A 55,947-nucleotide genomic window follows, 5' to 3' on the forward strand; every position below is an offset into this window, starting at 1 on the left:
CTGACCTTGCAAAAGCATTAGAAATAAAACCGGAAATTACAGAGAAGATTGAACGTTTAGTCTGGATGGGCGGCACTTTTTTAACAAAAGGAAATGTGGAAGAACCTGAACATGACGGTACAGCAGAATGGAATGCGTTTTGGGATCCTGAAGCGGTCGCAAAAGTATTCGAGACAGATATTGAAATAGATATGGTCGCACTCGAAAGTACTAATAAAGTACCGTTAACGTTGGGTGTACGACAAATGTGGGCAGACCAAAGAGATAACTTAGGTGTCGATTTCTTAGGTGTTTGTTATGCAGGTGTACCGCCGTTAACGCATTTCGTTACGAACTCAACGTATTTCTTATGGGATGTATTAACAACCGCTTCAGTCGGCAAACCTGATTTAGTGCATGTTCAAGACGTCATGACTGAAGTTATCACACATGGTCCAAGTCAAGGCCGTACGAAACGCGTACATGAAGGCGGAAGACTGGTACATGTGGTGGATGATGTGAATCGCGAAGCATTCTTTGAATACATGACACAATTAGCTGCCAAAGTTCAGCAGTAAGCAAGTGTAAAAGTTACACAAATAAATGTAAACTACCCGTAAATTTTAGTTAACATATGTGCTATAATTTTCCTTGGAATCATACCAAGGAGGTCAGACTATGACAACAAAACATATTACATTCACAGCGATTATGACCGCAATCATTGCTTTATTAGGGTTGGTACCGCCGATACCTTTACCGTTTATGCCTGTTCCTATCGTGTTGCAAAACGTAGGAATCTTCCTCGCAGGTATTCTTTTAGGTAAGAAATATGGTACATTAAGCGTAATTGTATTTTTAATTTTAGCAGCGTGCGGTGTGCCTGTATTATCGGGAGGCCGCGGCGGAATAGGTGTATTTGCCGGCCCTTCAGCTGGTTTCTTATTCTTATATCCGGTAGTGGCGTTCTTAATTGGGCTTGCACGCGATAAATTTATCGAACGTATCAACTTTGTACGTCTCTTTATTCCTGTATTGATCGCAGGGGTATTGCTTTTAGATATCGTAGGTACTTTAGTGATGGGTGTTATTACAAACATGCCGTTATCTAAAGCATTCTTCTTATCTTTTGTCTTTATGCCTGGAGATGTGGTTAAAGCTGTTATTGCTTGTTTAATCGGCGCAGCTTTATTGAATCATACAAGATTCAAACAATTGATGCGCTTCTGATTAAAGAAAGAGGGAGAAATATGCGGCCACTATCCATGCGACTGATTGATCAGTCAGGCACTATAGCTTATCAAGATGATGAAAAAACAATCTATTTAACACCATCAGAGCCTTTGACCTATTACACTAATAAATGGGTATATCATCAAATGCCGGAGTTTGAGAATTGGTTAGAAGATGCACAAGCACAATTGAAGCAGCATCATCAACAAGGCAGTCATCATCTTGCATTTTCATTTCCTGAAGATACGCCTTTGCCAAAAGTCTTCACAGATTACTTTGATAAAGAAGGTTTTGAAGTCGGGTTATTAGAAATGTATGCGATTGAAGCAGAAGCGCTGCAAGCTGAATTGCCGGAGCATTTGGATATTCGCTGGGTTGATATTTATCATTTAGAGGATTATTTAAAGATTTGCCGCTATTTTTCATTGGACTATGGCCGAGACTATGCGGATGAAATGGTGAAAACATTGCGTGAGCAATTCGAAGGGTCAACACATGTAAAGCATGTTATTGCTTATCATGAAGGCAAACCCATCGGCACATTGGATATCATTGAATCAGACACAGCGATTGAAATCGATAGTTTCGGGGTCATTAAAGAGATGAGAAGACAAGGTGTCGGCCGTGCGATGCAAGCCTTTGTCGCAAACTATGCAAAAACGAAACCGATTATTTTACTAGCAGACGGCGAGGATACTGCTAAAGATATGTATATCAAGCAAGGGTATACATATATCAGCTATAGTTATAACGTTGTGAAAGAGAATATATAAAATAAAAAGCTGTGTTCACACAAGTCAGTCTTGTGAGGACACAGCTTTTATACGTTCTGGATGACTATAAATATTAAAGTTGCCGTCTCTGATAAATCCGATGGCTGTAATATTCAAGTCATTTGCGAGTGTGACCGCAAGGGTAGTCGGTGCGGATTTAGACAAGATGACACCAACACCGATTTTAGCAGCTTTGATTAAGATTTCAGATGAAATACGGCCGCTGAAAATCAATACCTTATCTCGTACTGGAATATGACGCTCTATACAAAATCCATACAATTTATCTAAGGCATTATGACGCCCGATATCTTGACGATGTTCAAAGAAAGCTTCGCCGTCGCTGATGGCGCGAGGATGCAGGCCGCCGGTACGTTTGAATAATGTACTGGCTGTCTGCAGTCTTGTCATCATATTAATGACTTGTTTTGGTGTCAATGTAATATGCGACATAGATGTTTTCGCAATCGCAGCATCATTTTGGAAATAGAACTCGCGGCTTTTACCGCAGCAAGAGGCAATCATACGTTTTGTTGAATATTCAAAACGATCGCCTAAGTCTTTTGTCAGTTCTACATGAGCAAAGCCTTTACTGTCATCGATTTGAATGGATTTTAATTCATCGCGTTTTAAAATCGCGCCATCAGACGCTAAAAAGCCCAGTACCAATTCTTCCATATGGTCTGGACTGCAGATAACGGTCGCAAATTCCTCGCCATTGACCATAATTGTTAAGGGAAATTCGGTAACGTAATTATCTGTAGTTTCAAACAATTCTCCGCCTTCGTACCGGACGATTGTCTGATTGGTTAATACATCTATATCTTTTTTATTCATAGGCATAACTCCTTAATTCAACAGTATACTATATTTGGTTTATTTTCAAAAAAAGAATGCCTGTTTCAAAACAATGATGAAAGTAAAGTTGTTTCATCAAAAAATTAATAGTAAACTTAAGGTAAACAAAAAGAGAGGTGTTAGGGATGGCAAGTATTAGAGATATAGCAAAAGCAGCAGGTGTCAGTCCGGGAACAGTTTCAAGAGTCTTGAATGAAGATCCTACATTATCTGTAGCTGAATCCACAAGAACACGGATTTTAGAAACAGCAAAGTCAATGGCGTACCATAAAGCAGAACGTGTCAATCGGCAAGTTCAAATTATTACGTATGCTTCACGCAGACGCGAGATGGCAGACCCGTTTCACCGTGAACTGCGATTAGCCATCGAAGCAGAAATCAAACGATTGAATTTAACACTGAAAAAGACATTGAGAATTGAAACAGGCTTTAAAAAGCAAGATTGGCAAGATGTGAAAAAAGCAGGTGCGGTACTGGTTATCGGCAACTTTTCATATCATGTATTAGAGACATTGTATGAATATAATCAAAATATCGTTGTCATTAATAATAAACATGTGCCTGAATATATGGACGCAGTGTATTCAGATTTAGGACAGTCAATGCATCGTTTGTTGGATAAAATCTCAAATGATAATAAGACAGCAGATATTGCTTATTTCGGAGGGATGAGAGAAGAACGTGATTTGCGTGAAACTGAGAGTGCTGAAAAAGATGCACGCTACCAAGCTTACGCAGATTGGTACGAGCAGCATCATAAAATACCGAATGCACATTTAATCGGCTGGGATCGAGAAGCAGGACAACAAGCGGTTAAAGATTTAGAAACGATACCAGATGTATTGATTGCCGGCAATGATATGGTAGCAATCGGTTTGATTCAAGGTCTGCAAGAGATGGGAAAAGCAATTCCTAAAGATGCGGCAGTTATCGGTTTTAACGACTTGGATGTGAATCAATATGTCACACCTTCTTTAACGAGTGTGCGTATAGATATTGAACAATTCGGGAAGAGTGCAGTATTGATGGCAAAAGAACGTATTCAGCGTACACGAGCAGCAGCATTGCATATTGTCGTGCAGACACGCTTGATTGAGCGGCAATCATTTTCTTTGAAAAAGCAGCAATAAATACATTGACAAAACATTTAGTAAACAAATAAACTTTAATTGTGTTTACTAATAAAATTTACCTTGAGAGAGGAGTTATACTATGTTGACAGCGATGAAAAAGCAATTTGAAAAGCAGTTTGATGCACAACCAGAGGTCGCAGCTTTTGCGCCTGGACGCATCAATTTAATCGGAGAGCATACGGACTATAACGGCGGTTATGTATTCCCGGCCGCAATTGAATTAGGGACGTACGGTTTAGCGCGTAAACGAGATGACCGTACAATCCGCTTTTATTCATTAAACTTTGAAGAAGCTGGCGTCATTTCATTTTCACTAGATGACTTAGACTATGACAAAGCAGACAGCTGGGCTAACTATCCAAAAGGGATGGTCAAGTTTTTAATTGAAGCAGGCTATAACATTGAAAACGGATTTGATGTAATTGTAGAAGGCAACATTCCGAATGGCGCAAGTCTTTCATCTTCAGCATCTATAGAAATGCTGACGGGATGGTTAATGAAATCATTGTTCAATCTAGACGTAGAACGTTTGGAATTGATTCAATTAGGACGCAAAGTTGAAAATCACTTTATCGGTGTAAACTCTGGTATTATGGACCAATTTATTGTCGGCATGGGTCAAAAAGACCAAGCAATTTTATTAGATACTTCAAGTTTAGAGTATCACTATGTACCGACAGAGTTCGGCGATTATACTATTTCAATTATGAATACTAATAAACGCCGCGAATTAGCAGAATCTAAATATAATGAACGTTTAGAAGAATGCCAAAAAGCTTTAGCACTTTTACAACAAGAATTAGATGTTGAAGCATTAGGCCATATTGATGAAGCAACTTTCGAAGCACATGAACATTTGATTGATGATCCGGTGCTATTAAAACGTGCACGTCATGCAGTAACAGAAAATGCACGTGTCAAGGCAGCATACGATGCATTAGAACATTCTGATTTTAAACGCTTCGGTCAATTGCTGAATGAAAGCCATGCATCATTAAAAGATGATTATGAAGTAACAGGTGTTGAATTGGATACTTTAGCAGAATCTGCACAGCAAGTTGATGGTGTATTAGGTGCCCGTATGACAGGTGCAGGTTTTGCAGGATGTGCGATTGCATTAGTACATCAATCAAAAATCAAAGCATTAGAAGAAGAAGTCACACGCAACTACACAGAAAAGATTGGTTATGCCCCTTCGTTTTATCATGTCAATATTGGTGACGGTGTTAAATCAATCGAACTTTAAGGAGGACTTTTTATGTCAGTTTTAGTATTAGGCGGCGCAGGTTATATCGGCAGTCATGCTGTACATCAATTATTAGATGAAGGTTATGATGTCGCAGTGGTAGATAATTTAGGTACAGGACACAGAGATGCAGTGCCAGAAGCAGTACGTTTTTATGAAGGTGATATTCGAGACAAAGCATTCTTGAATCAAGTCTTTGAAAAAGAAGCGGTAGAAGGTGTATTCCATTTCTGCGCTTACTCTTTAGTCGGAGAATCGGTTCAAAAACCACTCGAATATTTCAACAATAATGTTTATGGTATGCAAGTGCTCTTAGAAGTAATGAAAGCACATGATGTGAATGAAATTGTCTTTTCATCAACAGCAGCGGTATACGGCGAACCAGAAGTTGTACCGATTCAAGAAGATGTGCAAAAAGCACCGACAAACCCATATGGCGAAAGTAAATTAATGATGGAAAAAATGATGCATTGGTGCCATAACGCTTATGGTGTGAACTATACTGCATTACGCTATTTCAACGTAGCGGGTGCACGAGAAGACGGCACAATCGGAGAAGATCATAACCCTGAGACACATTTGATTCCTATCGTGCTTGAAGCAGCATTAGGCCAAAGAGATGCGATTACAATCTTTGGTGTCGATTATGATACAGAAGATGGTTCTTGTGTCAGAGACTATCTGCATGTCACAGACTTGATTGATGCGCATATCTTAGCTTATCAATACCTTAAAAACGGCGGCGAAAGCGGCGCATTCAACTTAGGCAGCAGCCAAGGCTACTCAGTAATTGAAATTGTAGAAGCTGCACGTAAAGCAACAGGCGAAACGATTAAATCTGAAATCGGAGAACGCCGTGCAGGCGATCCTAGCAAATTGATTGCATCCAGCGATAAAGCACGTAAAGTTTTAGGCTGGGAACCTAAACATGACGACATAGAAGAAATCATAGCAACAGCTTGGAATTGGCACCGTGCACATCCAAACGGCTACGACGATAAATAAACGAGGAGGCTATTGAGATGAAGTTGAATCAACAACTGGTACAACGCTTCATTCAGTATGCGATAGAATATGGAGATTTTGAAACAGAGGACAATTTTTACGTTCAAAATCTTATTTTAGAAATTACTAAAGCAGAAGATTTAGAGACACAAACAGAAGCTGATTTATCAGAACTTGATACACCGAACCAAATTGCGCAATATTGGATCAATCAAATGATTGAACATGGATTGATTGAAGATGCGGTGTATCAAAAAGAAATCATAGAAACAAAATTGCTTGATTTAATTACACCGAAACCTTCTACGATCAATCGAAACTTTAAAGCACTGTATCAAGAAGACCCGCAAAAAGCGACACAATATTTTTATGATATCTGTGCGCGCAATCACTATATAAAAGCAGATGCCATTGCACAAAATATTCATTACTATACACCGACACATTATGGTGATTTAGAAATTACAATTAATATGTCAAAACCGGAAAAAGACGCAAAAGAGATTGCGGCTGCTAAACAAGCGAAACAAACAAGTTATCCGTTATGTGCTTTATGTATGGAAAACGAAGGTTATGAAGGTTCAGTGACACAAGCTGCTCGTCGTAATCACCGTATTATCCGTATTACATTAGACGGTGCGAACTGGGGATTCCAATTTTCACCATATGCTTATTTCCCTGAGCACAGTATTGTCTTATCAGAACATCATGTACCAATGAAAATTGAACGCCAAACATTTATCAATTTACTTTCATTCGTGCAGCAGTTCCCGCATTACTTTGCAGGCTCTAATGCGGACTTGCCGATAGTCGGCGGTTCTATTTTATCGCATAACCATTATCAAACAGGACGTCATACGTTCCCGATGGATAATGCGGAAGAAATTGATACGTTTACGTTAGATAATTATCCGAATGTAGACGCAGCACTGTTAGATTGGCCGATGAGTGTGATTCGTTTGAAAGGTAAAGACCAAGCACAGTTAGTCGATGCGGCAGAACATATCTTTAATAAATGGAATGCATACAGTGATGAATCAGTCAGTGTGAAAGCTTACAGTGAAGACGGTGAACGTCATCATACGGTGACACCGATTGCGAGATTCCGACAAGCAACAGGGCAGTATGAATTAGATTTAGTATTGAGAGACAATCAAACATCTGAACAATATCCGGATGGTATCTTCCACCCGCATCAAGATGTTCAGCATATTAAGAAAGAAAATATCGGTTTGATTGAAGTGATGGGAACAGCGATTTTACCGGCACGTCTTAAACAAGAATTACAAGACGTTGCACGCTATGTATTAGGAGATACATCCATAGATTTAGGTGTGCATCAGCAATGGGCTGAGGACTTAAAAGCAGAACATACATTTACCAAAGAAAATGCGGAAAGTATTATTCATGATGCGATGGGTCAGAAGTTCAAACGTGTGTTAGAAGATGCTGGTGTCTTTAAACGTACAGAAGAAGGCTTCAAAGCCTTTCAACATTTTGTCTCAACATTATAAAGTGCTTAAGACCAACATTTGCGTTGGTCTTTTTTTATAGACAAATGTTGAAATAATGAATTGTATTAAGAACAAATTCAAGCTGGAATTTATGAGGTTTAAGCGTATAATCGAAGATGAATCTATCTTTTAGGAGGACCTGACAATGAAATTGAAATCTATCGTAACCATGCTGTGCATTATCGGCTTGGTGCTAGCGGGATGCGCGAATCAAAAGCAATCCGCCAGCAAATCAAAAGAACAGACACTGCATGTGGCTGCGGCTGCAAGTTTAACAGATGTAACGAAAGATTTAGAGCAAGCATTTAAGAAGCAGCATCCAGATGCAAAAGTTACATTTAATTACGGCGGTTCAGGTGCGTTGAGACAGCAAATTGAAAAAGGGGCACCAGTAGATGTTTTGATGTCCGCAAATAAAAAAGATGTGCAAGCATTAAAAAATAAAAAACAAGCTGATCATGTTTACGATTATGCTAAAAATAATTTAGTGTTGATTGGTGAAAAAGGCACCAAAGCAAAGTCAGTCAATGACTTAAAGCCTGGTGATAAATTAGCTATCGGTGAAGTGAAATCAGTACCTGCAGGCAAGTACGCAGAAAGCTATTTAAAAGCAAACGGCTTATATAAAGGGGTACAAGATCAACTGGTTTTTGCGAAAGATGTGCGCCAAGTCTTGAATTATGTAGAAAAAGGCAATGCACAGCTCGGCTTTGTGTATCAAACGGATTTATATCAAAATAAAACTAAAGATGATAAAGTGAAAGCAATTCAGCAAGTACAATTAAAAGAACCGATTGTATACGAAGCAGGGACAACATCTGATAATCAACTCGGCAAAGCATGGATTGAGTTTCTGAAATCAGATGAAGCCAAAAAGATTTTGAGAGCATATCATTTTGAAGCGTAGGAGGAGTACATATGCCTGATTTAACGCCATTTTGGATATCGATTGAAGTGGCGGTGATCAGCACGATCATTGTGACGCTGCTTGGCATTTTGGCAGCCAGACTGTTATATCATCGTCGCGGCCGCATCGTAACGCTTCTTGAAAGTATTATTATTCTGCCGATTGTTTTACCGCCGACTGTGATGGGGTTCTTACTCTTGATTATCTTCTCTCCGAGAAGCCCGGTTGGGGCTTTTATGACCAATGTCTTGCATCTGCCGGTTGTCTTTTCAATCACAGGTGCAATCATAGCATCAGTTGTCGTCAGTTTTCCGCTTATGTATCAGCATACCATCCAAGGCTTCAGGGGCATCAATCATAAAATGCTCAACACAGCGAGAACCATGGGCGCAAGTGAAAATAAAATCTTCTATAGATTGATTTTGCCGCTGTCAAAACGTGCCATACTTTCAGGTGTGATGATGGCCTTTGCCCGTGCAATCGGAGAATTCGGCGCGACATTGATGGTTGCTGGTTATATTCCGAATAAAACCAACACCTTGCCGCTTGAAATATACTTCTTAGTCGAACAAGGCAAAGAGAACCAAGCTTGGTTATGGGTACTTGTCTTGGTAGCCTTTGCGGTAACGGTCATAGGTACTATCAATATGATTAATCGAGATCGCTATTTGGAGGTGGATTAAGATGCTTGCCATCCAAATTGAACATGAGTTGAAAGGCGAAAAGCTGAAATTAGATATTCAAGATGAAGTACCTAAAATTTATGCAATACGCGGTCCTTCCGGCATCGGCAAAACGACCATCTTAAATATGATTGCGGGTTTGCGCGAAGCTGACACAGCTTACATTAAAGTCAACGATCATGTTTTAACCGATACGAAACAAGGGATTCAAGTTAAAATCCAAGAGCGTCAATTAGGATATTTATTTCAAGATTATCAGCTCTTTCCGAATATGACGGTGTATCAAAATATTACGTTTATGGCACAACCGTCAGAACATATAAAGACGCTGATGCATCAACTGAATATCAGCCATCTGACCAAACAATATCCAGCGAGATTATCAGGCGGGGAAGCACAACGGGTTGCTTTAGCAAGAGCATTAAGTACACGTCCGGATTTATTGATGCTGGATGAACCATTCTCGAGTTTAGATGATGCGACGAAAGATGAAAGCATGCGTCTAGTGCATCAATTGTTTAAACAATGGCAGATTCCGATTGTTTTTGTGACACATTCTCATTATGAAGCGCAGCAATTGGCTGATGAAATCATTACTATCGGCCACTTGAAAACAACATAATTGCATGACAGCCCGGTTTTGCATGAAGTATGCGAAACCGGGTTGTATTTTTGATAAATAATTGGAACAATTGTATCGTACAGCATTTCATCTTATAATAAAGATAATGCACTTTTAGGAAGGGATAGAAAGATGTCAGAACGTTATTCCAGACAAATATTATTTAAGAATATCGGAGCAGAGGGACAAAAGAAAATAACGCAAAAGCATGTCCTGATTATCGGTATGGGTGCATTAGGAACACATATCGCTGACGGATTAGTCAGAGCAGGCATTCGTCAGTTGACGATAGTGGATAGAGATTATATCGAATTCAGTAATCTGCAAAGACAAATGTTGTATACAGAAAAGGATGCGATCGATGCGATGCCAAAAGTCATTGCGGCTAAAGAAAAGCTGCAAGCTATTCGCAGCGATGTAGTGATTGATGCGCATATTGCACAAGTAAATCCTCAGTTTCTCGAGGATTACGGACAGTCTGCAGATTTAATATTAGATGCGACAGACAACTTTGATACACGCTTATTAGTCAATGACTTTGCGTACAAATACGAGATACCTTGGATTTATGGCGGTGTGGTACAAAGTACATACATTGAAGCGGCTTTTATTCCAGGACAGACACCTTGTTTCAATTGTTTGATGCCGCAGCTGCCGGTAATTAATATGACTTGTGATACTGTAGGGGTAATTCAGCCGGCGGTGACGATGACAACAAGTCTTCAAATCCGAGATGCGTTGAAAATTCTAACAGAGACACCTTTTACGCCTAAATTGACTTACGGCGATATTTGGGAAGGTACGCATTATACGTTCGGTTTCAGCCGAATGTTCAATCCAGAATGCCATACGTGCGGCAAAGCGCCGACTTACCCGCATTTAAATCATACAGATTTGCAGTTTGCGACATTATGCGGCAGAGATACTGTGCAGTACAACAATGAAGATATTACCCAGGAAATGCTCAGAGCATATTTAGATACGCATCATATTCAATATCATGCGAATCCTTATATGATCCGTTTTGAATTCAACAATCATCGTATTGTGAGCTTTTCAGGCGGACGGATGCTGATTCACGGCATGACACGACCTGAAGAAGCTATCAAGCTTATGAATCAATTATTAGGATAAATCTTTGAAATTGGAGGCCGATTTGAATGAAGAATGAACATGTTAATGTCAAATTAGATAGAACGATTAATGCGGCGGTATTAACCGTGTCTGATACAAGAACAAAAGAAACAGATAAAGGCGGCAAGCTGGCTAAAGAATTATTATCTGAACTTAATGTGGAAATTACAGATGAACACTACACAATTGTCAAAGATGACAAACAAGCGATTACTGAACAAGTTCAGCTTTGGTTGAATGATGGTGTAGATGTCATTATTACAACAGGCGGTACAGGTATTGCACAACGTGATGTGACAATCGAAGCAGTTACACCATTACTGACAAAAGAAATTGAAGGTTTCGGAGAATTGTTCAGATATTTAAGCTACGCAGAAGATGTCGGAACACGTGCATTATTATCACGTGCTGTCGGCGGTACAGTAGGCGAACAATTGATCTTCTCATTACCAGGTTCTTCAGGTGCCGTGAAACTTGCATTGGAAAAACTGATTAAACCAGAATTGAACCATTTAATTCATGAATTAACAAAATAAAGGCAAGATTAAGCGGTTAGGTTTCTACCAAAGTAAAAACTAACCGCTTCTTAGCATCATTTTTCATCCATTCAGCCTATTTCATATAGGCTTTATGCATTATATAATAGGTTTAACATGAAAAAAGCGAAATGACTTCAAAGCAATCGTAAGCTATACAATTGCTATGCATCATTTCGCGTTATTGTGCTGTTTTATTGTTTTACTCAAAAAACGGGTATTGCATTAAAATAAGCAGGTTACTCAGATGCTCTCTGGTAATCGCCGGATTTGCCTCCGGATTTTGAGATAAGGTAAGTTTCGCCGATGACCATGCCTTTATCGAGTGCTTTGGTCATATCGTAAACGGTTAAAGCTGTTGCTGAAGCAGCTGTGAGAGCTTCCATTTCTACGCCGGTCTTGCCAGAAGTAGAGACGGTTGCTTCAATGTTAAGTGTATAAGACGATGTTGTATCCCACTCGAATGCAATATCGATACCTGTCAGTGAGAGCGGATGACACATAGGAATAATCGTAGAGGTATTTTTAGCTGCCATGATTCCCGCGATTTGGGCAGTATTCAGCACATTACCTTTCTTATTTGTATGTTCGATAATTTGTTTGTAAATTGCTTCGTTAACTGTAATGCTGGAATGTGCAATTGCAGTACGTTTCGTAATCGATTTATCGGAAACGTCGACCATTTTCGCATTCCCTTGTGCATTAATATGAGTAAATTCAGACATGTTATTCCTCCTCGCTTAGACATTATAGCATGAAATAAATTGAATGATAGGAGTAGATAGTATATGCCAGTTGAAAAGAGAAATCCGATTGCGGTGAAAGAAGCCATTAAACGTGTGGTAGAACAAGATATTCGTATGCGAGGTCAAAACGTACCTTTAAATGACAGTTTAGGTTATATTCTTTCAGAAGATATTGTAGCAACATATGAAATTCCGCGCTTTGATAAATCGCCTTTCGATGGTTTTGCGCTGCGCAGTGAAGATACACAAGGGGCAAGCGGCGACAACCGTATCGAATTCGAAGTGATTGATCACATTGGCGCAGGCAGTGTTTCTGATAAAACAGTTGGTCCGAATCAAGCAGTGCGCATCATGACAGGTGCAGAAATGCCTGCAGGTGCAGATGCTGTAGTCATGCTTGAACAAACGCGTGAAGGCGAGCATTCATTTACTATCCGCAAGCCATTCGAACCGAATGAAAACGTATCGTTAAAAGGTGAAGAAACAGAAGTCGGAGATGTTGTATTGAAACAAGGTCAGCGTATCAATGCCGGTGCGATTGCGGTACTTGCGACATTCGGCTATACAGAAGTACCGGTGAAAAGATTGCCTTCTGCTGCGATAATCGCAACAGGCAGTGAACTCTTAGATGTCGATGATGAATTAGAACCAGGTAAAATCCGTAATTCCAACGGACCGATGATTCAAGGATTATTGAAACAGTTCGGTTTAACTGGAGAAGTCTATAAAATTCAAGAAGATGACTTCGAAAGCAGCTTAGCTGTTGTAAAAGAAGCTTTATCAACACATGATATGGTTATTACTACAGGCGGCGTTTCTGTCGGAGATTTTGATTATCTGCCATCTATCTATAAATCGTTAGGTGCTGAAGTATTATTCAATAAAGTTCAAATGCGCCCAGGAAGTGTAACAACTGTTGCGGTCGCAGACGGCCATTATTTATTCGGCTTATCAGGCAATCCATCTGCATGTTATACAGGTTTTGAGTTATTTGTGAAACCGGCAGTATTGAATATGATGGGCGCAAAAGAAAGATTCCCGCAAGTTGTTAAAGCAACTTTAATGGAAGACTTCAAGAAAGCTAATCCATTTACACGTTTCATTCGTGCTAAAGCAACATTAAACGGTATGCAAGCAACGGTAGTACCTTCTGGCTTTAACAAATCAGGTGCTGTTGTAGCAATTGCTCACAGTAATGCGATGATTATGCTGCCGAGCGGTACACGCGGCTTTGAAAAAGGCCATACTGTAGATGTTATCTTAACTGAAACAGATACATTTGAAGAGGAACTGTCATTATGATTTTACAGATTGTGGGGTATAAAGATTCCGGCAAAACAACAGTGTTGCAAGCACTGGTTGGATTTTTGAAAGCACAAGGCTATCGTGTGGTCACGGTTAAGCATCATGGGCATGGTGCTGAAGATATTGCATTGCCTGATGCTGAAGTCGATCATATGAAACATTTTAATGCAGGTGCTGATCAAAGTATTGTGCAAGGACATCAATTGCGCGAAACGTTAACACGTACTGCTGAATCTGATTTATCCCGCATCATTGCCAAAGCTGTAACGATTGATTATGATATTGTGCTGGTTGAAGGATTCAAACAAGCAGACTACGATAAAATCATTATTTATAAAAACTCTGAGGAATACTCTTCTTTATCAGCGCTGAGTCATGTACAATATAAGTTACCGTTTCAAAATACTTCAGATTTAAGCCATTTAAAAGAATGGCTGATATCTTTTATCGATAGAAAAAAGGATGAGTCAAAATGAAACAATTCGAAGTTGTCACTGATCCGATTCAAACAGAACAATACCGCGACTTCACCTTGACACCGCATCAAGGGGCAGTTGTAGTATTTACAGGACATGTGCGCGAATGGACAAAAGGAATTCGTACAGAACACCTTGAATATGAAGCTTATATCCCGATGGCAGAGAAAAAATTAGCTCAAATCGGCGATGAAATCAATGAACAATGGCCGGGTACGATTGTTAGTATCGTACACCGTATCGGACCGCTTCATATTTCTGATATTGCAGTCTTGATTGCAGTATCTTCACCGCATCGAAAAGATGCTTATGCGGCCAATGAATATGCGATTGACCGCATAAAAGAGGTCGTACCGATTTGGAAAAAAGAAATTTGGGAAGATGGCGCAGAATGGATCGGCCATCAACGCGGTTATCATGATGATGCAATTGAAAGGGGGCAAACAGAATGAAAGTCCTTTATTTTGCGGAAATCAAAGAAATTTTGCAAAAAGATAATGATCAATTTCAAATCAACGATGAAATGACAGTGGAAGCATTCAAAGACTATTTATTTGATAAGTATCCTGAAATCAATGGGAAACAATTTCAAGTTGCACTGAATGAAGAATTTGTGCCGAATCACGAAATGATTCAGCCTTCAGATGTGGTTGCTTTGATTCCACCGGTAAGCGGAGGTTAACAGAAAGTGAAAGCAATTATATTAGCAGGCGGGCGTTCAGAACGCTTCGGCGCCCCAAAGGCATTTGCACAAATTAATAACAAAATGTTCTATCAGCACATCATAGATGCGGTAGAAGCAACAAATATGTTCAGTGAAATTATTATCAGTTCCAATGCGGAGCTGGCAGATCGTTTTGAAAATGTGAAAGTGATTGTAGATGATGCTCAGCATAAAGATAAAGGGCCGCTTTCAGGGATCTATTCAGTGATGAAACAAGATTATGAAGCGGAACTCTTCTTTGTGATTTCAGTCGACACACCACTTGTCACTGAAAAAGCGATTAGTGCATTATATCGGTTCTTAGTCGAACATCTGATTGAGGATCAATTAGATATTGCTGGGTATAAGGAAGACGGATTCCCGATTCCTACTATCGCATTTTACAGTCCGACATGTCTGCCGGTAATTGCACGTGCTTTAGAATCAGATGATTACAGTATGAAGCATGTGTATAACCAAGTAGCTTCAGATTGGTTAGATGTGCATGAGGCAGAAACACAACCGAATTGGTATAAAAATATCAACTATCCCCAAGATTTAGCAAGTGTTGAAAATCATTCGCTTTGATGTAAAGTATCAAGCGTAATCAGAGAAAGAGAAGGGGGTCAAAAGATGGTAAAACAAATAACAGATAAACTCGGTCGTCCGATTCGCGACTTAAGATTATCCGTGACAGATCGCTGTAATTTCAGGTGTGATTACTGTATGCCTAAAGAAATATTCGGCGATGACTTTGTCTTTTTACCCAAAGATGAATTATTGACTTTCAGTGAAATGGAAAGAATTGCTCGCGTATATACACGTCTAGGTGTGAAGAAAATCCGTATCACAGGCGGAGAACCTTTAATGCGCAGAGATTTATATAAATTAATAGCAGCCTTAAACAAAATAGAAGGCGTAGAAGATATTGGTTTAACAACGAACGGCTTATTGCTGAAAAAGCATGGTCAGAATTTATATGATGCCGGCTTGCGCCGTATTAATGTCAGTTTGGATGCGATAGATGATAAACTCTTCCAATCCATTAATAACCGTAATATCAAGGCACAAACGATCCTTGAACAAATTGATTATGCTGTATCCATCGGCTTTAAAGTGAAAATCAATGTGGTGGTGCAAAAAGGTGTTAATGATGACCAGATTATTCCGATGATTCAATACTTCAAAGATAAAGATATTGAAGTACGTTTTATTGAATTTATGGATGTCGGCAATGATAACGGCTGGGATTTCAGCAAAGTCGTAACTAAAGATGAGATGTTGACGATGATTGAAGATGAGTTCGATATTGAAGCAGTCGAACCGAAATATTATGGGGAAGTCGCAAAATATTATCGTCATAAAGATAACGGTGCACAGTTCGGATTGATTACTAGTGTTTCTCAATCATTCTGTTCTACATGTACCAGAGCACGTTTGTCTTCAGACGGCAAGTTCTACGGCTGTTTATTCAGTACAGTCGACGGCTTTAATGTCAAAGAATTTATGCGTTCAGGCAAAACAGACGAACAGCTCCAAGCGAAATTTGAAGAACTTTGGAATATTCGAGATGATCGTTATTCTGATGAGCGTACAGAACAAACTGTCGCAAACCGCAGACGCAAGAAAATCAACATGAATTATATCGGCGGTTAAATTAAAAAAGCGTGTATTTTCAATTTCATTTTGAAAATACACGCTTTTTCATGTTTTATTACTTCGCATTTACTTTGAATTCTTTAATCACTTGTGCCACAAACAGACGTTGTGCATCATTAAGTAAATAAAAAACTTGACGCTCATCAGTTTCAGAGCGTTCTTTAGCAATGAGCTCTCTTTTGTAGAGCTTGCGAATTAATACATCAATCTTACTCGTATTCCATTTCATGTCATAATGTAATGAATCTCTTAACACTTTACCGGTAATTTTGTCTGTACCAAAGAAGCGATATAAAATAATGAATTCTTCCATGGACAGATGATACTCGGACTTCAGCCAGTATTTAATTTGGCTGAGCTTGCATTCGGTATCGATAAATTGGTCAATTGTTTGAGTCATAGATATTCCTCCTTCTGTTCTTCGTTGTTGTACTCCCCTGGGAATATTAATAGAATAACTTATTATATTATATAACGTTTTTCAAGTTAAATCTATTATGTTTCGTTTACTATAATAGTAAAATTAGTGAGATATCATGGACATTATGACGAAAGATTGAATAATTTGAGTGATAGGTTCACAAATCATGCAATCTTCAGATATGAAATAAATATGACAAATGTCATAAATAAGATGTGACAGACGTTACTAGAGCCGAATTATTTCAAGATATACAATTAATATAAATTGAAATGAGGTGGGCTTATGATAAAGATAAATCAGTTAACAAAAAGTTTTAAACGCACAAAAGCAGTAGATCATGTGACTTTAGACATCGCACAAAGCAATTGTACGGCACTCATCGGTGTGAACGGTGCTGGGAAATCTACATTGATTGATTTGATTTTAGGCAATCTGCACCCTGACAGCGGAACCATCGATATGGATGGTTTCAAATCCAGCCAAATCGGTGTACTTTTCCAAAAGACTGTATTTAATGATTTTGTAAAAGTAAAAGAGCTTTATCGGTTATATGCTTCATTTTATAAAGACCCGTTAACGTTTGATGCATTCCAAAAGATGACACAATTCAGCAAGCAGCAGATGAATCAATATGCGAATAAACTATCCGGCGGTCAGCAGCGTTTATTAGATTTTGCGCTTGTAATGGTCGGCAAACCGCAGCTGATTATCTTAGATGAGCCGACTTCTGCGATGGATGCTAAGACGAGACGTTATTTTTGGTCTTTAATAGAAACGTTAAAAACAGAAGGCAAAACAATTCTTTATACAACACATTACTTAGAGGAAGTAGAACGTGTGGCAGATAGAGTGGTTGTGTTGAGAAAAGGACAAGTCATTAATGATACGACGCCTTCGAAACTCAGACATGAAAACAGAGCTTCAACGATTTGCATGCCTGAAATCTATGAACCGCAAATCAAGCAGCATACAACGTTAGCTTATCAGAAACATCAAGGAGAACTGCGAATTGTTGCGGATAATGTACAAGCTGTACTTGTAATCTTGATGGGGTTAAAGCTTGATTTAAATGAAATTGAAATCAAAAAAGGTTCGATTGAAGATTATGTATTTGAAGGAGAACGGGAGGTTTCAGCATGATATTAAGCTACTTAAAACTAGATTGGTCCGTTACTTTGCGTCAAAAGGTTTATTTATTACTATCAATCGGCTTGCCGCTCGCATTTTTCTTACTCTTTACTGCAATTAATGATGTCCCAAAAGCGCAGCAAAACCAAGTCTATAAAGAAATATTATTTAATATGACAACTTTCAGTCTGACAAGTTTCTCGCTTATGACATTCCCGACTGAATTATTGCTGGATAAACAAAACGGGTGGCAAAAGAAATTGTTTGCGACACCGATGACACCTGCACATTATTATTTGGCAAAAGTGCTGAAAATGATGAGTTTATTTGTCATGACGATTGTGCTGATCTTTATTGTAGGTGCAACAGTCAGAGATATTGAAATGCCGGCGTCTGAGTGGCTGATTTCTGGATTGTTATTGTGGATCGGATCCAGTTTGTTTTTATCTATCGGCTTATTGATTGCGCAAAGTGCTGATATTAAACAAGCAGGCGGTATCGGCAACTTATTATATATTGGTTTAGCAATCACTGGCGGTTTATGGTTCCCGACAGAACTGTTTCCGAAATGGTTGGAAAAACTTTCTTATTATACACCGACATATCAGCTTAAGCATTTAGGTTTAGAGTTTGTGCAAGATCAAACGATTAATTTTACTGCACTTGGTTTTCTTTCTGGTTATTGTATACTATTTATAATTCTTGCTTTAGCCATTCAGAAGAAAACGGATGTGGTGTGATTGGATTATTTATTACACAAAGTTAAAGAGAATCCATTTGGAGTCGGCAGTTTTATCTATCTTGTATTTCCAATTATCAATTTGTTTTACATTGACATTAACGGACCATTAGCCCTTGCGATTGTGTGGATTGTCGTGTTTTCACTCAACTATATTATCATTATCTTATCAGATATTTATCTTTTTAAAATGCGGCGTTTAGCTGCATGGCTGATTTATTTAGCAGGTGTGATTTATTTTTGCTGGGCAATGGGCAGTATGTTCATTATGTTCTTTTTTTTCGGTTCATTTGTACTGCCTTATGTCTATCAGTGTTCTGTTAAATCAATCGAGACCATTCTTTATTTTATAGCACTATTAGTAGCAACAGGCGTTTCATTGTACCTGTTGTCGGCAGCTTCACCCATCATCTTTGTTTTAGACTTGGTAGTATTAATCGCGTTATTCAGCAATTTCAGAATCAATGATTCGAGTAAAGCAAAAGCACAGTTAGAGCAAAAGAACCGTTATATTAATTTATTGATTGCGGAACAAGAGCGCCAAAGAATCGGTCAAGATCTGCATGATACATTAGGGCACGTCTTTGCGAGTTTAAGTATTAAGTCAGAACTTGCAGTTAAGCTTGTGGATCAACATCCTGAACAAGCTAAAAAAGAAATGATGATGGTTAATGAGTTGTCAAAAGAAGCATTAAATAAAGTCAGAGGGATAGTAGAAACATTAAAGTTTCAAGACTTTAAAGAAGAAGTGATATCTGTACGCAATTTGCTGGATCAAGCTGATATTGCGTTTGAGTTTAAAGGGGAAGATCAAACCAGAACAATGAATAGGGGCCAGCAATCCATACTGTCGATGATATTGAGAGAAGCGGTCAACAATATTATCAAGCATGCGCATGCGACGAAAGTAAATGGATGGCTCAAAGAAGAAAAGCAGATGATTGTTTTAATGATCAGCGACAATGGTTTAGGGATGAAAGATAACGAAACACAGACATTGCACAGCATTGAAGAACGTGTCTCATTATTAAACGGTACACTTAACATCGCGTCTCATCATGGTGTGACATTAACGATTGAAATTCCAAGGGGTGAAAGCTTATGATTTCTGTAGTATTAGCTGAAGATCAAGAAATGTTGAGACAAGCGATGGTACAGCTGATTGAGATGGATGCATCGATTCAAATTACAGGAGATACAGCGAGCGGTTCAACAGCGTGGGAAATGATACAAGAACAAGCACCTGATATCGCAGTGCTGGATATTGAAATGCCTGGATTAACAGGCCTTGAAGTACTAAGTAAAATACGCGAAGCTGAACTTGAGACTAAGGTCATTATTGTGACGACATTCAAACGTCCTGGTTATTTTGAAAGAGCTGTCGCAAATGATGTGGATGCTTATGTCTTAAAAGAACGCTCTGTAGATGAACTGATTAAGACTATGCATAACGTAATGCAGGGGCAAAAAGAATACAGCGAATCTTTAATGACTACATTCTTTAAAGAGAAAAATCCGTTAACACCTTCAGAACAGTTGATCCTAAAAGAAATCGGCAATGGCTACTCAAGCAAAGAAATCGCACAAAAACTTTTTCTTTCAAACGGAACCGTACGCAACTACATCTCCAATGTAATTGATAAATTGGAAACGGAAAACCGCTTTGATGCATGGAAGAAAGCCATGGAAAAAGGATGGATTATTTAAATACAGTAGTAATTTTTTCTGTGTCATCAAACAAAAATTAAAAACAGGAAGATTTTCATTGTTTATTATGAAAATCTTCCTGTTTTCTAGGTTTTGAGAAATCTATTTGTTCAAGCTTCTCAGAGTGGTAGATATTAATTTGTTTCTAAGTATTTTACTTTACGGCCGTGCAAGAAGTAGTAGACGATTGCGGTAATGATTGTAAGGACAGCCATGTAACCATAAAGCTGTGCATAGGTAATCATAGAAGTAAAGGCGCCTAATACAGAAGGGCCGAATCCGATACCGAAATCAATACCGATAAAGAATGTAGATGTTGCGAGTCCGTATTTTTCAGGTGTAGTGACTTTGATGGCTATGGCTTGCATGAGTGATGACAAGTTGCCGTAGCCGACACCTAATGCTGCACCGGCAAGCAGCAACATCCAGCCTGAATGTGAGAAGTATAACAGCACGAAGCTGAGTAATAAGAATAAGTAAGATGGATAAACGACAACGTTTTCGTTTTTGTTATCCATTAAGCGTCCAGTTACAGGACGTGTAACTAGTGAAGTTAACGCATAGAAAATAAAGAAGTAACTGGATACAGCAACTAAGTTGCGTTCTTCCGCAAAGAACTTCAAGAATGTCAGTACAGATGAATAAGTGACACCTGTAATTAATATTACAATCGCAATCGGTACGGCATCTTTAGCGATAAACTGACTCAAGCTGAAGCCTTTAGATTTTGTATGAGTCGGCTCTGATGTTGTTTCGAAATTGATTTGAATCAAGAATGAAAGCAAGAGTCCGATGATACCCAATGCGAGACATAAACCGAATAAGACATCGATTGAGAAGTGATTTGAAAGTAATAAACCAAAGAAAGGTCCTACAGCTGTACCTAAAACAAGACTGAGCGAGAACATACTGATGCCTTCGCTTTTACGTTCTGGCGGTGTGATATAAGCTGCAATCGTACCTGTTGCGGTGGTTGCTACAGCTGTCGCAATACCGTTGATAAGTCTTGTGAACATTAAAAAACCAAGCGAACCTTCGATAAAGTAAAGGGCTTGTGTAATAATTAAAAAGATAAGTCCGATGAGCAATGTACGCTTCGGACCGATAGCGTTCACATATTTCCCCGTAATAAAACGTCCGATTAAAGATCCGACGATGAATAAACCGGTTACCAGACCGGATAAACTATCTGAAACACCGTATTCGCTTTTACTGTATCCTGCAATCACGACGATTAAGAGATACATACAAAGATATACGAAAAAGTTAACCATGAAGTTCATGTTGAAACTTTTAGTCCAAATCGGTGCGTGTTGTGCGTGGCTATGGTTCAAGCTGATACCTCCCTATAAAATATTTTTTAATGCTTGAAGTGTTTTGATTGTACATTCCATGTCTTCTTGTGAAATACCTGCTGCTTTAATGCTGTTTTGCTGAAAGGCTGTTACTTGTTCCATCACTTCGTGATAGATGGTATTGCCTTTGTCTGTAAGTCCTAATAATTTCTGTCTCTTATCTTCCCCTGGAGTGACAGTTAATAGATCAAATTCGTGCAAGACTTTTAATAATTTGCGTGTTGAAGGTTTCTCAATAGAACGGCGTTTTGAGATTTCAACTAACGTTGTAGGTGCATGCAGATAAATATCTTTCAACACTAAAAATTGTGCAGTATGCAAATGATACTTATCGAGCAAAGGTTGCACTTGTTTAATATAAGGTCTGTAAAGTTCTGTAAAACTATTGAATAATTGATTGGTTTCCATAAGATGCGGCTCCTTAAATTAATATAGAGGCTGTAAACCTTTCGATAAAGGCACAACCTCCTAACGCACGAAGTAACATTTTATTTTGCAGGGTAGTTTGAAAAGACTTCGTACAATCTATAAAAGGTTAGCTTAGCTAACTAATTTACTTTTCCATTGTAGAGAATCTGAAAGTAAAAATCAAGTTCTTTTTTGAATTTGTTCCTAAAAAAAGCATTCGTGTACATTATTTGATAAGATGGAGAAAAATAAGAGAGGATGGTTGTAATGCCGCACTTAAAATTTGATCATATCATCCATTACATTAAACACATTGATGAGTTCCAATATCCTGGTGAAGTGATGAAACTCTCACCAGGCGGATTGCATAATCGTTACGGTACACATAACAAGCTTGCATATACAGACCTTGCTTATATTGAATTAATCGGTGTAAATGATGAAGAAAAATTAAAACGTGTGATTAAAACAAATGAAGGCCGTGTTTCATTCGTCGCAAAAATAGTACAGGATAATTTTATTCAAGGCTTTAAAGCCATTGCTTTACGTACAGATGATATCGACCAATTGAAAAATGATTTCGAAGCAAAAGGATTAGATGTTGTCGGACCGATTGAAATGGGTCGCGAGAATAAAAAGGGTGAACAAACTTCTTGGCGTTTATTATATTTGAATCAGCCCGATGCGGAATTAAAACCGCCTTTCTTTATTGAATGGAAAAAGTCCGAATCACAAAGAGAAGAGATGCTGGCAAACAAATTTCAGCCGCAGTTCAAAATAAAAGCCATTGAAATTCAAACAACGAAACAAGCACTCGTTGTGAATCAATGGCGAGATTGGTTTGATATGGAAGTGGTCTCAGAAGAAGAAGGGGCGACTGTTTTAGCATTGCCTGGCGAAGAGATTGAATACTGTATTAAAGAAGGCCGCAAAAATAAGTATTCAGTCGTGATTCAAGACAGCGAAACAGACACACCTTATAATATTGTGACACGCGGCGGAGAATACCACTTTATCCCATAAGTATTAATAAATATAATGATACACAGCATTCGCAATCATAATCGCATGTGTTAAAGCAACGACCAATAATATTATGGCTAATGTTAAGTCGAGCTTTGATCGATGCAAGAGGACAAGATAAACTGCGATGACTGCAGAGAATGCAGTAAAGAATACGCGCAAGCTTAAATTATCTATTTGAACATGGTTAGCTAATGTTATACTAATAACAATGAAGTTCAATACAATCATGATACCTAAAAAGATATTTCTCACCTTTCTCACCTCGATGTCTTTAATGTTTAAAAGGATCCTGTGTGAGGATACAACATGAAAGTCGTTTGGTTTCATTGTATAATAACTAGATAGCGTAAGGAAAATAAAGGAGATTTTTATTTTATGGAAAAGATGAATATCACGAACCAAGAACATGATGCATTTGTTAAATCTCATCCGAATGGTGATTTGCTTCAACTCACACAATGGGCAGAAACGAAGAAATTGACAGGGTGGTACTCAAGACGTGTAGCTGTCGGAGAAAACGGTGAAATCAAAGGGGTAGCACAACTCCTTTTCAAAAAAGTACCGAAATTACCGTTCACACTTTGTTATGTATCTCGAGGGTTCGTCGCAGATTATGATGATAAAGCAGTCATCGAAGCCCTCCTTGAACATACAAAAGCTGCAGCACAAAGCGAAAAAGCATATACGATAAAAATCGATCCGGATGTTGAAGTAGATAAAGCAGGACAAGCTTTAACACACTTGAAACAATTAGGATTCAAACATAAAGGGTTTAAAGAAGGTTTATCTAAAGATTACATCCAACCGCGTATGACAATGATTACGCCGATTGATAAATCAGATGAGGAACTGATTCAAAGTTTTGAACGCAGAAACCGTTCAAAAGTTCGTTTAGCATTGAAACGCGGCACAAAAGTAGAACGCAAAAGCCGCGAAGATTTGAAAATCTTTGCTGATTTAATGCGTATTACAGGTGAACGCGATGGTTTCTTAACACGTGATATCAGCTACTTCGAAAATATCTATGATGCGTTGCATCCAGATGGGGACGCTGAATTATTCTTAGTGAAATTAGAACCTGCACCTGTATTAAAAGAATTAAACGGAGAAAATGCAGAAGTCGAACAAGATATCGAACGTTTGAAACAGAAAAAACAAGATAAAAAGACGTTGAATAAAATCAAAGATGCTGAAGCGAAAATTGCACGCAACCAAAAATTGATTGACCAAATGAAAGAACTAGAAAGCACACATCCTGAAGGTGTCTATTTATCAGGCGCATTGTTAATGTTCTGCGGTCAAAAATCATACTATTTATATGGTGCATCTTCAAATGATTATCGTGACTTCTTGCCGAACCATCACATGCAATTTGAAATGATGCGTTATGCACGTGAAAAAGGCGCAACAACTTATGATTTCGGCGGCACAGACAATGATCCGGATAAAGATTCAGAACACTATGGCTTATGGGCCTTCAAGAAAACATGGGGTACGTATTTAAGCGAGAAAATCGGTGAGTTCGATTATCCGCTCAACCAACCATTATTCTATGTTATCGAACATTTAAAACCAGCGTTGACCAAAGCTAAAATCAAAGCGTCACGCAAACTTAAAGGCAAAAAATAATAAAAGAAGACAACATGAAGCGATATACAAGAGGTTGAGGTCTTTTCAGATCTCAATCTTTTTTTAGTGTAAAAACCTTGGAGATTTAGTGAAAAAAGGGACGCTTTTTAACTGGTTGTGTTACATTTAAAGTAAGTAGAAAATAGGGGGATATACGCATGATTAATCGTTTGCTGAAGTTCTCTTTAGGCAATAAATTCGCAGTCTTATTAATGGTAATTTTAGTCATCCTCGGCGGTGTCTATTCCAGTGTGAAAATGAGGCTTGAATTACTGCCTGATGTAGAAGAACCGATGATATCAGTCAATACTGTATTACCAGGTGCAACACCTGAAACAGTACAAGAAGATATCAGTGATAAAATAGATAACCAAGTCAGAGGGATGGCACATGTCAAAACCGTTAAGACACAATCTTTAGAGAATGTGTCGATGGTACAAGTCAGTTATGATGACGGGACAGACATGGATAAAGCAGAAGAAGCATTAAAGAAAGAAATAGATAAGCTTAAACTAACTGAGAATGCACAAGAACCAGAATTAACACGTAATAGTATGAATGCATTCCCAGTCGTTGTCTTTTCATTCTCTGAGAAACATGATGATTTAGAAAAAGCAACCAAAGCTATTGAATCTCAGCTGATACCGAAATTAGAAACGGTAGAGGGTGTGCAAAATGTTCAGTTGAATGGTCAAACAGCAAGACAAGCAACGATTAAATTTAAGCAACGAGAACTTCAAGAACGCGGTATGAGTGCAAGCGGAGTAGAAGACTACATTAAAAATGCATCCGGCAAAACACCGTTAGGTCTATTCCAATTCGGTAAAACTGAAAAATCGATTGTAGTTAATGGCGAGTTTAAATCAGCGGATGCCTTGAAGAACTTTGTGATTCCGGTCAGCGCTGCACAAGGCAGCCAAGGACAAGCAGGCGATGAAGGTTCAGACAGCAATGCGATGTCAGGCAGTATGCCAAGCAGCAGCCAAGGTCCGCAAAGCAATGAGATGGTGAAACTATCAGATATTGCAGATATTAAGATCGGACAAGAACGTGAATCGATTTCAAGAACCAACGGTGAAGATGCAGTCGATGTTCAAATTGTAAAAGCACAAGATGCGAACACCGTACAAGTTAAAAAAGATACTATTGATAAAATCAAAGCGTTCGCAAAAGATAATAAAGATATTTCGTATACGAAAGTCATGGATACAGCAAAACCGATTGAAGATTCTATCTATACAATGTTAGAAAAAGCAATTCTCGGTACAATTGTGGCTATTATTATCATTTTATTATTCTTGCGCAATATTAGAACAACTGCTATTTCTATCGTTTCAATTCCAATGTCATTATTAATTGCGATGGTTGCGTTGAAACTTTCTGATGTTTCGTTAAACATTTTGACACTTGGTGCGTTAACCGTTGCTATCGGACGTGTGATTGATGACTCCATTGTTGTTATTGAAAATATATACAGACGGATGTCAGATCCGAATGAACGTGAAAAAGGCAATGGTTTAGTTATCAGTGCAACGGCAGAAGTCTTCAAGCCGATTATGTCGTCTACTTTAGTTACGATTGTCGTCTTCTTGCCATTGGTATTTGTAGCAGGTTCAGTAGGCGAGATGTTCAGACCGTTCGCACTTGCGATTACCTTTAGTTTATTAGCATCCTTGCTGGTATCAATTACTATTGTGCCGGCATTAGCATCTACATTCTTCAAAAAAGGTATTAAATCGAAACAAAAACGTTCGTTAGGTGCAGTAGGCAGGGGTTATAAGCATGTCTTAAAATGGTCGTTAAATCATAAGTGGATTGTCTTATTATTAACGACTTTAATACTAGTCGGCAGTATCTTTTTAGGTGCCGCAAAAATAGGCACAAGCTTTATTTCGACTGGGGAAGACAAGTTCATGGCTTTAACTTATACGCCGCAACCGGGCGAAACGAAAGCACAAGTTCTTAAAAATGCGGAACAAGTACAAAAATACCTCAATAGTAAAGATAAAGTGAAAATCGTACAATACTCGCTCGGCGGTCCTTCACCGATTGACCCGACAGGCAGTACAAATAATATGGCAGTGATGATTGAATACGATAAAGATACGCAAAACTTCGATCAAGAACCAGATAAAGTATTAAAACATATCGCAGGCTTTAAACAAGAGGGCGAATGGAAATATTTAGATATGGGTACTGGCGGCGGAAACAACTCAATGGAAGTCAAAGTCTCCGGCCCTTCATCAAAAGCTATGGAAAAAACGGTCAAAGCGATTGAAAAAGAAATGAAAGCGACATCTGGTTTAGTCAACGTTAAATCAGATTTAACAGAAGTTTATCAGCAATACACTGTAGATGTAGATAAAAATAAAGCAACAAAAAAAGGCTTATCTGCAGGACAGCTTGCGATGGGCTTAAATCAAAATATTCCAGAGAAAACAATCACTACGATTAATGAAAAAGGACATAAAGTCGACGTGAAAGTAGAAAAAGAAAAACAAACCAACTGGACCAAAGAAAAACTGAACAACTTAGAAATTCCGACACCAACAGGCGAAAAAGTTAAACTAAATGAAATCGCAACATTGAAAGCAACACAAACACCAAGCAAGTTGATTAAAGAAGATGGCGATTATACAACAACAGTAACAGGAACAATCAGCGGTAAAGACGTCGGCGGTATTTCGCAAAAAGTGATGGATAAAGTGGATAAAATCGATAAACCTGCAAATGTAAAAATCAATTCCGGCGGTGCATCTGATGATATTGATAAAGCCATTACGCAATTAAGTTTAGCGATGCTTGCGGCGGTCATCATTGTGTACTTAGTCCTAGTATTGACATTCAAAGGCGGTTTAGCACCGTTTACGATTCTCTTCTCATTACCATACATTGTAATCGGAGTAGTCATCGCACTGGTATTAACCGGCGAGACATTATCTGTACCTAGTATGATCGGGGTACTGATGCTGATAGGTATTGTTGTGACGAATGCGATTGTATTGATTGATCGTGTAATCAATAATGAGCATAGCGGTATGTCGATGAAAGAGGCATTGCTTGAAGCGGGCGGAACGAGAATTCGTCCAATCTTGATGACAGCACTTGCGACAATCGGAGCCTTAGCACCAATGCTGTTTGGTCAAGATAGTTCTATCTTGATTTCAAAAGGTTTAGCCGCAACGGTAATCGGCGGATTGGTTTCATCAACATTACTCACTTTGATTGTAGTACCTGTGATTTATGAAATTTTATTTACAATGAAAGCTAAATTAGCAGGCATGTTTCAATCAAAAGATAAAAATAAACATTAAATAAACTGCTGACGAAAGTCTCAGAATAATAGCAGCGCACATTCTGTTTGAAGCTAACAGGGTGTGCGTTTTCTTATGAATTCGAGTAGATGTACATGAAAAGGATTAATTAACTCAAAAAATTCTGAAAAATTTGAATGTTATCTTCACATATATCTATAAAGGTTCTATAATTGATTAAATATAAATAGAAAGGAAACGGAGGTAACATATGGAGTTATTGATCGCATTTTTAGTAGTAATGGTATTTATCTTTATCGGGGAGTGGGGGTCTAATTTTTCAAAGGCATACATACCTTCTGTATTTATCACTGCCGCTTTATTTACCATCGGCTTTTGGACATTTTTGCCTAAGGATATGGTGAGTCACGCATCGTTTGGGACAGAGTTTGTGACAATTGCAATTCCTTTATTATTGGTGCATTTAGGAACAATGATGGATTTAAAACAATTATTAGCACAGTGGAAAGCTGTCGTTATTGCACTGTCAGGTACTCTTGGAACAATGGTGTTGACATTAACTATAGGGACATTGATATTTGATTGGCATACTGTTGTGGCTGCAGTTCCGCCATTAACCGGCGGTGTGATTTCAGTCGCATTGATGTCAGATGGTTTGAAAGCAGAAGGGCTAACGGCTTTAGTAGCTATTCCGGTTGCTATGTATATTACACACAGTATTATCGGTTATCCTTTAACATCAGTGGTGTTAAAGCGAGAAGGGAAACGGTTATTAAAAGAAGCAGATATGCATTCAGTGTCAGCTGTACAACAAGGGGCGCAATCTGACACATTTGCGCGTGAAGAAAAGCAACCGTCATTATTTAAGAGCGAGAAATTGCAGACGCCTGCATTTTTGCTCGCAAAAGTGGCTGTAGTAGCAGTCTTAGCTGTGTTACTTGAGAAACTTACTAATAAGGCAGTGAATGGTAATGTGATTGCATTAGTACTTGGCGTAATCTTTCATCAGCTCGGCTTCTTAGAAAAACAAATTCTCAACAAAGCAAAAGTATTTAATTGGCTGATGTATGGCTTGCTGGCATTTGTATTTTCACAGTTAAGCATGACCACACCTAAAGTATTAAGCGGCATTATGATTCAAATTTTAGTTTTGATTGTGTTAGGTATTATCGGTATGTATTTGGCTTCATTCTTATTAGCAAAACCTTTAAAGCTCAGCAAAGATATGGCGTTTGCGACTTCGCTGACTGCACTTTTCGGTTTTCCTGCTGACTACATCTTAACGAAAGAAGTGGTCAATAACTTAACCCATGATCAAAAGCAGCGTGCTTATTTATTTGATTATATGATGCCTAAGATGCTTGTAGGCGGTTTTGCGACAGTATCAGTCGCATCAATTATTATTGCATCGATATTCTTAAAATTATTATAGAGAAAGGGTAGATTTAAAGTGACTAAAGTACTTTTTAAACATGCACATGTATTCAATGGAGAAACGATGGAACAAGATGCACAAATTGCGCTGGATACAAACAGCGGCAGATTTATCAGCCCATCAGAAGCAGTGGATGAAACAATAGACTTAAAAGGAAAATACGTTGTACCTGGACTTATCAATGCGCATACACATATCGTTGCTGATCCTGAAGGAAAAGTTTCTCAATTAGGTTCACCAGAAAATGATGCAGTTACAGCAACATATTCAGCGTTAAAGAATTTAAAAGCACTCTTAAACGACGGGGTAACGTATATCAGAGATGTGGGTTCTATTTATGATGTAGATTTGAAATTATCTGCACTTGAAAAGCAAGGCGAGTTCACTGCACCAGGCATTGTTGCTTCAGGGAGTCCATTAACAATGACAGGCGGCCACTTCAGCGAAGGCAGTTATGAAGTAGATGGTGTCGATGAAGTTCGTAAATATGCGAGAAAATTATTGAAAAAGGGTGCAGATAATCTGAAATTGATGGCGACCGGAGGAGTTTCCTTCAACGGGGAAACACCGCATGATGTTCAAATGTCAAAAGAAGAAATGGAAGCTGCAGTAGTTGAAGCACATCATAAAGGCAGAACTGCTTGTGCACATGCACAAGGCACAGAAGGTATTAAAAATGCTGTATTAGCAGGTGTGGATTCGATTGAACACGCAGTATATTTAGATGATGAAGCGATTCAATTATGCTTGGATCATCATACATTTATTGTTCCGACATTGATTGCACCGTATGCAATTAATCAGCATCAAGAGATTCTGCCAGATTTCATGGTTAAGAAATCATTGGAAATTGAAGCGGCACATTTTGAAAGTATCGGCAAAGCAGCTAAAGCAGGTGTGAAACTTGCCTTAGGTACAGATTCAGGTACTGCAATGAATAACTTTGATACACACTCTACTTTCGAAATGGAATTGATGACACGTACTGGCGCTACGAACTTGCAGACATTGCAAGCCGCAACGATCAATGCAGCGGAGTTGTTGAATATTAGTAAGGATGCAGGTTCAATAGAAGAAGGCAAATTAGCAGACTTCATTGTACTAGACCATAATCCATTAGAAGATATCAAAGTACTGCAAGGCGAGAAGACTGTGTATAAAAAAGGACATAAAGTTGCACGTTAATCATATATATAGAAAATCCCCTCAACGCTGTAAAAAGAGCGTCAAGGGGATTTCCTTTATTAATAAACGATAAATGTTAGAATAACACTGATTACAAAAATGAAAAGGGTCATCATGTTTAAGAGGAATACACCTTTTTTATCACCTTTTGTATACTTGAAGGCTGTAATTTCCACGTTGCCGACAAGCATTACAATGACCGCAAATTCCCACCATGCTGCAGGAGGGACAGTTAAACTTGTCATCGCTGCGACAAGTATCAGCAAAACACCCATTACCATACGCAAGATACTGCTGAAAACAGAACGCATCTTATATATACTGATGAAACTTACGAATAAGTAAAGAATGGGTAATAATAACATATACAGTTGCATCATGTGAACTTCCTTTCTGGGCACACATTGATGGATGCCTCAGCATATCAAAGGTGCAAAGCACTATTGTTGATTTATTTGCGAACGTACGTGTGCGATTTCTTGTTCAATTTGTTCAAGCTGTTTAATCAGCGGGTCGACTTCTTGACCAGTAGATTCGCGCTTTTCCAAATCATCTTGCAAGCGTACGTAATCTTGTTTTAATTCTGCTAATTGACTTTCCAAATTCAATAGAAACACCACCTTATTGATTTTTATTATCAATAGTAATAGTATAGCATGGAAACTTTATAGATGTAATTGAAGAAAAATGACATTTGTCAGTCTACGTTTGAAATTTAAATATAAAGAGAAAGAAGGATGACTTATGACAGGCAAATTCGTAATCATAGTCTTGTTGATTATACTCGGCTATGTATTAAAAAGAATTAATATATTAAAAGAAGAAGACAGTCAAGTCTTAGCCAAACTAGTCCTAAATGTTACATTACCTGCGTTAGTCATCGTCAATCTGAATAAAGCTGATTTAGATATCTCGTTATCGGTATTGCTGTTAATGATGATTATTTATGGTGTAATCGCAAAAATCATCGCAATCAGCTTCTTCTTAAAATATGATAATGAAATGCGCGGTACCATCGGTATGATGATGGCATCGTTAAACATAGGATTATTTGCTTATCCTTTAGTACAAGCCATCTGGCCAAAAGTCGGTATGATTTATTTTGGTATGGCAGATATCGGCGGTGCCATCATTATGTTTGGTGTGACTTACTTTGTAGGCAACTATTTCAGTAATGCAGAAGGCAATACTTTCAATGTGAAATTCTTATTACTGAATTTAGTACGTTCTATTCCGCTCATGACGTATTTGATTATGTTCGGTCTAAATATGAGCAAGCTTCATTTGCCTGATGCCATGATTCGATTCTTTGATGTGGTATCTCAAGCCAACATGCCGCTATCCATGATTTTACTTGGTCTAATGCTCAACTTCAGAGTAGAACGCAAATTCTTGCCTGTCGCATTGAAGTATTTAGCTATACACTATGGTTTTGGTTTGGTTGCAGGTTTGTTAGTTTATTTCTTCCTGCCTGTATCAGATCAAATGATTAAAACAACTTTAATGGTTATTTGGCTTTTGCCGATTGGTGTAGCAGTCATTCCATATTCGATTCAATTGAGATATCGAACATTGCCTCTGATAGGAATGACGACCAATATGACCATTATTATCAGTATTTTTATTCTTTATTTTTATCAAATGTTCTTTGTATAAGAGAAAGGGATAGTATAACAACTGGTGCAGCTGTTATACTATCCCTTCTTTAATACATACATTAAAGCTTGATACTGGCTTACATTACTTTAAATGCTTTCACATCGAAACTTATTAAGCTTTTAATCCTCCAAGTACAAAGGCAGCCGCAACAATTAAGATGATGCCTAATCCGATTCCGATTAATTGGCGTTTGTCTTTACGTTCTTTCAATAAGAAGATACCGCCAAGTGTAGAGACGATGACTAATAATTGCGAGAAGGAGAAACTTGTCGCAACACCGACTTTCGGTTGTGAGAAGAATAAGAACAAGTTGCCGATAGCCCATACTACACCAGGTATAATATTTCGGATAGTATAGCGTTTTGAAGTTTGGTGATTGACAGATAATAAAAATCCGCCGATAGCCATACCGATTGATTGGAAGAACAATGCGTCTAAGCCATTGACGCCAAAGATTTGTGCGATGACTACATAAACGACATAGCCTACCGTAGAAATCAGCAAGATTGGAATGGCTCTGCCTAGAGATTTAGAACCTTCTGATGTTTCATGTTTCGCTTTCAGCGATGTTAATGCAATACCGGCTACTAAGAGAATCATAGCGAAAATACCTAACATGACTTGAGTACTTGTACTCCATTCACCTAAGAAGACAGCACTGAAGAGTGTAGTTCCGACTAACTGCATACCTGTTGAAATCGGCATTGTTTTAGAAACGCCGATCAATTGAACAGAACGTAATTGATAACCTTGGCCGAGTGCCCAAAACGCACCGGAAATCAAGCCGACAATGATGACTTTTGGTTCAAAGCTCGCATGTCCTGTGAGCAGTAATATAATACCTACAATCAAAGCACCGAGTGTTGTGCCTCGGATTTGATTATAAGGACCGCCTCCAACAAGTACGTTAATCAGGACAACGCTGCCCCAAAAGAGTGCAGGAAGCAATGCAATAAGTAAATCCATTTAGTTTTCTTTCCTTTCTAGATTAAACTTCCCCTTTGTTAGAAATAGAATAAAGCATCAGCAAATAAAATGAAAATAAAAAGTTTGCTGAAAGGGGGTACCTCTCAGCAAACTTGTATTACTCTTTAATGTATTTGAATTTTTTGCGTTCTGAACGGATGTCAAAACCGAGTTCACTGAAACGATCTACTAAGCGATCGTTTTTACTGCGGATTTTGAAATAAACTTTTTGGATAGTATCTCGTTTAAAAGCATAGTTGATTGCATAACTTAACAAATTGAAAGCAATACCTTCGTTGCGGTAATCCGTATGCGACGAGAAGTATTTGATTTCTGCTGATTGTTTATCAGGTTTGATTTGCAAATAAAGGTAACCTTTTAAGATGCCTTCAGAAACGAAGAAGAACAATTGATTATTCTCATCAATAGTATTAACGATTTCAGAAGCTGTCATCGCTTCACGTCTGAAAATTTTATGGTGCAACGGTTCAAAATGTGTGAAAAAGGCTTTGTGATAAGGAATAATATGCCGTTGTGCTTCATTACTTGTTTCAATCGTATGATCAGTTGAAAGGTAGTAATCCGTAAACGTGTAATGTGCATCAATTGCTTTCATCAATGAACTTTTATAGTCGCTTGTTACATCGAATGAAAAGTTGAAATGTGCACCTTTTGGTTGTGCGTCGGCCAATGTTTCGAATAACTGTTTGAATGCTTGTGCATCAAGTTGATAATTTGGAGCTAGAAAAGGTCCGACCATTTTAAAGTGTTGTGTATCATAAGAAAAACCGCCCATCAGCATTTGTATCTCATCGGTATCATTAACTAAGGCATACACACCTGTATCATGTTTTAATGCGTCAATACTTTGCGACAAAGCAACATTCTTTTGATGCAGCTTGTATATATACGAACACATGGACGTATCGGCTTGGTGGATAAAGCTTTGGATGTCTTGAGCAGAATCTATCTGAATTGCTTTCATAAGAACCTCCTTGGTTGTCTGATAAACAGCAGCTTTGTTTTTATTATACTGTGTTTTGAAGTGAGATAAAAGGAAAGGTGGGGAAACAAGTACAATAAATCGTGTTACAATAGATATACGATTTTTTGGAAAGGACAGTAAATATGAAATCATTAATTCTAGCAGAGAAACCTTCTGTTGCACGTGATATTGCCGGTGCGTTGAATGTAAATCAAAAGCGCAATGGTTATTTCGAGAGCCAAGATTATATCGTGACTTGGGCACTCGGTCATTTGGTGACGAATGCGACACCAGAACAATACGATGCGAAATATAAAACGTGGAATTTGCAGGAATTGCCGATTATTCCTAAACACATGAAGACCATCGTAATACCTAAAACGAAAAAGCAGTTTAATACTGTAAAAGCGTTAATGTTAAAAGAGAATGTCAAAGATATAATTATTGCGACAGATGCCGGACGAGAAGGGGAATTAGTCGCACGTTTGATTTTAGATAAAGTGCATAATAAGAAACCGATAAAAAGACTTTGGATCAGTTCGATTACAGCTAAAGCAATCCGCAACGGCTTTAAACAATTAAAAGACGGAAGAACATACTTGCCGTTGTATCGTGCAGCTTTAGCACGCAGTGAAGCGGATTGGATTGTAGGGATTAATGCGACGCGTGCATTAACGACCAAATATGATGCGCAGCTTTCTTTAGGGCGTGTACAAACACCGACGATTCAGCTTGTACAAATGAGACAAGATGAAATCAAGCATTTCAGACCTTCTGAATATTACACATTAGAAGCAACTATCGACGGCCAAGTATTCAAATTGGAAAGCCAGCGCCGTATTCATAACAAGCAGCAATTGGAACAACTTGTCGACAAGCTGAAAGGACAAACTGCAGAGATTGTATCGGTCTCTTCTAAACATAAGAAACAATATCCGGCAAAATTGTTCAGTTTGACTGACTTGCAGCAAGAAGCCTATCAGCGTTACCGCATGGGTGCGAAAGAAACATTAAACACATTGCAGAATTTGTATGAACGTCATAAATTAGTGACGTATCCAAGAACGGATTCTAATTATTTAACAGATGATATGGTAGAGACTTTCAAAGAGCGCCTTCAAGCTTTGCTTGCGACAGAATATAAAGATGCAGTACGTCCATTGGTCAATAAGTCATTCAGTCCTAAAATGGGCATCGTCAATAACCAAAAAGTATCTGACCACCATGCGATTATACCGACAGAGATCAGACCGAATATGAATGATTTAAGTCAGCGTGAACAAAAACTGTATTTAATGATTGCAGAACGCTTTGTAGAGAATTTGTTGCCGCCATATGAATTTGAAGCGGTAAAAGTAGTTGCCAAGGTCGGCAATAAAACGTTTGAACTGCAAGAGAAAGTCGCAAAACAACTTGGCTTCAAACAGCTGCGCAATGAACAGAGTGCACAATCTGAACGTATTGCATTTGAAAAAGGCCAACGTGCTTCAGTTTCGCGCTTTCATATTCAAACACATGAAACACAACCGCCCGCTTACTTTAATGAAGGTACATTGTTAAAAGCGATGGAGAACCCTCAAAAATTCTTTGATCTAAAAGATAAGAAACATTCCAATACGTTAAAACAAACAGGCGGTATCGGAACGGTAGCAACACGTGCAGATATTATTGATAAACTCTTTAATATGAATGTAATTGAAGCAAGAGACGGCCACATCAGAGTGACTTCAAAAGGACGCCAGATTTTAGAGTTGGCACCAAAAGCACTGACATCGCCGCTATTAACTGCAGAATGGGAAGAGAAACTAACCCAAATTGAAAAGGGTAAATACGACTCAAGACAATTTATTAAAGAGATGAAACAATTCACGCAATCTATTGTAGATGAAATTAAGCAAAGCGAACAAAAATACAAGCATGATAATTTAACAACTACAGAATGTCCGACATGCGGTAAATTCATGATTAAAGTGAAAACGAAAAACGGACAAATGCTGGTATGTCAGGACCCATCATGTAAAACTAAGAAAAATGTACAGCGCAAAACAAATGCCCGCTGTCCAAACTGTCATAAGAAAATGACGTTGTTCGGCAAAGGCAAAAAAGCAACGTATCGCTGTGTATGCGGTCATTCGGAAACACAAGAACAAATGGATCAAAGACATAAAAACAAAGGCAAAGGAAAAGTTTCAAAACGTGAAATGAAGAAATATATGGGTAAAGAAGAAATAGATAATAATCCATTCCAAGATGCATTGAAGAATTTGAAACTGTAATTAAATCACACACTTATGAAACTATGAATTTTAACGAGCCATATTTTAAAAATAGTACGTTAGAAGGCCAACATAAGTGTGTGTTTTAATTTTCTCTGTAAAATGTATGCATTTTAGTTAAAACCGCATTGTCTTTTTTTAATATAGGGATTAGAATATTAAGGTATTTCATTTAAGGAGAATGCAAAGTGAAAAAATATTTCCAATTTGATAAGTATCAAACGAATTATCGCAGAGAGATTTTAGGTGGATTAACAACTTTCTTATCTATGGCTTACATATTAGCTGTTAACCCGCAGATTTTAAGTTTAGCAGGTGTTAAGGGCATTCCTGACGATATGAAAATGGACCAAGGTGCAGTCTTTGTGGCTACAGCATTAGCTGCTTTTGTCGGTTCTTTGTTCATGGGATTGATTGCCAGATATCCGATTGCATTAGCACCGGGTATGGGGCTTAATGCCTTCTTCGCCTTCACAGTAGTATTAACAATGGGGATTCCATGGCAAATCGGTTTATCCGGCGTACTTTGTTCAGGTATCTTCTTTGCAATACTGACAGTAACCGGGCTCCGGGAAACCATTATAAATGCGATTCCTTATGAGATGAAGATGGCAGTGACAGCCGGTATCGGTTTATTTATTACTTTTGTCGGACTGCAAGGTGCAGGTATTATTATCAATAATGATTCTACACTAGTGACACTTGGACATATTACAGACGGCAAAGTGCTGTTAGCTGTCTTTGGTATTATAGTTACGGTGGTATTGTACGCTAAGAAAATACCGGGTGCGATCTTTATCGGGATGATTTTAACATCTGTCGGCGGTTTGATTACAGGATTGATTCAAATGCCGCATGCGGTTGTAGGTAAAGTTCCGAGCATTGCGCCGACCTTCGGTGCAGCTTTTGAAGCATTTAAAGATCCGAGTCAGTTATTTACAGTTCAATTTTTAATTGTAATTTTGACATTCTTATTCATCGACTTCTTTGATACAGCTGGTACATTAGTTGCTGTAGCATCGCAAGCAGGCATTATGAAAGATAATAAATTACCGCGTGCAGGACGTGCGTTATTCTCAGATTCGATTGCGACAATTGTAGGTTCTATTTTCGGTACAACAACAACGACTTCTTATATCGAATCGACTTCAGGTGTAGCAGTAGGTGCAAGAACTGGATTTGCTAGTATTGTAACAGGAATATGTTTCTTACTCGCATTGTTCTTTAGTCCATTGATGGCAGTTGTGACAAGTGCTGTGACAGCACCGGCATTGATTGTGGTAGGTGTGCTGATGGCCGGCAACCTATCTGAAATCGATTGGAAGAAATTCGAACTTGCAGTACCGGCATTTATCACAATTATAATGATGCCTTTATCTTATTCTATTGCGACAGGGATAGCATGCGGCTTCATTTTCTATCCTATTACCATGTTAATGACGAAACGTCATAAAGAAGTACATCCTATTATGTACATTTTAATGGTCTTATTCATTTTATACTTTGTCTTTGTACATGGATAAAACCTATTGCAGCGAGCTCATTTGATGGGCTTGCTTTTTTTATGCATGCAAAAAGCACTTGCCTGAAACAGACAAGTGCCAAAAAAGTTGATGTGCTACTAACCTTTACCGCCCATGAAGGCAGGGTAGTTAGTCATACCGCCGTCAACATATATTGTTGTACCATGAACATAACTTGAAACATCTGAAGCTAAGAAGAGGGCAACGTTTGCGACTTGATCAGTGTTGCCGATTTCTTTTGCTGGAATCATTGCTAATGTTTCTTCGCGTGTTTGAGGATCTGAGAATTTCTCTTTCGTGTGTTCTGTTACGATGGCGCCAGGCGAGATATTGTTAATACGGATGCCGTATTGTGCATATTCCATAGACATCGTTTCCATCATTTTCTTAAGGCCGCCTTTACTTGCTGCATAGTTCACGTAATATGGCCATGGAATGGTATCATGAACACTTGAAGTATTTAAAATAACACCTTTTTTATCTTCTTTAAGGAAATACTTCACGGCTTCTCTTGAACCGATGAAAGCACCAGTTAAGTTTATGTCGATGACTTTTTTGAACTCATCTACTGACATTTCATGTGAAGGAATTGGTTTTTCAAAACCAGCGTTATTAATCATAATATCTAAAGTGCCGAATTGTTCGACTGCTTGATTGACTAAGTTAATTACATCTTCTTCTACTGCTACATCACCTTGTACAGCTATTGCTTTTCCGCCGTTGTTTTCGATTTCTTTTATCATCTCTTTAAGTTCTTGTTCATGTTTTGATGAACGATAGTTTAAAACAACTTTAGCTTTGGCTTTGCCGAATGCTTCAGCGTATGCTTTGCCGATACCGCTGCCGCTGCCTGTGATAATTACTACTTTATTTTCTAAATCTTGATACATATTAAAGCGCTCCTTTATATCTATATTTTGATTGTGCTTTAAGTTGACCTAGAATAATTGATGAGATAATGGTCAAAGCTATACTAGACCATCTATCGATAATTAAGGTGACCATCTTCTTGGAAATTAAGATGAAATGCTTAAAGGTAGCCTGTATTAAATTCAGATAAAGGGATGGCTATTAAAGTATAACCAGCACACTGTTACTTAAAACAACTGAAAGCAATGACTTAAATTGATGATATGGTTTTTATTTTTTGAACTGATCTACCCAAGTATCAAAAGCCTTTAAGAAGGAAGGGATACGTTTTAACGTACGTTCATCTTCTAAACGCATTGTATCTGTGTTCACTTTTTCATGTACTTTTCCGACAATAAATTTAGGACCCGTCATAACATGTGCATTCATAGCAAGCAATGATTGTCTTATTTGCATTTGTCCGAGTGCAGTACCGATTGCACCTGGTGAACCTCCAGCTACTGCGAAAGGTTTCCATATTAATGGAGGCTTTTCGTCAGGTGTTCTAGAACGTGATGCCCAATCAATCGCATTTTTCAAACCGCCGGGAATACCGGAATTGTATTCAGGACTTACGATAATGACGCCGTCGCTTTCTCTAATTTTCTCTCTGAACGCTGTGACTGCTTCAGGTTCATTTTCACCTTCAATATCAAAGTTATAAACAGGCAAGTCTTTAAAATCAATAATGTAAGTATTCCAATCCTCTGGTGCAGCTTCCAACATAGAATTTATAATTGCCTTATTATATGATGCTTCTCGCAAACTTCCAGAAATAAAACCAATGTTTTTCATATCAATCACTCCAAATTGTGGTCATATACTATTTATATCTCATTAGAAAAATAATAAACGATAGTAAGGATAAAGTATAGAATATAGCTAGGTATGAAAAAACCGGCGATAAGCCGGTAAAATTTCATCTATTTGATTCTTTTGCCATGTTCATCATATACAGCTCTGGCACTTCGGTTTGCGACATAAATAGGAGTACTCATTACTACTAATAGGAAGAAAAGCATTAAGAAGAATAAAATCCAATGCACAATCATACCGACAAACGGAATAATCGCAATAAATGACCCGGCGATACCGAGTAATGGAATAATCACCATTGGACGTATTGAATTCTGACTATCTACAAGCAGCGTAATGACGATTAATAAATAAAAGAAAGCATTAATAATCAATGGCTGCCAGCCGAACGATAATATAATGGATCCGCCTAAGAACGGAATACCGTATACTAACTCGGAAAGCAAGAGTATAATACTTAAAATGATTAATGAAAGTCTGATACTGTGTTTCATTTTTCTTCACCACCTATCGTTTACTATTATATAGGATAAGAGGCATTAGAAAAAATTTGAGGACTTAGTGAAAAATTTCTATATACGGGTTGAAGTAAGAAGACATTTGAAGTAAAATATACTGGTATGTGTTAGAGAAAAAAGTCTTTCATAAAAAAGTTACAGTAAATGGTTGCAACTGAGCGACGATTCGTGTAACATATCTAATGTTGGACTTTGAATACGCGATGAAGCGAAAGGTTACTGACACACCCGGCCGCTTTGCCATGGCGTTGTGTGAGATAGTTTTCGTGGAGAAGTCTATCACTAAATGTAGACGAAATAAGGAGGGAAAATTATGGCAAAACAAAAAATCAGAATCAGATTAAAAGCTTATGATCACAGAGTAATTGATCAATCAGCTGAGAAAATTGTTGAAACAGCAAAACGTTCTGGTGCAGAAGTTTCTGGACCAATTCCATTACCAACTGAAAAATCTATTTACACTATCATCCGTGCGGTGCATAAGTACAAAGATTCTCGTGAACAATTCGAACAACGTACTCACAAGCGTTTAATCGACATTGTAAACCCTACACCAAAAACTGTTGACGCTCTTATGGGCTTAAACTTACCATCAGGTGTAGACATCGAAATTAAATTATAATAGAAAATCATAGGAGGTGGACTTTCGATGACCAAAGGAATCTTAGGAAGAAAAATCGGGATGACACAAGTATTCGGTGAAAACGGAGACTTAATCCCAGTAACTGTAGTAGAAGCAGGACAAAACGTAGTATTACAAAAGAAAACTGAAGAGGTAGACGGTTACAACGCTATCCAAGTAGGTTTTGAAGACAAACAAGCATACAAAAAAGACAGCAAGTCTAATAAATATGCGAACAAACCAGCTGAAGGTCACGCTAAAAAAGCTGACACAGCACCTAAGCGCTTCATTCGTGAATTCAGAAACATCAATGTTGATGAATACGAAGTAGGTCAAGAAGTCTCAGTAGATACATTTGAAGCTGGCGACATCATTGACGCAACTGGAGTATCTAAAGGTAAAGGTTTCCAAGGTAACATTAAACGTCATGGACATGGTCGCGGACCAATGGCTCACGGTTCTCATTTCCACAGAGCACCTGGTTCAGTAGGTATGGCGTCTGACGCATCTAAAGTATTTAAAGGTCACAAAATGCCTGGTCGTATGGGCGGAAACACAGTGACTGTACAAAACTTAGAAGTTGTACAAATCGACGCTGAAAACAACGTTATCTTAGTTAAAGGTAATGTGCCTGGTCCTAAAAAAGGATTAGTAGAAATCAAAACTTCAATTAAAAAAGGTAATAAATAATTAATTAACGAAAGGAGGAAAATGCATAATGGCAAATTATGATGTATTAAAAGTAGACGGATCAAAAGCAGGTTCAGTTGAATTAAGCGATGCTGTATTCGCTATTGAACCAAACAAAGATGTTCTTTTCGAAGCAATTAACTTACAACGTGCTTCATTACGCCAAGGTACTCATTCTGTTAAGAATCGTTCAGCAGTACGCGGCGGTGGACGCAAACCATGGAGACAAAAAGGTACAGGACGTGCGCGTCAAGGTACTATCCGTGCTCCGCAATGGCGTGGCGGCGGTATCGTATTCGGACCGACTCCAAGAAGCTATGCATACAAAATGCCTAAGAAAATGCGTCGTTTAGCATTACGTTCTGCATTATCTTTCAAAGTACAAGAAAATGAATTCAAAATTGTTGACGCTTTCGGTTTAGAAGCTCCAAAAACAAAAGAATTCACTAAAGTTTTATCAAACTTAGAATTACCTAAGAAAGTTTTAGTTGTAACTGAATCAGAAGATGTAAATGTTGAATTATCAGCACGTAACATCCCTGGTGTTCAAATCACAACTGTAACTGGATTAAACGTATTAGACATCACTAGCGCTGACAGTGTATTAATTACAGAAGCAGCTGCTAAAAAAGTTGAGGAGGTGCTCGGATAATGGAAGCAAGAGACGTTCTTAAGCGCCCCGTAATCACAGAAAAATCTTCAGAAGCAATGGCTGAAGACAAATACACTTTTGATGTAGATACTCGTGCGAACAAAACACAAGTCAAAATTGCAGTTGAAGAAATCTTCGATGTTAAAGTAGCTAACGTTAACATCATCAACTATAAACCTAAGAAAAAACGTATGGGCCGTTACCAAGGCTATACAAACAAACGACGCAAAGCGATCGTAACTTTAAAAGAAGGATCAATCGATCTATTCAACTAATAAAAAATAAAATTACCAATAAGGAGGTAAACGACAATGGCTCTTAAACATTATAAGCCAATTACAAATGGTCGTCGTAATATGACTTCATTGGATTTCGCTGAAATCACTAAAACGACTCCAGAAAAGTCATTATTACAACCGCTACCGAAAAGAGCGGGACGCAACAACCAAGGTAAATTGACAGTACGCCATCATGGCGGCGGACACAAACGTCAATACCGTGTTATTGATTTCAAACGTAACAAAGATGGAATCCCAGCAAAAGTTGATTCTATCCAATATGATCCAAACCGTTCAGCTAACATTGCATTGTTAGTATATGCAGATGGTGAAAAACGCTACATCATCGCTCCAAAAGGTTTGGTTGTAGGACAAACAATCGAAAATGGTGAAGAAGCTGACATTAAAGTAGGTAACGCTTTACCATTAGCAAATATCCCAGTGGGTACAACTATCCACAACATCGAATTAAAACCTGGCCGCGGTGGACAAATCGCTCGTTCAGCAGGTGCAAGTGCACAAGTACTTGGTAAAGAAGGTAAATACGTATTAGTAAGACTTCGCTCAGGTGAAGTTCGTATGATTCTTTCAACTTGCCGTGCTACAGTAGGTCAAGTTGGTAACATTCAACATGAACTTGTTAACGTTGGTAAAGCCGGACGTTCACGTTGGAAAGGTATCCGTCCAACAGTTCGTGGTTCTGTAATGAACCCTAACGATCACCCTCACGGCGGTGGTGAAGGTCGTGCTCCAATCGGTATGCCATCACCAATGTCACCATGGGGTAAACCTACGCTTGGTAAGAAAACTCGTCGCGGTAAAAAATCATCAGATAAACTTATCGTACGTAAACGTAAAAGAAAATAATAACAACTTATTTGGGTGTGCGGCCTAGTGCTGCACGCACATAATAAGAAGGGAGGCGCCAAAATGGCTCGTAGTATTAAAAAAGGACCTTTCGTCGACGATCACTTGATGAAAAAAGTGGAAGCTCAGGAAGGTAATCAGAAAAAAACAGTGATTAAAACTTGGTCACGTCGTTCAACTATTTTCCCTAACTTCATCGGTATTACATTTGCAGTATACGATGGACGTAAACATGTACCTGTTTATGTAACTGAAGATATGGTTGGCCACAAATTAGGTGAATTTGCTCCAACACGTACTTTTAAAGGACATGCTGTAGACGACAAGAAAACAAGAAGATAATAACTTTCTATAAGTAGAGGAGGAAGACCAAATGGAAGCAAAAGCGGTTGCTAGAACTATCAGAATCGCACCTCGTAAAGTCAGATTAGTATTAGACTTAATCAGAGGCAAAAACGTTGGTGAAGCTGTTGCCATTTTAAAATTAACTAACAAAGCATCATCACCAGTTGTTGAAAAATTATTAATGTCCGCTTTAGCTAATGCAGAGCACAACTATGACATGAATACAGATGAATTAGTTGTTAAAGAAGCATATGCTAACGAAGGACCAACTTTAAAACGTTTCCGTCCACGTGCTCAAGGACGTGCAAGTGCAATTAACAAACGTACAAGCCACATTACAATTGTCGTAAGTGACGGCAAAGAAGAAGCTAAAGAAGCTTAATAAACTATCTTAAGGAGGGAATACTGTGGGTCAAAAAATTAATCCAATCGGACTTCGTGTTGGTGTCATCCGTGATTGGGATGCAAAATGGTATGCTGAGAAAGATTTCTCAACTTTACTACACGAAGATTTAAGAATCCGTAAGTTCATCGATAACGAATTAAAAGAAGCGTCAGTTTCTCACGTAGAAATCGAACGTGCTGCTAACCGCATCAACATCGCAATCCACACTGGTAAACCAGGTATGGTAATTGGTAAAGGCGGTTCAGAAATTGAAAAACTTCGTAACAAATTAAACAATTTAACAAACAAACGTGTACACATTAACGTGATTGAAATCAAAAAAGTTGATTTAGATGCTCGCTTAGTTGCTGAGAACATCGCACGTCAATTAGAAAACCGTGCTTCATTCCGTCGTGTACAAAAACAAGCTATTACAAGAGCTATGAAACTAGGAGCTTTAGGTGTTAAAACTCAAGTTTCAGGTCGTTTAGGCGGAGCTGATATCGCTCGTGCTGAACAATATTCAGAAGGAACTGTTCCACTTCACACATTACGTGCTGACATTGATTACGCACATGCTGAAGCTGATACAACATACGGTAAACTTGGTGTTAAAGTATGGATCTATCGTGGAGAAGTTCTTCCTACTAAGAACAATAGTGAAGGAGGAAAATAATAATGTTGCTACCAAAACGCGTTAAATATCGTCGTCAACATCGTCCAAAAACTACAGGACGTTCTAAAGGCGGTAACTTTGTAACATTTGGTGAGTATGGTTTACAAGCAATCACAACGTCTTGGATCACATCTCGTCAAATCGAATCTGCTCGTATTGCGATGACTCGTTATATGAAACGTGGCGGGAAAGTTTGGATTAAAATCTTCCCTCATACACCTTATACTAAAAAACCTTTAGAAGTACGTATGGGTGCTGGTAAAGGTGCAGTTGAAGGCTGGATCGCAGTAGTTAAACCAGGTAGAATCTTATTTGAAGTTGCAGGCGTGTCAGAAGAAGTTGCACGTGAAGCATTACGTTTAGCAAGTCACAAACTTCCAGTTAAAACTAAGTTTGTAAAACGTGAAGAATTGGGTGGTGAATCAAATGAAAGCTAAGGAAATTAGAGACTTAACCACTTCAGAAATCGAAGAGCAAATCAAATCTTCAAAAGAAGAACTTTTTAACCTACGCTTTCAGTTAGCTACAGGACAATTAGAGGAAACTGCACGTATTCGTACAGTGAGAAAAACAATCGCACGTCTAAAAACTGTTGCTCGTGAAAGAGAAATTGAACAAAGTAAGGCTAATCAATAATAATTGAAAGAGGAGGTTACAAAAGTGAGCGAAAGAAATGATCGTAAAGTTTATGTAGGTAGAGTCGTATCAGACAAAATGGACAAAACTGTAACTGTACTTGTAGAGACTTACAAAACTCATAAATTATATGGTAAACGAGTAAAATATTCTAAAAAATATAAAACTCATGATGAAAACAATTCAGCTAAATTAGGAGACATCGTTAAGATTCAAGAAACTCGTCCTTTATCAGCAACAAAACGTTTTCGTTTAGTAGAAATTGTTGAAGAATCAGTAATTATTTAATCATTAATAGATAAGGGAGGTTTAATTCATGATCCAACAAGAGACACGCTTAAAAGTAGCTGACAACTCAGGTGCTCGTGAAGTTCTTACAATTAAAGTATTAGGCGGATCTGGTCGCAAAACAGCGAACATCGGCGACGTAATTGTGTGTACTGTTAAAAATGCTACACCAGGAGGCGTTGTTAAAAAAGGTGAAGTTGTTAAAGCTGTTGTTGTACGTACTAAATCAGGAGTACGTCGTAAAGACGGTTCTTACATCAAATTTGATGAAAATGCATGTGTAGTTATTCGTGACGACAAGAGTCCACGCGGAACTCGTATCTTCGGACCAGTTGCACGTGAATTACGTGATAGCAACTACATGAAAATTATTTCATTAGCACCAGAAGTACTATAATTTTAAATAATAAAATCTAAGGAGGTGCCCACATGCATATCAAGAAAGGTGACAACGTAATCGTTATCTCAGGTAAAGATAAAGGTAAAACAGGTGTTGTACAAGCAACAGAACCTAAAAAAGACCGTGTCGTTGTGGAAGGTGTCAACATCATTAAAAAGCACCAAAAACCGACTCAATTTAACCCAGAAGGTGGAATCTTAGAAACTGAAGCAGCAATTCATGTTTCTAACGTACAATTATTGGACCCTAAAACAAATGAACCAACTCGTGTAGGTTACAAATTTGTTGATGGTAAAAAAGTTCGTATCGCTAAAAAATCAGGCGAAGAAATCAAATCTAATAATTAATAACTAGTTGAAAGGAGGATCCACTTTGAGCCGTTTAAAAGAAAAATTCAATACTGAAGTTACTGAGAACTTAATGAAAGAATTCAATTACAGTTCAGTAATGGAAGTACCTAAAATCGATAAAATCGTTGTGAACATGGGTGTAGGTGACGCAGTTCAAAACTCTAAAGTATTAGATAATGCTGTTGAAGAGTTAACATTAATCACTGGTCAAAAACCATTAATCACAAAAGCTAAAAAATCAGTAGCAACATTCCGTTTACGTGAAGGTATGCCAATCGGAGCAAAAGTTACACTTCGCGGTGAAAGAATGTATGAATTCCTAGATAAATTGATCTCAGTATCATTACCACGTGTACGTGACTTCCACGGTGTTTCTAAGAAAGCATTTGATGGACGCGGCAACTACACATTAGGTGTTAAAGAACAATTAATTTTCCCAGAAATCGATTATGATAAAGTAAGTAAAGTAAGAGGAATGGATATCGTTATTGTTACAACTGCTAACACAGACGAAGAAGCTCGTGAATTGTTAACTCAATTCGGTATGCCATTTCAAAAGTAAGCTCTAATATAAAGGAGGCTAATTAAGTGGCTAAAAAATCAATGGTTGCAAAACAAGCTAAAAAGCAAAAATTCCCAGTTCGCGAATATACTCGCTGTGAACGCTGTGGCCGTCCACATTCTGTATACCGCAAATTTAAATTATGCCGTATCTGTTTCCGTGAATTAGCTTACAAAGGCCAAATCCCTGGCGTTCGTAAAGCTAGCTGGTAATTAAAGAGAGTCTTGAAAGGAGGCAACAATCTATGACAATGTCAGATCCAATCGCAGATATGCTAACTCGTGTAAGAAACGCAAACATGGTGCGTCATGAAAAAATCGAGTTGCCTGCGTCAAATATTAAAAAACAAATCGCTGAAATCCTTAAAAATGAAGGTTTCATCAAAAACGTTGAGTTCGTAGAAGACGATAAACAAGGTGTTTTACGTTTATTCCTTAAATATGGTCAAAACAACGAACGCGTTATCACAGGCTTAAAACGTATTTCTAAACCAGGTTTACGTGTTTATGCTAAAGCTGAAGAAGTACCTAAAGTATTAAACGGTTTAGGTATTGCATTAGTATCAACTTCTGAAGGTATTTTAACTGACAGAGAAGCAAGAAAACGTAATGTAGGCGGAGAAGTACTAGCATACGTTTGGTAATAAATAATTAAGGAGGTGCCCGTAAATGAGCCGTGTAGGTAAGAAAATCATTGAAATTCCTAGTGATGTAACAGTAGACATCAAAGGTAATGTTATTACAGTTAAAGGTCCTAAAGGTGAATTAACTAGAACTTTTGACGATAGCATGACTTATAAACAAGAAGACAACACATTAGAAGTTGTTCGTCCATCTGATTCTCAAAAAGATAGAACAGTTCACGGAACAACTCGTGCGTTAATTAACAATATGGTACAAGGTGTTTCTAAAGGCTACGAAAAAACTTTAGAAATGATCGGTGTAGGTTACCGTGCACAATTGCAAGGTAAAAACTTAGTTCTTAACGTTGGTTACTCTCACCCAGTTGAATTCATTCCAGAAGAAGGAATCACATTCACAGTTGAGAAAAACACAACAGTTAAAGTAGAAGGTATTTCTAAAGAACAAGTTGGTGCTACAGCTTCTAAAATCCGTGCCGTAAGACCACCAGAACCTTATAAAGGTAAAGGTATCCGTTACCAAGGCGAATATGTTCGTCGTAAAGAAGGTAAAACTGGTAAATAATAAATAACTCTCTAAAGAAAGGAGAATAAAGCATGATCAGCAAAATTGATAAAAATAAAGTACGCTTAAAAAGACATGCACGTGTACGTACGAACTTATCAGGTACATCTGAAAAACCTCGTTTAAACGTATATCGTTCAAACAAACACATCTATGCACAAATCATTGATGATTCAAAAGGCGTAACTTTAGCTCAAGCATCAACTCAAGATAAAGATTTCGAAAACGAAACTGGTTCAAAAGTTGAATTATCTGCCAAAGTGGGCGAAGCAATCGCTAAAAAAGCAGTTGATAAAGGTATCACTGCAATCGTCTTCGACCGTGGAGGTTACTTATACCATGGACGTGTTAAAGCATTAGCAGATGCAGCACGTGAAAATGGCTTAGAATTTTAATCATAAAAGGAGGGACAATTAATGGCTCGCAGAGATGAAGAAAACAAAGAATTTGAAGAACGCGTTGTTACGATTAACCGTGTTGCGAAAGTTGTAAAAGGTGGACGTCGTTTCCGTTTCACAGCATTAGTAGTTGTTGGAGACAAAAATGGTCGTGTTGGATTCGGTACAGGTAAAGCACAAGAGGTGCCTGAAGCGATCAAAAAAGCAGTAGAAGCTGCTAAAAAAGAATTAGTATCTGTTAACCGTGTAGAAGGTACTACTCCACACACTATTACTGGTCAGTTCGGATCAGGAAGTGTATTATTGAAACCAGCAGCACCTGGTACTGGTGTTATCGCCGGTGGACCAGTTCGTGCCGTATTAGAATTAGCAGGTATCACTGATATCTTAAGTAAGTCATTAGGTTCAAACACACCAATTAACATGGTTCGTGCGACAATTAATGGTTTAGAAAATCTAAAAAGTGCTGAAGAAGTTGCGAAATTACGCGGCAAATCAGTAGAAGAATTATACAATTAAGGAGGGAAAATAAATAATGGCTAAATTACAAATTACCCTCACTCGCAGTGTTATCGGTCGTCCAGAAACACAACGTAAAACTGTTCAAGCGTTAGGTTTGAAAAAAACTAACTCTTCAGTAGTAGTTGAAGACAACGATGCAATCCGTGGCCAAATCAACAAAGTAAGCCACTTAGTAAAAGTTGAAGAAGTAAACGCATAATCAGATAAAATTATAAGGAGGTGCCGTAATGAAATTACATGATTTACATCCAGCAGAAGGATCACGTAAAGTCCGCAACCGTGTAGGCCGTGGTGCTGCTACAGGTAATGGTAAAACAAGTGGACGTGGTCAAAAAGGTCAAAAAGCACGTTCAGGTGGTAAAGTAAGACCAGGTTTCGAAGGTGGTCAATTACCATTATTCCGTCGTTTACCTAAACGCGGTTTCACTAACATCAACCGTAAAGAATATGCTGTAGTGAACTTAGACCAATTAAACCGTTTTGATGAAGGTACAGAAGTAACTCCTGAACTATTAATCGAAACTGGCGTAGTAAAAAATGCTAAAGCGGGTATCAAAGTATTAGGTAATGGTTCTTTAGAGAAAAAGTTAACAGTTAAAGCACAAAAATTCTCTGCATCTGCAGCTGAAGCAATTGATGCTAAAGGTGGAGCACACGAGGTGATCTAATGTTTGACACATTCGTAGACTTCTTCAAAACTAAAGAAGTTCGAAACAAGATCTTTTTTACGCTCGCAATGCTTGTAATATTTAAAATAGGTACTTATATACCGGCGCCTGGAGTTAATCCAGCAGCGTTTGAAAGTCAACAAGGTTCTCAAGGTGTCACTGATCTGTTGAATACATTCGGTGGGGGAGCCTTGAAGAACTTTTCCATTTTTGCAATGGGGATTATGCCCTACATCACTGCTTCCATCGTAATGCAGTTATTGCAAATGGATATAGTTCCTAAGTTTACAGAATGGGCCAAACAAGGTGACGTTGGTCGTAAGAAATTGAATAACGTCACACGTTACTTTGCAATCATCTTGGCATTCATCCAATCAATTGGGATGGCATTCCAATTCAATAACTATCTAAAAGGTGCATTGATCGTAGATCCGTCACCTATGAGTTATTTGTTAATTGCAATTGTATTAACAGCAGGAACAGCTTTCTTACTTTGGTTAGGTGAACAGATAACCCAATACGGTGTAGGTAATGGTATTTCAATTATTATCTTCGCTGGTATTCTGTCAACGTTGCCGTCATCACTGATTCAGTTCTACCAACAAGCTTTTGTAGGACAAAGTGATACGACTATGGCATGGTTGCAAGTTGCAGCATTAATCATTGGTTTGATTTTACTGACAATGGGTGCTGTGTACGTACTTCAAGCTGTTCGTAAAATACCTATTCAATATGCGAAGAAGCAAACAGCTCAGCGTTTAGGTCGAAATGCAACTTACTTGCCGTTGAAAGTTAACTCAGCAGGGGTTATCCCGGTTATCTTTGCTATGGCATTCTTCTTGTTACCAAGAACATTAACAATGTTCTTCCCTAAAGCAGACTGGGCTCAGCAAATTGCCAATACAGCCAATCCATCAAATAATATCGGAATGGTAATTTACATTATCTTGATCATTGCATTCACTTATTTCTATGCATTCGTTCAAGTTAATCCTGAGAAAATGGCTGACAATCTTAAGAAGCAAGGCAGCTACGTACCGGGTATCAGACCTGGTGAACAAACTAAAAAGTATATTACTAAAGTTTTATATCGTTTAACTTTTGTAGGTTCTATTTTCTTAGCAGCAATTGCAATCTTACCGATTCTTGCTACTAAATTTATGAACTTGCCGCAATCGATTCAAGTCGGCGGTACAAGCTTGTTGATTGTTATCGGTGTTGCTATCGAGACAATGAAAAGCTTGGAAGCACAAGTTAATCAAAAAGAATATAAAGGCTTTGGTGGTAGATAATTTGTAGGAGGGCAATATGAATATCATCTTAATGGGTTTACCTGGCGCAGGTAAAGGAACTCAAGCGAGTGAAATTGTTAAGAAATTCCCTATTCCGCATATATCTACAGGTGATATGTTTAGAAAAGCTATCAAAGATCAAACTGAATTAGGTAAAGAAGCTAAGTCTTATATGGACCGCGGCGAACTTGTACCTGATGAAGTAACTGTGGGTATCGTTAAAGAAAGACTTTCTGAAGACGATGCGAAAAAAGGATTTTTATTAGATGGTTTCCCACGTACACTTGAACAAGCAGAAGCATTAAGTAAAATCATGACAGAACTTGGCAGAAAGATTGATGCAGTTATTAACATTGAAGTTCCGGAAGAAGAACTTATGAACCGTCTTACAGGACGTCGCGTATGTGAAATTTGCGGAACAACTTATCATCTTGTGTTCAATCCTCCAAAAGTGGATGGTGTTTGCGATCTTGACGGCGGTAAATTATACCAACGTGAAGACGACAACCCAGAAACAGTTGCAAAACGTTTAGAAGTTAACGTTAAACAATCAAAACCTATCTTAGAATACTATGATAATAAAGGTGTTGTTAAAAACGTTGACGGATCTAGAGATATTCAAGAAGTTACTGATTCAGTAATTGATATCTTGAACAATCTTAAGTAATTCAACATTGCTGCTTGTATGTTGAATGAAGGCAGTCTAACATTGTTTGTCTCTCAGCCTAACGAATTTTGAGTGACATATTAACGATAATGATTCCCAAATTTTGTTCAACGATTTGATACAAGTGCAGTATGTCTAACATTTTCCAATAGACATTAACTAATAATGCAAAAGGGGGAATTGTTCTAATGGCAAAACAAGATGTAATTGAATTAGAAGGTACAGTATTAGATACTTTACCAAATGCAATGTTTAAAGTAGAATTAGAAAATGGTCATGAAATTTTAGCACACGTTAGTGGTAAAATCAGAATGAATTATATTCGTATTCTACCTGGCGACAAAGTAACAGTAGAAATGTCTCCGTATGATTTAACACGCGGAAGAATCACTTATCGTTATAAATAATTCGTCACTCCATTATTACAGGGAGGTATAAAAATGAAAGTAAGACCATCAGTTAAACCTATTTGCGAAAAATGTAAAGTCATTAAACGTAAAGGTAAAGTAATGATCATTTGTGAAAATCCAAAACACAAACAAAGACAAGGTTAATAAAAGAGAGGTGTAAAATAATATGGCACGTATTGCAGGAGTCGATATTCCACGCGAAAAACGCGTTGTAATTTCATTAACTTATATTTACGGTATTGGTAAATCAACTGCTGAAAAAATCATTGAAGAAGCAGGAGTTTCACCACAAACTCGTACTAACGAATTAACAGACGATGAATTAGCACGTATCCGTGAAGTTGTAGATGGCTACAAAGTAGAAGGTGACTTACGTCGTGAGCAAAACTTAAACATCAAACGTTTAATGGAAATCTCTTCTTACCGTGGTATCCGTCACCGTCGTGGCTTACCAGTTCGCGGTCAAAAGACTAAAAACAATGCTCGTACTCGTAAAGGCCCAGTTAAAACTGTAGCTAACAAGAAAAAATAATAGGTAAAGGAGGAAAATTTTAATGGCACGTAAACAAGTATCTCGTAAACGCAGAGTGAAAAAGAATGTTGAAAACGGTGTAGCTCACATTCGTTCAACTTTCAACAATACAATCGTAACAATTACTGATGAATTCGGTAATGCATTATCATGGTCATCAGCAGGTGCACTTGGTTTCAAAGGTTCTAAAAAATCTACACCATTCGCAGCTCAAATGGCTTCTGAAACAGCATCAAAAACAGCTATGGAACATGGCTTGAAAACTGTAGAAGTAACAGTTAAAGGACCTGGCCCAGGCCGTGAATCAGCTATCCGTGCATTGCAATCAGCAGGTTTAGAAGTAACAGCTATCAGAGACGTTACTCCAGTACCTCATAACGGTTGCCGTCCGCCAAAACGTCGTCGCGTATAATATTATTGTTAAGAAATGTTATTTTCCGAAGATCACTAAGATAAGAAGTATCTTATAAGTCGACGTAACCAAGGAGGATATGTAAATAATGATAGAAATTGAAAAACCTAGAATTGAGACAATTGAAATTAGTGAAGATGCTAAATTCGGTAAGTTTGTTGTTGAACCACTAGAACGTGGCTATGGCACTACGCTAGGAAACTCCTTACGTCGTATCCTACTATCTTCATTGCCAGGTGCAGCCGTTAAATACATCGAGATTGAAGGAGTTTTACACGAATTCTCTGCAATTGATAACGTAGTAGAAGATGTATCTACAATCATTATGAATATTAAGAAACTTGCTCTTAAAATTTATTCTGAAGAAGATAAAACTTTAGAAATCGATGTTAAAGATGAAGGCGAAGTAACAGCAGCTGACATTACTCACGACAGTGATGTTGAAATTTTAAACCCAGAGCTTAAAATTGCTACAGTTGCTAAAGGTGGACACTTAAAAATCCGTCTTGTTGCGAATAAGGGTAGAGGTTACGCATTAGCTGAACAAAATAATACTAGTGATTTACCAATTGGTGTTATCCCGGTTGACTCTTTATACTCACCAGTTGAAAGAGTAAACTATACAGTTGAAAACACTCGTGTAGGTCAAAGCAGTGACTTTGATAAATTAACTTTAGATGTATGGACTGATGGATCAATCACTCCGCAAGAGTCAGTTTCATTAGCAGCAAAAATTATGACTGAACACTTGAACATCTTTGTTGGACTCACTGATGAAGCTAAAAACGCTGAAATCATGATTGAAAAAGAAGAAGATCAAAAAGAAAAAGTACTTGAAATGTCTATTGAAGAATTAGACTTATCAGTACGTTCTTATAACTGTCTAAAACGTGCAGGCATCAACAGTGTTCAAGAATTGGCTGACAAATCTGAAGCAGATATGATGAAAGTACGTAATTTAGGTCGTAAATCTTTAGAAGAAGTAAAATATAAACTCGAAGACTTAGGTTTAGGTCTTAGAAAAGAAGATTGATAAAGGAGGTTAACTCATGGGTTACAGAAAATTAGGTCGTACATCTGATCAACGTAAAGCAATGTTACGCGACTTAGCGACATCATTAATCGTTAACGAGCGCATTGAAACTACTGAAGCTCGCGGTAAAGAATTACGCGGTGTAGTTGATAAATTAATCACTTTAGGTAAAAAAGGCGATTTAGCTTCTCGTCGTCAAGCAGCTAAAATCGTTCGTGATGTTCAAATCCAAAACGAAGATGGTACTACACAAACAGCTTTACAAAAATTATTCGGTGAAATTGCTCCACGTTACACAGAACGTCAAGGCGGTTACACTCGTGTACTTAAAGCAGGTCCACGTCGCGGTGACGGTGCTGAATCAGCAATTGTCGAATTAGTTTAATCAAAGCATAACTTGAAACCAAGTAACGATGGTAAGTAGAAGCACACGATGAGAACATTGTGCGCTTATCATTGTACAAATAAACACACTGACTATATGAATATATAAAGCAAATGAGTGCAACGATAATGTTTGCCACATACAAATATTGTCTAGCTCAGAGTGCCCCATTCAAAGAACTTAATAGATTTTAAAGCGTGAACTCAATTAATGAATGGGGTGCGCGCTTTTTTATTTTGAAACCCCTGTTGCGGTAAAGACGTGAAGGGGTTTTTCTCATACACTTGCATATACACACTAGTTATATTCATGTACAATGATAGAGTGAAATCAATCAGAAGGGACAGAGGCATGTTGAATACTGAACAAATACTTGAATTTGATGATGTATCATTTCAATATCAGGGTGACGAGTGGTTTACATTAAAACATATCTCTTTTTCTATCCCTAAAGGTAAGTGGACATCGATCGTCGGACATAATGGATCAGGAAAGTCGACCATCGCTAAATTAATGATGGGTATGATGGACTACCAAGAGGGTGAAATACGTTATAATGGACAGTTGATGACATCTGAGAATCTGTATGACATCCGAAAAAATATTGGTATCGTATTTCAGAATCCTGAAAACCAATTTGTAGGTTCGACTGTTCAGTATGATGTGGCATTTGGTCTTGAAAACTTAGCAGTGTCATATGAGCAAATGCACGAGGATGTAGCACAAGTTTTAAAAGAGGTACAAATGTATGCACAACGTAATCATGAGCCGCAAGCACTCTCTGGCGGCCAGAAACAGCGTGTTGCGATTGCAGGTGTACTTGTTTTAAGTCCTGAACTGATTATCTTAGACGAGGCAACATCTATGCTTGATCCTGAAGGTAAACAATCGTTGATGCAGCTGGTGAGACATTTGAACGAAGCACGCAATGTAACGATTGTATCAATTACGCATGATTTAACAGAGACTTTGGATTCAGATTATATGATTGTAATGAATCGCGGTGAAGTGCACGAAAAAGGCACACCAGAAGCAATCTTTAAGAAAGGAGCATCATTAGCTGAAATAGGCTTGGACTTGCCGTTTTCAATGCGGATTAATTCGTTATTAGGCAATCCATCTGAGTTTCTGACTTATGATGAGTTGGTAGCACGTTTATGAGTATACAATTTAATGACGTTACTTACATTTACCAGC

General features: G+C 38.0%; 74 protein-coding genes (2 of these 74 cut by a window edge). 61 read left to right on the forward strand and 13 right to left on the reverse strand.

All coding sequences use genetic code 11. From position 1 onward, the window contains the following. The 3 genes from C7N65_RS04450 to C7N65_RS04460 form a co-directional block, all read left to right on the forward strand. Window positions 1–557, forward strand: the 3' portion of a protein-coding gene (locus tag C7N65_RS04450) for a nucleoside hydrolase (RefSeq protein WP_105993274.1). 388 nt of this gene lie to the left of the window's left edge; 557 of the gene's 945 nt are visible here — the last part of the coding sequence; the start codon falls outside the window, past its left edge; the stop codon is at window positions 555–557. 100 nt (window positions 558–657) lie between these two features. Beyond that, window positions 658–1,209 (forward strand): biotin transporter BioY, encoded by a 552-nt coding sequence (locus tag C7N65_RS04455; RefSeq protein ID WP_105993275.1) that lies wholly within the window; start codon window positions 658–660, stop codon window positions 1,207–1,209. Between the two features lie 20 nt (window positions 1,210–1,229). Next, window positions 1,230–1,985, forward strand: a complete 756-nt coding sequence (locus C7N65_RS04460) for a GNAT family N-acetyltransferase (protein ID WP_105993276.1) — start codon at window positions 1,230–1,232, stop codon at window positions 1,983–1,985. Between the two features lie 24 nt (window positions 1,986–2,009). Here the strand turns inward: C7N65_RS04460 and fdhD are convergent, their stop codons facing one another. After that, a complete protein-coding gene (fdhD, locus tag C7N65_RS04465) occupies window positions 2,010–2,822 on the reverse strand; it encodes a formate dehydrogenase accessory sulfurtransferase FdhD (RefSeq protein WP_105993277.1) in 813 nt (270 codons plus the stop codon). Between the two features lie 146 nt (window positions 2,823–2,968). Between fdhD and C7N65_RS04470 the strand changes: the two genes are divergently transcribed. The 9 genes from C7N65_RS04470 (at window position 2,969) to C7N65_RS04510 (ending at window position 11,623) form a co-directional block, all read left to right on the forward strand. After that, the gene (locus C7N65_RS04470) at window positions 2,969–3,973 is read left to right on the forward strand and encodes a LacI family DNA-binding transcriptional regulator (RefSeq protein WP_105993278.1); all 1,005 of its coding nucleotides are present in this window, start codon (window positions 2,969–2,971) and stop codon (window positions 3,971–3,973) included. An 82-nt stretch (window positions 3,974–4,055) separates the two neighbouring features. After that, on the forward strand, window positions 4,056–5,222 hold the full coding sequence (locus C7N65_RS04475; protein WP_105993279.1) for a galactokinase: 1,167 nt from the start codon (window positions 4,056–4,058) through the stop codon (window positions 5,220–5,222). A gap of 12 nt (window positions 5,223–5,234) precedes the next feature. Continuing rightward, window positions 5,235–6,227, forward strand: a complete 993-nt coding sequence (gene galE, locus C7N65_RS04480; RefSeq protein WP_105993280.1) for a UDP-glucose 4-epimerase GalE — start codon at window positions 5,235–5,237, stop codon at window positions 6,225–6,227. Window positions 6,228–6,244: 17 nt separating this feature from the next. After that, a complete protein-coding gene (gene galT / locus C7N65_RS04485) occupies window positions 6,245–7,741 on the forward strand; it encodes a UDP-glucose--hexose-1-phosphate uridylyltransferase (RefSeq protein ID WP_105993281.1) in 1,497 nt (498 codons plus the stop codon). Between the two features lie 145 nt (window positions 7,742–7,886). After that, a complete protein-coding gene (gene modA / locus C7N65_RS04490) occupies window positions 7,887–8,648 on the forward strand; it encodes a molybdate ABC transporter substrate-binding protein (protein ID WP_105993282.1) in 762 nt (253 codons plus the stop codon). Between the two features lie 11 nt (window positions 8,649–8,659). After that, window positions 8,660–9,331, forward strand: coding sequence for a molybdate ABC transporter permease subunit (modB, locus tag C7N65_RS04495; protein WP_105993283.1), 672 nt, complete (start codon window positions 8,660–8,662; stop codon window positions 9,329–9,331). A gap of 1 nt (window position 9,332) precedes the next feature. After that, entirely contained in the window at window positions 9,333–9,953 is a 621-nt protein-coding gene (locus C7N65_RS04500) for an ATP-binding cassette domain-containing protein (protein ID WP_105993284.1), read from the forward strand. A gap of 132 nt (window positions 9,954–10,085) precedes the next feature. Continuing rightward, window positions 10,086–11,087: a ThiF family adenylyltransferase gene (locus C7N65_RS04505; protein WP_105993285.1), complete on the forward strand. Its 1,002-nt coding sequence runs from the start codon at window positions 10,086–10,088 to the stop codon at window positions 11,085–11,087. A gap of 26 nt (window positions 11,088–11,113) precedes the next feature. Then, window positions 11,114–11,623, forward strand: a complete 510-nt coding sequence (locus C7N65_RS04510; RefSeq protein WP_105993286.1) for a molybdenum cofactor biosynthesis protein B — start codon at window positions 11,114–11,116, stop codon at window positions 11,621–11,623. A gap of 239 nt (window positions 11,624–11,862) precedes the next feature. Here C7N65_RS04510 and moaC read toward each other — a convergent pair whose 3' ends face one another. Then, window positions 11,863–12,348 carry a cyclic pyranopterin monophosphate synthase MoaC gene (gene moaC, locus C7N65_RS04515; RefSeq protein WP_105993287.1) on the reverse strand — a complete coding sequence of 162 codons (486 nt, stop codon included), beginning with the start codon at window positions 12,346–12,348 and terminating at the stop codon, window positions 11,863–11,865. Window positions 12,349–12,411: 63 nt separating this feature from the next. Here moaC and glp point away from each other — a divergent pair, with 63 nt between their 5' ends. Genes glp through moaA form a run of 6 tightly spaced genes read left to right on the forward strand, consistent with a single transcriptional unit; the run spans window position 12,412 to window position 16,509 of the window. Continuing rightward, the gene (gene glp / locus C7N65_RS04520) at window positions 12,412–13,671 is read left to right on the forward strand and encodes a gephyrin-like molybdotransferase Glp (protein ID WP_105993288.1); all 1,260 of its coding nucleotides are present in this window, start codon (window positions 12,412–12,414) and stop codon (window positions 13,669–13,671) included. Continuing rightward, on the forward strand, window positions 13,668–14,150 hold the full coding sequence (gene mobB / locus C7N65_RS04525) for a molybdopterin-guanine dinucleotide biosynthesis protein B (protein WP_105993289.1): 483 nt from the start codon (window positions 13,668–13,670) through the stop codon (window positions 14,148–14,150). Before glp ends, mobB begins: the two co-directional genes overlap by 4 nt. Further along, the gene (locus C7N65_RS04530; protein WP_105993290.1) at window positions 14,147–14,602 is read left to right on the forward strand and encodes a molybdenum cofactor biosynthesis protein MoaE; all 456 of its coding nucleotides are present in this window, start codon (window positions 14,147–14,149) and stop codon (window positions 14,600–14,602) included. The genes mobB and C7N65_RS04530 overlap by 4 nt, the downstream gene beginning before the upstream one ends. Further along, complete coding sequence (moaD, locus tag C7N65_RS04535) at window positions 14,599–14,832, forward strand: molybdopterin converting factor subunit 1 (RefSeq protein ID WP_105993291.1); 234 nt, start codon at window positions 14,599–14,601, stop codon at window positions 14,830–14,832. Before C7N65_RS04530 ends, moaD begins: the two co-directional genes overlap by 4 nt. 6 nt (window positions 14,833–14,838) lie before the next feature. Then, window positions 14,839–15,441 carry a molybdenum cofactor guanylyltransferase MobA gene (mobA, locus tag C7N65_RS04540; protein ID WP_105993292.1) on the forward strand — a complete coding sequence of 201 codons (603 nt, stop codon included), beginning with the start codon at window positions 14,839–14,841 and terminating at the stop codon, window positions 15,439–15,441. 45 nt (window positions 15,442–15,486) lie between these two features. Beyond that, on the forward strand, window positions 15,487–16,509 hold the full coding sequence (gene moaA / locus C7N65_RS04545; RefSeq protein WP_105993293.1) for a GTP 3',8-cyclase MoaA: 1,023 nt from the start codon (window positions 15,487–15,489) through the stop codon (window positions 16,507–16,509). A gap of 58 nt (window positions 16,510–16,567) precedes the next feature. On the opposite strand, the gene C7N65_RS04550 is transcribed toward moaA, so the two are convergent. Further along, a complete protein-coding gene (locus C7N65_RS04550; RefSeq protein ID WP_105993294.1) occupies window positions 16,568–16,912 on the reverse strand; it encodes a transcriptional regulator, SarA/Rot family in 345 nt (114 codons plus the stop codon). Between the two features lie 306 nt (window positions 16,913–17,218). Here C7N65_RS04550 and C7N65_RS04555 point away from each other — a divergent pair, with 306 nt between their 5' ends. From C7N65_RS04555 to C7N65_RS04570, 4 genes are read left to right on the forward strand one after another with little or no spacing between them, the layout of a single operon-like run. Next, the gene (locus tag C7N65_RS04555; RefSeq protein WP_105993295.1) at window positions 17,219–18,076 is read left to right on the forward strand and encodes an ABC transporter ATP-binding protein; all 858 of its coding nucleotides are present in this window, start codon (window positions 17,219–17,221) and stop codon (window positions 18,074–18,076) included. Beyond that, entirely contained in the window at window positions 18,073–18,804 is a 732-nt protein-coding gene (locus C7N65_RS04560) for an ABC transporter permease (protein ID WP_105993296.1), read from the forward strand. Before C7N65_RS04555 ends, C7N65_RS04560 begins: the two co-directional genes overlap by 4 nt. Beyond that, on the forward strand, window positions 18,805–19,908 hold the full coding sequence (locus tag C7N65_RS04565; RefSeq protein WP_105993297.1) for a sensor histidine kinase: 1,104 nt from the start codon (window positions 18,805–18,807) through the stop codon (window positions 19,906–19,908). It abuts the gene before it with no gap. After that, window positions 19,905–20,510 (forward strand): response regulator transcription factor, encoded by a 606-nt coding sequence (locus tag C7N65_RS04570; protein ID WP_105993298.1) that lies wholly within the window; start codon window positions 19,905–19,907, stop codon window positions 20,508–20,510. Before C7N65_RS04565 ends, C7N65_RS04570 begins: the two co-directional genes overlap by 4 nt. A gap of 134 nt (window positions 20,511–20,644) precedes the next feature. Here the strand turns inward: C7N65_RS04570 and C7N65_RS04575 are convergent, their stop codons facing one another. Then, window positions 20,645–21,793 carry an MFS transporter gene (locus C7N65_RS04575; RefSeq protein ID WP_105993380.1) on the reverse strand — a complete coding sequence of 383 codons (1,149 nt, stop codon included), beginning with the start codon at window positions 21,791–21,793 and terminating at the stop codon, window positions 20,645–20,647. Between the two features lie 63 nt (window positions 21,794–21,856). Continuing rightward, complete coding sequence (locus C7N65_RS04580) at window positions 21,857–22,273, reverse strand: MarR family winged helix-turn-helix transcriptional regulator (RefSeq protein ID WP_105993299.1); 417 nt, start codon at window positions 22,271–22,273, stop codon at window positions 21,857–21,859. 267 nt (window positions 22,274–22,540) lie between these two features. On the opposite strand from C7N65_RS04580, the gene C7N65_RS04585 reads away from it, so the two are divergent. Next, window positions 22,541–23,296 (forward strand): VOC family protein, encoded by a 756-nt coding sequence (locus C7N65_RS04585; RefSeq protein WP_105993381.1) that lies wholly within the window; start codon window positions 22,541–22,543, stop codon window positions 23,294–23,296. 3 nt (window positions 23,297–23,299) lie between these two features. Here the strand turns inward: C7N65_RS04585 and C7N65_RS04590 are convergent, their stop codons facing one another. Then, window positions 23,300–23,551 carry a hypothetical protein gene (locus tag C7N65_RS04590; protein WP_105993300.1) on the reverse strand — a complete coding sequence of 84 codons (252 nt, stop codon included), beginning with the start codon at window positions 23,549–23,551 and terminating at the stop codon, window positions 23,300–23,302. A gap of 123 nt (window positions 23,552–23,674) precedes the next feature. Between C7N65_RS04590 and C7N65_RS04595 the strand changes: the two genes are divergently transcribed. The 4 genes from C7N65_RS04595 to C7N65_RS04610 all read left to right on the forward strand — a co-directional run bounded on the left by C7N65_RS04595 (window position 23,675) and on the right by C7N65_RS04610 (window position 30,823). After that, window positions 23,675–24,928, forward strand: coding sequence for a peptidoglycan bridge formation glycyltransferase FemA/FemB family protein (locus C7N65_RS04595; RefSeq protein WP_105993301.1), 1,254 nt, complete (start codon window positions 23,675–23,677; stop codon window positions 24,926–24,928). Between the two features lie 158 nt (window positions 24,929–25,086). Beyond that, a complete protein-coding gene (locus C7N65_RS04600; RefSeq protein ID WP_105993302.1) occupies window positions 25,087–28,242 on the forward strand; it encodes an efflux RND transporter permease subunit in 3,156 nt (1,051 codons plus the stop codon). A gap of 211 nt (window positions 28,243–28,453) precedes the next feature. After that, window positions 28,454–29,635, forward strand: coding sequence for a hypothetical protein (locus C7N65_RS04605; RefSeq protein ID WP_105993303.1), 1,182 nt, complete (start codon window positions 28,454–28,456; stop codon window positions 29,633–29,635). Window positions 29,636–29,653: 18 nt separating this feature from the next. After that, window positions 29,654–30,823 (forward strand): metal-dependent hydrolase family protein, encoded by a 1,170-nt coding sequence (locus C7N65_RS04610; RefSeq protein WP_105993304.1) that lies wholly within the window; start codon window positions 29,654–29,656, stop codon window positions 30,821–30,823. A gap of 59 nt (window positions 30,824–30,882) precedes the next feature. Here C7N65_RS04610 and mspA read toward each other — a convergent pair whose 3' ends face one another. Together mspA and C7N65_RS12605 are read right to left on the reverse strand one after the other, a co-directional pair. Next, a complete protein-coding gene (gene mspA, locus C7N65_RS04615; RefSeq protein ID WP_105993305.1) occupies window positions 30,883–31,200 on the reverse strand; it encodes a membrane stabilizing protein MspA in 318 nt (105 codons plus the stop codon). A 63-nt stretch (window positions 31,201–31,263) separates the two neighbouring features. After that, entirely contained in the window at window positions 31,264–31,431 is a 168-nt protein-coding gene (locus C7N65_RS12605) for an SE1832 family protein (RefSeq protein WP_162912119.1), read from the reverse strand. A 136-nt stretch (window positions 31,432–31,567) separates the two neighbouring features. Here C7N65_RS12605 and C7N65_RS04620 point away from each other — a divergent pair, with 136 nt between their 5' ends. Beyond that, complete coding sequence (locus tag C7N65_RS04620; protein WP_105993306.1) at window positions 31,568–32,479, forward strand: AEC family transporter; 912 nt, start codon at window positions 31,568–31,570, stop codon at window positions 32,477–32,479. 114 nt (window positions 32,480–32,593) lie between these two features. Here the strand turns inward: C7N65_RS04620 and C7N65_RS04625 are convergent, their stop codons facing one another. Together C7N65_RS04625 and C7N65_RS04630 are read right to left on the reverse strand one after the other, a co-directional pair. After that, a complete protein-coding gene (locus C7N65_RS04625; protein WP_105993307.1) occupies window positions 32,594–33,448 on the reverse strand; it encodes a GRP family sugar transporter in 855 nt (284 codons plus the stop codon). Between the two features lie 118 nt (window positions 33,449–33,566). Continuing rightward, entirely contained in the window at window positions 33,567–34,433 is an 867-nt protein-coding gene (locus tag C7N65_RS04630) for a GNAT family N-acetyltransferase (protein WP_105993308.1), read from the reverse strand. A 143-nt stretch (window positions 34,434–34,576) separates the two neighbouring features. Between C7N65_RS04630 and C7N65_RS04635 the strand changes: the two genes are divergently transcribed. After that, a complete protein-coding gene (locus tag C7N65_RS04635; protein WP_105993309.1) occupies window positions 34,577–36,709 on the forward strand; it encodes a DNA topoisomerase III in 2,133 nt (710 codons plus the stop codon). A gap of 188 nt (window positions 36,710–36,897) precedes the next feature. Continuing rightward, entirely contained in the window at window positions 36,898–38,232 is a 1,335-nt protein-coding gene (locus tag C7N65_RS04640; RefSeq protein ID WP_105993310.1) for an NCS2 family permease, read from the forward strand. A gap of 98 nt (window positions 38,233–38,330) precedes the next feature. On the opposite strand, the gene C7N65_RS04645 is transcribed toward C7N65_RS04640, so the two are convergent. From C7N65_RS04645 to C7N65_RS04655, 3 genes are all read right to left on the reverse strand, one after another. Continuing rightward, window positions 38,331–39,122, reverse strand: coding sequence for a glucose 1-dehydrogenase (locus C7N65_RS04645; RefSeq protein ID WP_105993311.1), 792 nt, complete (start codon window positions 39,120–39,122; stop codon window positions 38,331–38,333). Window positions 39,123–39,372: 250 nt separating this feature from the next. Then, entirely contained in the window at window positions 39,373–39,936 is a 564-nt protein-coding gene (locus tag C7N65_RS04650) for an NADPH-dependent FMN reductase (protein ID WP_105993312.1), read from the reverse strand. A gap of 128 nt (window positions 39,937–40,064) precedes the next feature. Next, a complete protein-coding gene (locus C7N65_RS04655; RefSeq protein WP_105993313.1) occupies window positions 40,065–40,451 on the reverse strand; it encodes a hypothetical protein in 387 nt (128 codons plus the stop codon). Window positions 40,452–40,788: 337 nt separating this feature from the next. On the opposite strand from C7N65_RS04655, the gene rpsJ reads away from it, so the two are divergent. The 31 genes from rpsJ to C7N65_RS04810 form a co-directional block, all read left to right on the forward strand. Continuing rightward, window positions 40,789–41,097 (forward strand): 30S ribosomal protein S10, encoded by a 309-nt coding sequence (rpsJ, locus tag C7N65_RS04660; RefSeq protein WP_002479572.1) that lies wholly within the window; start codon window positions 40,789–40,791, stop codon window positions 41,095–41,097. Between the two features lie 27 nt (window positions 41,098–41,124). Further along, the gene (gene rplC, locus C7N65_RS04665) at window positions 41,125–41,787 is read left to right on the forward strand and encodes a 50S ribosomal protein L3 (RefSeq protein WP_105993314.1); all 663 of its coding nucleotides are present in this window, start codon (window positions 41,125–41,127) and stop codon (window positions 41,785–41,787) included. Window positions 41,788–41,815: 28 nt separating this feature from the next. Beyond that, the gene (gene rplD / locus C7N65_RS04670) at window positions 41,816–42,439 is read left to right on the forward strand and encodes a 50S ribosomal protein L4 (protein WP_105993315.1); all 624 of its coding nucleotides are present in this window, start codon (window positions 41,816–41,818) and stop codon (window positions 42,437–42,439) included. Then, a complete protein-coding gene (rplW, locus tag C7N65_RS04675) occupies window positions 42,439–42,714 on the forward strand; it encodes a 50S ribosomal protein L23 (protein WP_011275127.1) in 276 nt (91 codons plus the stop codon). Before rplD ends, rplW begins: the two co-directional genes overlap by 1 nt. A gap of 36 nt (window positions 42,715–42,750) precedes the next feature. After that, window positions 42,751–43,584, forward strand: coding sequence for a 50S ribosomal protein L2 (gene rplB, locus C7N65_RS04680; RefSeq protein ID WP_105993316.1), 834 nt, complete (start codon window positions 42,751–42,753; stop codon window positions 43,582–43,584). Between the two features lie 63 nt (window positions 43,585–43,647). Further along, the gene (rpsS, locus tag C7N65_RS04685) at window positions 43,648–43,926 is read left to right on the forward strand and encodes a 30S ribosomal protein S19 (RefSeq protein WP_105993317.1); all 279 of its coding nucleotides are present in this window, start codon (window positions 43,648–43,650) and stop codon (window positions 43,924–43,926) included. 31 nt (window positions 43,927–43,957) lie between these two features. After that, window positions 43,958–44,311, forward strand: a complete 354-nt coding sequence (gene rplV / locus C7N65_RS04690; RefSeq protein WP_002479566.1) for a 50S ribosomal protein L22 — start codon at window positions 43,958–43,960, stop codon at window positions 44,309–44,311. 25 nt (window positions 44,312–44,336) lie between these two features. Then, window positions 44,337–44,990 (forward strand): 30S ribosomal protein S3, encoded by a 654-nt coding sequence (gene rpsC / locus C7N65_RS04695; protein ID WP_105993318.1) that lies wholly within the window; start codon window positions 44,337–44,339, stop codon window positions 44,988–44,990. A gap of 2 nt (window positions 44,991–44,992) precedes the next feature. Beyond that, window positions 44,993–45,427: a 50S ribosomal protein L16 gene (gene rplP / locus C7N65_RS04700; RefSeq protein WP_015900970.1), complete on the forward strand. Its 435-nt coding sequence runs from the start codon at window positions 44,993–44,995 to the stop codon at window positions 45,425–45,427. After that, window positions 45,417–45,626 (forward strand): 50S ribosomal protein L29, encoded by a 210-nt coding sequence (gene rpmC / locus C7N65_RS04705; RefSeq protein WP_000644737.1) that lies wholly within the window; start codon window positions 45,417–45,419, stop codon window positions 45,624–45,626. The genes rplP and rpmC overlap by 11 nt, the downstream gene beginning before the upstream one ends. A 24-nt stretch (window positions 45,627–45,650) precedes the next feature. After that, entirely contained in the window at window positions 45,651–45,914 is a 264-nt protein-coding gene (rpsQ, locus tag C7N65_RS04710) for a 30S ribosomal protein S17 (RefSeq protein ID WP_001829723.1), read from the forward strand. Between the two features lie 28 nt (window positions 45,915–45,942). Continuing rightward, on the forward strand, window positions 45,943–46,311 hold the full coding sequence (gene rplN / locus C7N65_RS04715) for a 50S ribosomal protein L14 (protein ID WP_002479563.1): 369 nt from the start codon (window positions 45,943–45,945) through the stop codon (window positions 46,309–46,311). A gap of 32 nt (window positions 46,312–46,343) precedes the next feature. After that, complete coding sequence (rplX, locus tag C7N65_RS04720; protein WP_002479562.1) at window positions 46,344–46,661, forward strand: 50S ribosomal protein L24; 318 nt, start codon at window positions 46,344–46,346, stop codon at window positions 46,659–46,661. A 25-nt stretch (window positions 46,662–46,686) separates the two neighbouring features. Beyond that, window positions 46,687–47,226 (forward strand): 50S ribosomal protein L5, encoded by a 540-nt coding sequence (rplE, locus tag C7N65_RS04725; protein WP_105993319.1) that lies wholly within the window; start codon window positions 46,687–46,689, stop codon window positions 47,224–47,226. Window positions 47,227–47,252: 26 nt separating this feature from the next. Continuing rightward, entirely contained in the window at window positions 47,253–47,438 is a 186-nt protein-coding gene (locus C7N65_RS04730; protein ID WP_105993320.1) for a type Z 30S ribosomal protein S14, read from the forward strand. A gap of 32 nt (window positions 47,439–47,470) precedes the next feature. Continuing rightward, window positions 47,471–47,869: a 30S ribosomal protein S8 gene (gene rpsH / locus C7N65_RS04735; protein WP_105993321.1), complete on the forward strand. Its 399-nt coding sequence runs from the start codon at window positions 47,471–47,473 to the stop codon at window positions 47,867–47,869. A gap of 25 nt (window positions 47,870–47,894) precedes the next feature. Continuing rightward, complete coding sequence (gene rplF / locus C7N65_RS04740) at window positions 47,895–48,431, forward strand: 50S ribosomal protein L6 (RefSeq protein ID WP_105993322.1); 537 nt, start codon at window positions 47,895–47,897, stop codon at window positions 48,429–48,431. Between the two features lie 32 nt (window positions 48,432–48,463). Continuing rightward, complete coding sequence (gene rplR, locus C7N65_RS04745; RefSeq protein WP_105993323.1) at window positions 48,464–48,826, forward strand: 50S ribosomal protein L18; 363 nt, start codon at window positions 48,464–48,466, stop codon at window positions 48,824–48,826. A gap of 21 nt (window positions 48,827–48,847) precedes the next feature. Continuing rightward, the gene (rpsE, locus tag C7N65_RS04750; RefSeq protein ID WP_105993324.1) at window positions 48,848–49,348 is read left to right on the forward strand and encodes a 30S ribosomal protein S5; all 501 of its coding nucleotides are present in this window, start codon (window positions 48,848–48,850) and stop codon (window positions 49,346–49,348) included. Between the two features lie 16 nt (window positions 49,349–49,364). Next, window positions 49,365–49,550: a 50S ribosomal protein L30 gene (gene rpmD / locus C7N65_RS04755; protein ID WP_105993325.1), complete on the forward strand. Its 186-nt coding sequence runs from the start codon at window positions 49,365–49,367 to the stop codon at window positions 49,548–49,550. Between the two features lie 28 nt (window positions 49,551–49,578). After that, window positions 49,579–50,019 carry a 50S ribosomal protein L15 gene (gene rplO, locus C7N65_RS04760; protein WP_105993326.1) on the forward strand — a complete coding sequence of 147 codons (441 nt, stop codon included), beginning with the start codon at window positions 49,579–49,581 and terminating at the stop codon, window positions 50,017–50,019. Then, a complete protein-coding gene (gene secY / locus C7N65_RS04765; protein WP_105993327.1) occupies window positions 50,019–51,311 on the forward strand; it encodes a preprotein translocase subunit SecY in 1,293 nt (430 codons plus the stop codon). Before rplO ends, secY begins: the two co-directional genes overlap by 1 nt. A 16-nt stretch (window positions 51,312–51,327) precedes the next feature. Continuing rightward, window positions 51,328–51,978: an adenylate kinase gene (locus C7N65_RS04770; protein WP_105993328.1), complete on the forward strand. Its 651-nt coding sequence runs from the start codon at window positions 51,328–51,330 to the stop codon at window positions 51,976–51,978. 188 nt (window positions 51,979–52,166) lie between these two features. Further along, window positions 52,167–52,385, forward strand: coding sequence for a translation initiation factor IF-1 (gene infA, locus C7N65_RS04775; protein WP_001118443.1), 219 nt, complete (start codon window positions 52,167–52,169; stop codon window positions 52,383–52,385). A 33-nt stretch (window positions 52,386–52,418) separates the two neighbouring features. Beyond that, complete coding sequence (gene rpmJ, locus C7N65_RS04780; protein ID WP_002479550.1) at window positions 52,419–52,532, forward strand: 50S ribosomal protein L36; 114 nt, start codon at window positions 52,419–52,421, stop codon at window positions 52,530–52,532. 22 nt (window positions 52,533–52,554) lie between these two features. Beyond that, window positions 52,555–52,920 carry a 30S ribosomal protein S13 gene (gene rpsM, locus C7N65_RS04785; protein ID WP_105993329.1) on the forward strand — a complete coding sequence of 122 codons (366 nt, stop codon included), beginning with the start codon at window positions 52,555–52,557 and terminating at the stop codon, window positions 52,918–52,920. Window positions 52,921–52,942: 22 nt separating this feature from the next. After that, a complete protein-coding gene (gene rpsK / locus C7N65_RS04790) occupies window positions 52,943–53,332 on the forward strand; it encodes a 30S ribosomal protein S11 (RefSeq protein WP_095104062.1) in 390 nt (129 codons plus the stop codon). Between the two features lie 88 nt (window positions 53,333–53,420). Beyond that, window positions 53,421–54,365: a DNA-directed RNA polymerase subunit alpha gene (locus C7N65_RS04795; RefSeq protein ID WP_105993330.1), complete on the forward strand. Its 945-nt coding sequence runs from the start codon at window positions 53,421–53,423 to the stop codon at window positions 54,363–54,365. Window positions 54,366–54,381: 16 nt separating this feature from the next. After that, window positions 54,382–54,750 carry a 50S ribosomal protein L17 gene (gene rplQ / locus C7N65_RS04800; RefSeq protein ID WP_105993331.1) on the forward strand — a complete coding sequence of 123 codons (369 nt, stop codon included), beginning with the start codon at window positions 54,382–54,384 and terminating at the stop codon, window positions 54,748–54,750. Between the two features lie 351 nt (window positions 54,751–55,101). After that, window positions 55,102–55,911 carry an energy-coupling factor transporter ATPase gene (locus tag C7N65_RS04805; protein ID WP_199790650.1) on the forward strand — a complete coding sequence of 270 codons (810 nt, stop codon included), beginning with the start codon at window positions 55,102–55,104 and terminating at the stop codon, window positions 55,909–55,911. Further along, window positions 55,908–55,947, forward strand: partial view of an energy-coupling factor transporter ATPase gene (locus C7N65_RS04810; protein ID WP_105993332.1) — the start only. The gene runs 821 nt beyond the window's last position; only the first 40 of its 861 coding nucleotides appear in the window; its start codon is at window positions 55,908–55,910; its stop codon lies beyond the right edge, outside the window. Before C7N65_RS04805 ends, C7N65_RS04810 begins: the two co-directional genes overlap by 4 nt.

The sequence above is a fragment of the Staphylococcus simulans genome (genome assembly GCF_002994445.1).
GTDB classification, from domain to species: domain Bacteria; phylum Bacillota; class Bacilli; order Staphylococcales; family Staphylococcaceae; genus Staphylococcus; species Staphylococcus simulans_B.

Coding starts and splice junctions, on each gene's coding strand:
- C7N65_RS04455 (WP_105993275.1), top strand. CDS start 658: ATGACAACAAAACATATTACATTCACAGCGATTATGACCGCAATCATT.
- C7N65_RS04460 (WP_105993276.1), top strand. CDS start 1,230: ATGCGGCCACTATCCATGCGACTGATTGATCAGTCAGGCACTATAGCT.
- fdhD (WP_105993277.1), bottom strand. CDS start 2,822: ATGAATAAAAAAGATATAGATGTATTAACCAATCAGACAATCGTCCGG.
- C7N65_RS04470 (WP_105993278.1), top strand. CDS start 2,969: ATGGCAAGTATTAGAGATATAGCAAAAGCAGCAGGTGTCAGTCCGGGA.
- C7N65_RS04475 (WP_105993279.1), top strand. CDS start 4,056: ATGTTGACAGCGATGAAAAAGCAATTTGAAAAGCAGTTTGATGCACAA.
- galE (WP_105993280.1), top strand. CDS start 5,235: ATGTCAGTTTTAGTATTAGGCGGCGCAGGTTATATCGGCAGTCATGCT.
- galT (WP_105993281.1), top strand. CDS start 6,245: ATGAAGTTGAATCAACAACTGGTACAACGCTTCATTCAGTATGCGATA.
- modA (WP_105993282.1), top strand. CDS start 7,887: ATGAAATTGAAATCTATCGTAACCATGCTGTGCATTATCGGCTTGGTG.
- modB (WP_105993283.1), top strand. CDS start 8,660: ATGCCTGATTTAACGCCATTTTGGATATCGATTGAAGTGGCGGTGATC.
- C7N65_RS04500 (WP_105993284.1), top strand. CDS start 9,333: ATGCTTGCCATCCAAATTGAACATGAGTTGAAAGGCGAAAAGCTGAAA.
- C7N65_RS04505 (WP_105993285.1), top strand. CDS start 10,086: ATGTCAGAACGTTATTCCAGACAAATATTATTTAAGAATATCGGAGCA.
- C7N65_RS04510 (WP_105993286.1), top strand. CDS start 11,114: ATGAAGAATGAACATGTTAATGTCAAATTAGATAGAACGATTAATGCG.
- moaC (WP_105993287.1), bottom strand. CDS start 12,348: ATGTCTGAATTTACTCATATTAATGCACAAGGGAATGCGAAAATGGTC.
- glp (WP_105993288.1), top strand. CDS start 12,412: ATGCCAGTTGAAAAGAGAAATCCGATTGCGGTGAAAGAAGCCATTAAA.
- mobB (WP_105993289.1), top strand. CDS start 13,668: ATGATTTTACAGATTGTGGGGTATAAAGATTCCGGCAAAACAACAGTG.
- C7N65_RS04530 (WP_105993290.1), top strand. CDS start 14,147: ATGAAACAATTCGAAGTTGTCACTGATCCGATTCAAACAGAACAATAC.
- moaD (WP_105993291.1), top strand. CDS start 14,599: ATGAAAGTCCTTTATTTTGCGGAAATCAAAGAAATTTTGCAAAAAGAT.
- moaA (WP_105993293.1), top strand. CDS start 15,487: ATGGTAAAACAAATAACAGATAAACTCGGTCGTCCGATTCGCGACTTA.
- C7N65_RS04550 (WP_105993294.1), bottom strand. CDS start 16,912: ATGACTCAAACAATTGACCAATTTATCGATACCGAATGCAAGCTCAGC.
- C7N65_RS04555 (WP_105993295.1), top strand. CDS start 17,219: ATGATAAAGATAAATCAGTTAACAAAAAGTTTTAAACGCACAAAAGCA.
- C7N65_RS04560 (WP_105993296.1), top strand. CDS start 18,073: ATGATATTAAGCTACTTAAAACTAGATTGGTCCGTTACTTTGCGTCAA.
- C7N65_RS04570 (WP_105993298.1), top strand. CDS start 19,905: ATGATTTCTGTAGTATTAGCTGAAGATCAAGAAATGTTGAGACAAGCG.
- C7N65_RS04575 (WP_105993380.1), bottom strand. CDS start 21,793: ATGAACTTCATGGTTAACTTTTTCGTATATCTTTGTATGTATCTCTTA.
- C7N65_RS04580 (WP_105993299.1), bottom strand. CDS start 22,273: ATGGAAACCAATCAATTATTCAATAGTTTTACAGAACTTTACAGACCT.
- C7N65_RS04585 (WP_105993381.1), top strand. CDS start 22,541: ATGCCGCACTTAAAATTTGATCATATCATCCATTACATTAAACACATT.
- C7N65_RS04595 (WP_105993301.1), top strand. CDS start 23,675: ATGGAAAAGATGAATATCACGAACCAAGAACATGATGCATTTGTTAAA.
- C7N65_RS04600 (WP_105993302.1), top strand. CDS start 25,087: ATGATTAATCGTTTGCTGAAGTTCTCTTTAGGCAATAAATTCGCAGTC.
- C7N65_RS04605 (WP_105993303.1), top strand. CDS start 28,454: ATGGAGTTATTGATCGCATTTTTAGTAGTAATGGTATTTATCTTTATC.
- mspA (WP_105993305.1), bottom strand. CDS start 31,200: ATGCAACTGTATATGTTATTATTACCCATTCTTTACTTATTCGTAAGT.
- C7N65_RS04620 (WP_105993306.1), top strand. CDS start 31,568: ATGACAGGCAAATTCGTAATCATAGTCTTGTTGATTATACTCGGCTAT.
- C7N65_RS04625 (WP_105993307.1), bottom strand. CDS start 33,448: ATGGATTTACTTATTGCATTGCTTCCTGCACTCTTTTGGGGCAGCGTT.
- C7N65_RS04630 (WP_105993308.1), bottom strand. CDS start 34,433: ATGAAAGCAATTCAGATAGATTCTGCTCAAGACATCCAAAGCTTTATC.
- C7N65_RS04635 (WP_105993309.1), top strand. CDS start 34,577: ATGAAATCATTAATTCTAGCAGAGAAACCTTCTGTTGCACGTGATATT.
- C7N65_RS04645 (WP_105993311.1), bottom strand. CDS start 39,122: ATGTATCAAGATTTAGAAAATAAAGTAGTAATTATCACAGGCAGCGGC.
- C7N65_RS04650 (WP_105993312.1), bottom strand. CDS start 39,936: ATGAAAAACATTGGTTTTATTTCTGGAAGTTTGCGAGAAGCATCATAT.
- C7N65_RS04655 (WP_105993313.1), bottom strand. CDS start 40,451: ATGAAACACAGTATCAGACTTTCATTAATCATTTTAAGTATTATACTC.
- rpsJ (WP_002479572.1), top strand. CDS start 40,789: ATGGCAAAACAAAAAATCAGAATCAGATTAAAAGCTTATGATCACAGA.
- rplC (WP_105993314.1), top strand. CDS start 41,125: ATGACCAAAGGAATCTTAGGAAGAAAAATCGGGATGACACAAGTATTC.
- rplD (WP_105993315.1), top strand. CDS start 41,816: ATGGCAAATTATGATGTATTAAAAGTAGACGGATCAAAAGCAGGTTCA.
- rplW (WP_011275127.1), top strand. CDS start 42,439: ATGGAAGCAAGAGACGTTCTTAAGCGCCCCGTAATCACAGAAAAATCT.
- rplB (WP_105993316.1), top strand. CDS start 42,751: ATGGCTCTTAAACATTATAAGCCAATTACAAATGGTCGTCGTAATATG.
- rpsS (WP_105993317.1), top strand. CDS start 43,648: ATGGCTCGTAGTATTAAAAAAGGACCTTTCGTCGACGATCACTTGATG.
- rplV (WP_002479566.1), top strand. CDS start 43,958: ATGGAAGCAAAAGCGGTTGCTAGAACTATCAGAATCGCACCTCGTAAA.
- rplP (WP_015900970.1), top strand. CDS start 44,993: ATGTTGCTACCAAAACGCGTTAAATATCGTCGTCAACATCGTCCAAAA.
- rpmC (WP_000644737.1), top strand. CDS start 45,417: ATGAAAGCTAAGGAAATTAGAGACTTAACCACTTCAGAAATCGAAGAG.
- rplN (WP_002479563.1), top strand. CDS start 45,943: ATGATCCAACAAGAGACACGCTTAAAAGTAGCTGACAACTCAGGTGCT.
- rplX (WP_002479562.1), top strand. CDS start 46,344: ATGCATATCAAGAAAGGTGACAACGTAATCGTTATCTCAGGTAAAGAT.
- rpsH (WP_105993321.1), top strand. CDS start 47,471: ATGACAATGTCAGATCCAATCGCAGATATGCTAACTCGTGTAAGAAAC.
- rplF (WP_105993322.1), top strand. CDS start 47,895: ATGAGCCGTGTAGGTAAGAAAATCATTGAAATTCCTAGTGATGTAACA.
- rplR (WP_105993323.1), top strand. CDS start 48,464: ATGATCAGCAAAATTGATAAAAATAAAGTACGCTTAAAAAGACATGCA.
- rpsE (WP_105993324.1), top strand. CDS start 48,848: ATGGCTCGCAGAGATGAAGAAAACAAAGAATTTGAAGAACGCGTTGTT.
- rpmD (WP_105993325.1), top strand. CDS start 49,365: ATGGCTAAATTACAAATTACCCTCACTCGCAGTGTTATCGGTCGTCCA.
- rplO (WP_105993326.1), top strand. CDS start 49,579: ATGAAATTACATGATTTACATCCAGCAGAAGGATCACGTAAAGTCCGC.
- secY (WP_105993327.1), top strand. CDS start 50,019: ATGTTTGACACATTCGTAGACTTCTTCAAAACTAAAGAAGTTCGAAAC.
- C7N65_RS04770 (WP_105993328.1), top strand. CDS start 51,328: ATGAATATCATCTTAATGGGTTTACCTGGCGCAGGTAAAGGAACTCAA.
- infA (WP_001118443.1), top strand. CDS start 52,167: ATGGCAAAACAAGATGTAATTGAATTAGAAGGTACAGTATTAGATACT.
- rpmJ (WP_002479550.1), top strand. CDS start 52,419: ATGAAAGTAAGACCATCAGTTAAACCTATTTGCGAAAAATGTAAAGTC.
- rpsM (WP_105993329.1), top strand. CDS start 52,555: ATGGCACGTATTGCAGGAGTCGATATTCCACGCGAAAAACGCGTTGTA.
- rpsK (WP_095104062.1), top strand. CDS start 52,943: ATGGCACGTAAACAAGTATCTCGTAAACGCAGAGTGAAAAAGAATGTT.
- C7N65_RS04795 (WP_105993330.1), top strand. CDS start 53,421: ATGATAGAAATTGAAAAACCTAGAATTGAGACAATTGAAATTAGTGAA.
- rplQ (WP_105993331.1), top strand. CDS start 54,382: ATGGGTTACAGAAAATTAGGTCGTACATCTGATCAACGTAAAGCAATG.
- C7N65_RS04805 (WP_199790650.1), top strand. CDS start 55,102: ATGTTGAATACTGAACAAATACTTGAATTTGATGATGTATCATTTCAA.